Source organism: Amylibacter sp. SFDW26, from assembly GCF_009184395.1.
Lineage (GTDB): Bacteria > Pseudomonadota > Alphaproteobacteria > Rhodobacterales > Rhodobacteraceae > Amylibacter.
In genome coordinates this window covers 1-57671 of record NZ_WEIC01000006.1, presented here as the reverse complement: position 1 = coordinate 57671, position 57671 = coordinate 1, and the positions used below count along the sequence as shown (strand labels likewise).

55 protein-coding genes and 1 tRNA gene (1 of these 56 running past the window's edge) are annotated in these 57671 nt (G+C 42.0%); 20 read left to right on the top strand and 36 right to left on the bottom strand.

The window, feature by feature from the left end; translation table 11 throughout:
* The 7 genes from F9L33_RS14835 to F9L33_RS14805 all read right to left on the bottom strand — a co-directional run.
* Positions 1 to 520, bottom strand: partial view of an L-rhamnonate dehydratase gene (locus F9L33_RS14835; RefSeq protein ID WP_152143593.1) — the 5' end (the start) only. Its footprint begins 656 nt before the window's first position; the window shows 520 of its 1176 coding nt (coding positions 1–520); the start codon lies at positions 518 to 520; its stop codon lies off the left edge, out of view.
* Between the two features lie 14 nt (positions 521 to 534).
* Positions 535 to 1542: a 4-hydroxythreonine-4-phosphate dehydrogenase PdxA gene (locus tag F9L33_RS14830; RefSeq protein ID WP_152143592.1), complete on the bottom strand. Its 1008-nt coding sequence runs from the start codon at positions 1540 to 1542 to the stop codon at positions 535 to 537.
* Positions 1539 to 2501 (bottom strand): YncE family protein, encoded by a 963-nt coding sequence (locus tag F9L33_RS14825; protein WP_152143591.1) that lies wholly within the window; start codon positions 2499 to 2501, stop codon positions 1539 to 1541. Before F9L33_RS14825 ends, F9L33_RS14830 begins: the two co-directional genes overlap by 4 nt.
* A 194-nt stretch (positions 2502 to 2695) precedes the next feature.
* Entirely contained in the window at positions 2696 to 3964 is a 1269-nt protein-coding gene (locus F9L33_RS14820) for a carbohydrate porin (protein ID WP_152143590.1), read from the bottom strand.
* A gap of 188 nt (positions 3965 to 4152) precedes the next feature.
* On the bottom strand, positions 4153 to 5250 hold the full coding sequence (locus F9L33_RS14815) for a substrate-binding domain-containing protein (RefSeq protein ID WP_152143589.1): 1098 nt from the start codon (positions 5248 to 5250) through the stop codon (positions 4153 to 4155).
* Positions 5251 to 5270: 20 nt separating this feature from the next.
* Positions 5271 to 6293, bottom strand: coding sequence for an ABC transporter permease (locus F9L33_RS14810; RefSeq protein ID WP_152143588.1), 1023 nt, complete (start codon positions 6291 to 6293; stop codon positions 5271 to 5273).
* Positions 6280 to 7809 carry a sugar ABC transporter ATP-binding protein gene (locus F9L33_RS14805; RefSeq protein WP_226804160.1) on the bottom strand — a complete coding sequence of 510 codons (1530 nt, stop codon included), beginning with the start codon at positions 7807 to 7809 and terminating at the stop codon, positions 6280 to 6282. Before F9L33_RS14805 ends, F9L33_RS14810 begins: the two co-directional genes overlap by 14 nt.
* Positions 7810 to 7973: 164 nt before the next feature.
* Between F9L33_RS14805 and F9L33_RS14800 the strand changes: the two genes are divergently transcribed.
* A complete protein-coding gene (locus F9L33_RS14800) occupies positions 7974 to 8978 on the top strand; it encodes a LacI family DNA-binding transcriptional regulator (RefSeq protein WP_226804158.1) in 1005 nt (334 codons plus the stop codon).
* 257 nt (positions 8979 to 9235) lie between these two features.
* Here F9L33_RS14800 and F9L33_RS14795 read toward each other — a convergent pair whose 3' ends face one another.
* The 4 genes from F9L33_RS14795 to F9L33_RS14780 form a co-directional block, all read right to left on the bottom strand.
* Positions 9236 to 10576, bottom strand: coding sequence for an HlyD family type I secretion periplasmic adaptor subunit (locus F9L33_RS14795; RefSeq protein ID WP_152143586.1), 1341 nt, complete (start codon positions 10574 to 10576; stop codon positions 9236 to 9238).
* Entirely contained in the window at positions 10569 to 12479 is a 1911-nt protein-coding gene (locus tag F9L33_RS14790; protein WP_226804168.1) for a type I secretion system permease/ATPase, read from the bottom strand. Before F9L33_RS14790 ends, F9L33_RS14795 begins: the two co-directional genes overlap by 8 nt.
* 117 nt (positions 12480 to 12596) lie before the next feature.
* On the bottom strand, positions 12597 to 14606 hold the full coding sequence (locus F9L33_RS14785; protein ID WP_152143584.1) for a type I secretion protein ATPase: 2010 nt from the start codon (positions 14604 to 14606) through the stop codon (positions 12597 to 12599).
* Positions 14607 to 14713: 107 nt separating this feature from the next.
* Complete coding sequence (locus F9L33_RS14780; RefSeq protein WP_152143583.1) at positions 14714 to 16174, bottom strand: hypothetical protein; 1461 nt, start codon at positions 16172 to 16174, stop codon at positions 14714 to 14716.
* Between the two features lie 723 nt (positions 16175 to 16897).
* On the opposite strand from F9L33_RS14780, the gene F9L33_RS15965 reads away from it, so the two are divergent.
* The 3 genes from F9L33_RS15965 to F9L33_RS14765 all read left to right on the top strand — a co-directional run bounded on the left by F9L33_RS15965 (position 16898) and on the right by F9L33_RS14765 (position 19354).
* Positions 16898 to 17653 carry a response regulator transcription factor gene (locus F9L33_RS15965; protein WP_226804156.1) on the top strand — a complete coding sequence of 252 codons (756 nt, stop codon included), beginning with the start codon at positions 16898 to 16900 and terminating at the stop codon, positions 17651 to 17653.
* The gene (locus F9L33_RS14770) at positions 17650 to 18147 is read left to right on the top strand and encodes a hypothetical protein (RefSeq protein WP_152143582.1); all 498 of its coding nucleotides are present in this window, start codon (positions 17650 to 17652) and stop codon (positions 18145 to 18147) included. The genes F9L33_RS15965 and F9L33_RS14770 overlap by 4 nt, the downstream gene beginning before the upstream one ends.
* 592 nt (positions 18148 to 18739) lie before the next feature.
* A complete protein-coding gene (locus F9L33_RS14765; protein ID WP_152143581.1) occupies positions 18740 to 19354 on the top strand; it encodes a response regulator transcription factor in 615 nt (204 codons plus the stop codon).
* 16 nt (positions 19355 to 19370) lie between these two features.
* Here the strand turns inward: F9L33_RS14765 and F9L33_RS14760 are convergent, their stop codons facing one another.
* The 12 genes from F9L33_RS14760 to F9L33_RS14705 form a co-directional block, all read right to left on the bottom strand.
* Complete coding sequence (locus F9L33_RS14760; RefSeq protein WP_152143580.1) at positions 19371 to 21575, bottom strand: choice-of-anchor L domain-containing protein; 2205 nt, start codon at positions 21573 to 21575, stop codon at positions 19371 to 19373.
* A 27-nt stretch (positions 21576 to 21602) separates the two neighbouring features.
* On the bottom strand, positions 21603 to 23003 hold the full coding sequence (locus tag F9L33_RS14755) for a nucleotide sugar dehydrogenase (protein WP_152143579.1): 1401 nt from the start codon (positions 23001 to 23003) through the stop codon (positions 21603 to 21605).
* A gap of 198 nt (positions 23004 to 23201) precedes the next feature.
* The gene (locus tag F9L33_RS14750) at positions 23202 to 24629 is read right to left on the bottom strand and encodes a mannose-1-phosphate guanylyltransferase/mannose-6-phosphate isomerase (protein ID WP_152143578.1); all 1428 of its coding nucleotides are present in this window, start codon (positions 24627 to 24629) and stop codon (positions 23202 to 23204) included.
* A gap of 133 nt (positions 24630 to 24762) precedes the next feature.
* A complete protein-coding gene (locus tag F9L33_RS14745) occupies positions 24763 to 26346 on the bottom strand; it encodes a glycosyltransferase (RefSeq protein WP_152143577.1) in 1584 nt (527 codons plus the stop codon).
* On the bottom strand, positions 26333 to 27760 hold the full coding sequence (locus tag F9L33_RS14740; protein WP_152143576.1) for an HlyD family secretion protein: 1428 nt from the start codon (positions 27758 to 27760) through the stop codon (positions 26333 to 26335). The genes F9L33_RS14745 and F9L33_RS14740 overlap by 14 nt, the downstream gene beginning before the upstream one ends.
* 144 nt (positions 27761 to 27904) lie before the next feature.
* Positions 27905 to 30436 carry an ATP-binding protein gene (locus tag F9L33_RS14735; protein WP_193222068.1) on the bottom strand — a complete coding sequence of 844 codons (2532 nt, stop codon included), beginning with the start codon at positions 30434 to 30436 and terminating at the stop codon, positions 27905 to 27907.
* Between the two features lie 21 nt (positions 30437 to 30457).
* Positions 30458 to 30973, bottom strand: coding sequence for a molybdopterin-dependent oxidoreductase (locus tag F9L33_RS14730; RefSeq protein ID WP_152143574.1), 516 nt, complete (start codon positions 30971 to 30973; stop codon positions 30458 to 30460).
* Positions 30974 to 31098: 125 nt separating this feature from the next.
* Positions 31099 to 32394: a hypothetical protein gene (locus F9L33_RS14725; protein WP_152143573.1), complete on the bottom strand. Its 1296-nt coding sequence runs from the start codon at positions 32392 to 32394 to the stop codon at positions 31099 to 31101.
* A complete protein-coding gene (locus tag F9L33_RS14720; RefSeq protein WP_152143572.1) occupies positions 32391 to 33431 on the bottom strand; it encodes a hypothetical protein in 1041 nt (346 codons plus the stop codon). Before F9L33_RS14720 ends, F9L33_RS14725 begins: the two co-directional genes overlap by 4 nt.
* A gap of 10 nt (positions 33432 to 33441) precedes the next feature.
* Positions 33442 to 34839: an MBOAT family protein gene (locus F9L33_RS14715; protein ID WP_152143571.1), complete on the bottom strand. Its 1398-nt coding sequence runs from the start codon at positions 34837 to 34839 to the stop codon at positions 33442 to 33444.
* Positions 34840 to 34848: 9 nt separating this feature from the next.
* Positions 34849 to 35442 carry an alginate O-acetyltransferase AlgF gene (locus F9L33_RS14710; RefSeq protein ID WP_152143570.1) on the bottom strand — a complete coding sequence of 198 codons (594 nt, stop codon included), beginning with the start codon at positions 35440 to 35442 and terminating at the stop codon, positions 34849 to 34851.
* 10 nt (positions 35443 to 35452) lie between these two features.
* A complete protein-coding gene (locus F9L33_RS14705; RefSeq protein ID WP_152143569.1) occupies positions 35453 to 36694 on the bottom strand; it encodes an alginate export family protein in 1242 nt (413 codons plus the stop codon).
* Between the two features lie 766 nt (positions 36695 to 37460).
* Between F9L33_RS14705 and F9L33_RS14700 the strand changes: the two genes are divergently transcribed.
* The 9 genes from F9L33_RS14700 (at position 37461) to F9L33_RS14655 (ending at position 45206) form a co-directional block, all read left to right on the top strand.
* Complete coding sequence (locus F9L33_RS14700; RefSeq protein ID WP_152143568.1) at positions 37461 to 38690, top strand: integrase family protein; 1230 nt, start codon at positions 37461 to 37463, stop codon at positions 38688 to 38690.
* On the top strand, positions 38677 to 39435 hold the full coding sequence (locus F9L33_RS14695; RefSeq protein WP_152143567.1) for a hypothetical protein: 759 nt from the start codon (positions 38677 to 38679) through the stop codon (positions 39433 to 39435). Before F9L33_RS14700 ends, F9L33_RS14695 begins: the two co-directional genes overlap by 14 nt.
* Positions 39436 to 39472: 37 nt before the next feature.
* Positions 39473 to 39685, top strand: coding sequence for a hypothetical protein (locus tag F9L33_RS14690; protein ID WP_152143566.1), 213 nt, complete (start codon positions 39473 to 39475; stop codon positions 39683 to 39685).
* A 237-nt stretch (positions 39686 to 39922) separates the two neighbouring features.
* The gene (locus tag F9L33_RS14685) at positions 39923 to 40237 is read left to right on the top strand and encodes a hypothetical protein (protein ID WP_226804154.1); all 315 of its coding nucleotides are present in this window, start codon (positions 39923 to 39925) and stop codon (positions 40235 to 40237) included.
* A gap of 297 nt (positions 40238 to 40534) precedes the next feature.
* Positions 40535 to 41389: a hypothetical protein gene (locus F9L33_RS14680; protein WP_152143565.1), complete on the top strand. Its 855-nt coding sequence runs from the start codon at positions 40535 to 40537 to the stop codon at positions 41387 to 41389.
* Positions 41386 to 42054, top strand: a complete 669-nt coding sequence (locus F9L33_RS14675; protein WP_152143564.1) for a hypothetical protein — start codon at positions 41386 to 41388, stop codon at positions 42052 to 42054. Before F9L33_RS14680 ends, F9L33_RS14675 begins: the two co-directional genes overlap by 4 nt.
* A 249-nt stretch (positions 42055 to 42303) precedes the next feature.
* Positions 42304 to 42702, top strand: a complete 399-nt coding sequence (locus F9L33_RS14665) for a hypothetical protein (RefSeq protein ID WP_152143562.1) — start codon at positions 42304 to 42306, stop codon at positions 42700 to 42702.
* A gap of 237 nt (positions 42703 to 42939) precedes the next feature.
* On the top strand, positions 42940 to 44670 hold the full coding sequence (locus F9L33_RS14660; protein ID WP_152143561.1) for a hypothetical protein: 1731 nt from the start codon (positions 42940 to 42942) through the stop codon (positions 44668 to 44670).
* A 188-nt stretch (positions 44671 to 44858) separates the two neighbouring features.
* Positions 44859 to 45206, top strand: coding sequence for a hypothetical protein (locus F9L33_RS14655; RefSeq protein ID WP_152143560.1), 348 nt, complete (start codon positions 44859 to 44861; stop codon positions 45204 to 45206).
* 70 nt (positions 45207 to 45276) lie between these two features.
* Here the strand turns inward: F9L33_RS14655 and F9L33_RS14650 are convergent, their stop codons facing one another.
* Positions 45277 to 45534 carry a helix-turn-helix transcriptional regulator gene (locus tag F9L33_RS14650; protein ID WP_152143559.1) on the bottom strand — a complete coding sequence of 86 codons (258 nt, stop codon included), beginning with the start codon at positions 45532 to 45534 and terminating at the stop codon, positions 45277 to 45279.
* A gap of 122 nt (positions 45535 to 45656) precedes the next feature.
* Between F9L33_RS14650 and F9L33_RS14645 the strand changes: the two genes are divergently transcribed.
* From F9L33_RS14645 to F9L33_RS14630, 4 genes are all read left to right on the top strand, one after another.
* A complete protein-coding gene (locus F9L33_RS14645; RefSeq protein WP_152143558.1) occupies positions 45657 to 46130 on the top strand; it encodes a hypothetical protein in 474 nt (157 codons plus the stop codon).
* Positions 46131 to 46177: 47 nt separating this feature from the next.
* Positions 46178 to 46663, top strand: coding sequence for a hypothetical protein (locus tag F9L33_RS14640; RefSeq protein WP_152143557.1), 486 nt, complete (start codon positions 46178 to 46180; stop codon positions 46661 to 46663).
* A 113-nt stretch (positions 46664 to 46776) separates the two neighbouring features.
* A complete protein-coding gene (locus tag F9L33_RS15850; RefSeq protein ID WP_193222067.1) occupies positions 46777 to 46938 on the top strand; it encodes a hypothetical protein in 162 nt (53 codons plus the stop codon).
* A 740-nt stretch (positions 46939 to 47678) separates the two neighbouring features.
* Entirely contained in the window at positions 47679 to 48233 is a 555-nt protein-coding gene (locus F9L33_RS14630) for a hypothetical protein (protein WP_152143555.1), read from the top strand.
* Positions 48234 to 48279: 46 nt separating this feature from the next.
* Here F9L33_RS14630 and F9L33_RS14625 read toward each other — a convergent pair whose 3' ends face one another.
* The 5 genes from F9L33_RS14625 to F9L33_RS14605 all read right to left on the bottom strand — a co-directional run bounded on the left by F9L33_RS14625 (position 48280) and on the right by F9L33_RS14605 (position 51638).
* On the bottom strand, positions 48280 to 48699 hold the full coding sequence (locus F9L33_RS14625) for a thermonuclease family protein (protein WP_226804152.1): 420 nt from the start codon (positions 48697 to 48699) through the stop codon (positions 48280 to 48282).
* A gap of 26 nt (positions 48700 to 48725) precedes the next feature.
* Positions 48726 to 49163 carry a hypothetical protein gene (locus F9L33_RS14620; RefSeq protein WP_152143554.1) on the bottom strand — a complete coding sequence of 146 codons (438 nt, stop codon included), beginning with the start codon at positions 49161 to 49163 and terminating at the stop codon, positions 48726 to 48728.
* Positions 49164 to 49231: 68 nt separating this feature from the next.
* Positions 49232 to 49864: a hypothetical protein gene (locus F9L33_RS14615; RefSeq protein WP_152143553.1), complete on the bottom strand. Its 633-nt coding sequence runs from the start codon at positions 49862 to 49864 to the stop codon at positions 49232 to 49234.
* A 62-nt stretch (positions 49865 to 49926) separates the two neighbouring features.
* Positions 49927 to 50841: a hypothetical protein gene (locus F9L33_RS14610; protein WP_152143552.1), complete on the bottom strand. Its 915-nt coding sequence runs from the start codon at positions 50839 to 50841 to the stop codon at positions 49927 to 49929.
* Between the two features lie 323 nt (positions 50842 to 51164).
* A complete protein-coding gene (locus tag F9L33_RS14605) occupies positions 51165 to 51638 on the bottom strand; it encodes a hypothetical protein (RefSeq protein ID WP_152143551.1) in 474 nt (157 codons plus the stop codon).
* A gap of 133 nt (positions 51639 to 51771) precedes the next feature.
* Here F9L33_RS14605 and F9L33_RS14600 point away from each other — a divergent pair, with 133 nt between their 5' ends.
* The 3 genes from F9L33_RS14600 to F9L33_RS14595 all read left to right on the top strand — a co-directional run bounded on the left by F9L33_RS14600 (position 51772) and on the right by F9L33_RS14595 (position 54346).
* Positions 51772 to 52503, top strand: a complete 732-nt coding sequence (locus F9L33_RS14600; RefSeq protein ID WP_152143550.1) for a DUF3800 domain-containing protein — start codon at positions 51772 to 51774, stop codon at positions 52501 to 52503.
* Between the two features lie 732 nt (positions 52504 to 53235).
* Positions 53236 to 53370: a hypothetical protein gene (locus F9L33_RS16015; protein WP_255478445.1), complete on the top strand. Its 135-nt coding sequence runs from the start codon at positions 53236 to 53238 to the stop codon at positions 53368 to 53370.
* 13 nt (positions 53371 to 53383) lie between these two features.
* Complete coding sequence (locus F9L33_RS14595; RefSeq protein WP_152143549.1) at positions 53384 to 54346, top strand: hypothetical protein; 963 nt, start codon at positions 53384 to 53386, stop codon at positions 54344 to 54346.
* 20 nt (positions 54347 to 54366) lie between these two features.
* Here F9L33_RS14595 and F9L33_RS14590 read toward each other — a convergent pair whose 3' ends face one another.
* The 7 genes from F9L33_RS14590 to F9L33_RS14560 form a co-directional block, all read right to left on the bottom strand.
* Positions 54367 to 54573 carry a hypothetical protein gene (locus F9L33_RS14590; RefSeq protein ID WP_152143548.1) on the bottom strand — a complete coding sequence of 69 codons (207 nt, stop codon included), beginning with the start codon at positions 54571 to 54573 and terminating at the stop codon, positions 54367 to 54369.
* Positions 54574 to 54582: 9 nt separating this feature from the next.
* Entirely contained in the window at positions 54583 to 55371 is a 789-nt protein-coding gene (locus tag F9L33_RS14585) for a pentapeptide repeat-containing protein (protein WP_226804150.1), read from the bottom strand.
* Between the two features lie 165 nt (positions 55372 to 55536).
* The gene (locus tag F9L33_RS14580; RefSeq protein ID WP_152143547.1) at positions 55537 to 55893 is read right to left on the bottom strand and encodes a nucleotide-binding protein; all 357 of its coding nucleotides are present in this window, start codon (positions 55891 to 55893) and stop codon (positions 55537 to 55539) included.
* A gap of 40 nt (positions 55894 to 55933) precedes the next feature.
* Positions 55934 to 56389 carry a hypothetical protein gene (locus tag F9L33_RS14575; RefSeq protein WP_152143546.1) on the bottom strand — a complete coding sequence of 152 codons (456 nt, stop codon included), beginning with the start codon at positions 56387 to 56389 and terminating at the stop codon, positions 55934 to 55936.
* A gap of 280 nt (positions 56390 to 56669) precedes the next feature.
* On the bottom strand, positions 56670 to 57185 hold the full coding sequence (locus F9L33_RS14570; RefSeq protein ID WP_152143545.1) for a hypothetical protein: 516 nt from the start codon (positions 57183 to 57185) through the stop codon (positions 56670 to 56672).
* Between the two features lie 166 nt (positions 57186 to 57351).
* Positions 57352 to 57427: transfer RNA gene (locus F9L33_RS14565), tRNA-Trp, on the bottom strand.
* A 123-nt stretch (positions 57428 to 57550) separates the two neighbouring features.
* The coding region (locus tag F9L33_RS14560) for a hypothetical protein (protein ID WP_152142957.1) at positions 57551 to 57671 on the bottom strand (121 nt) is incomplete at its 5' end.

The following is a 57671-nucleotide window of genomic DNA, read 5'->3' as shown; positions in this document are numbered from 1 at the left end:
AGCCGCCCTTCATTGCTTCTTCAGCTTCTTTTTGCATGCCTTCAACACTGTCTGCATAAAGCTTAGAATAATAAACAGGGATTTTTTCTTTTGTACGACCACCAAGAAGTTTGAACACAGGCTTGCCTGTTAGCTTGCCCATCAAATCCCAGATCGCGATATCAATTGCTGACATCGCAGTCATACCAATGCCTTTTCTACCCCACGCATGTGTGCGACGGTACATTTTTTCCCAAAGGTAAGCATAATCAAATGGATCTTCACCAATAACCAAAGGTGCATAAAACTCATCGATGGCAACTTTAGTTAACATAGGTGCTAAAGCGGCGTTACCGATGCCAATTGTACCATCGTCAGTCTCAACTTCACAAGTCAACCACTGGTGAAAGCGAAAGCTTTCCATCGCATCACCGCGCATCCAAAGCGCATCAGATGCATTGGTGCAAAAGTTACCCTGAGGCGGAACCGTTGGGCCTTTCCAATTCCATACACGCGTACGTATTGATTTAATTTTAGTCATTAAGTGTCTCCTTATTACGCGTCGCGTTCGGCGCGGTGGTTTTTACTCATGCGAACCAACAGGTCGAATGCCTGTCGTGTTGCACTCACATTTGCTTTGTTTGTTCCTGCGATATCGAAAGCTGTGCCATGTGCAGGGGTTGCAACTGGGATTGGCAATCCTCCTGCAACAGTTACACCCCGCTCAAATCCCAATAGCTTGATCGCAATTTGACCTTGATCGTGGTACATGGTTACTACTGCATCCACTTCGCCACGCTTTGCTTTCAAAAATACTGTGTCAGACGGCCATGGGCCTGTAACGTCCATCTGCTTTGCTTGTGCCTTAGCAATCGCAGGCTCCAAGATATCAATTTCTTCGCGACCAAACTTGCCATTATCACCTGCATGTGGATTCAATGCGGCAACCGCAATAGATGGACGCGTATTGCCTGAACGGCGCAAAGTATCGTTAGCTAAATTTATAGCTTTTAAAATGCCCTCTTCGTTGATGTTTTCAGCCACATCCTTCAGCCCGATATGACTGGTCACGCGTGTAGTCATCAAATCATCAAGAACGTTAATTTCGCTATGGTATCCTTCAAAACCTAAATAACGAGCCATATAACGGTGCTCATCTTCCGCGTTCAATCCCGCGCTGGTCATTGATGCTTTATTGAATGGTCCAAATAAAACACCATCAACTTTACCTGCTTGTGCAAGGTCCATTGCTTTATCCAAACACCGTAATGAGGAGCGCCCACCTGCAACAGTTACTTCTGATATTTCAATTTCAGAAGTCTCAATTGTATCCATCTCGAGGTGGTTCAAACCTTGTTGGGCATCGATTTCATCTTCAGATAATGTCGCAATAGCAACAGGCATATCTGCCTGTTCAGCACCTTGCTGCCAAAGATGGCTATCGCCAACTAAAACAATATTCGCAGCATCTTGGACGCCTTCATCATTAATCAGTTTTGCAATCAGCTCTGGCCCTATACCTGAAGGGTCACCAGGAACAATTGCTATACGTGGCTTACTCATGACAAAGCCTCCCATTTTTTTGAAAACCCGTCTGGCAAAATGACCATTACATCTGGTTCTTTTCCCGTGTCGAATGTCTGAACAATCTCAAATGTATCTAAATTAAACCGCTGCACTTGCTCGCAGTCGATTGCTATGTAGGCATAGTCTTCTTCAGCATCCAAACATAACGCTAAAGGATTGGCCGGTGTCTCTTGGCGGTGCAACTCTTCGCCTGTAACCTCATCAAAAACACTAAATGACCCCCCGAAATGGTTCATAGTGACCAAACGGTTACGTTTTGTATCATGGTAAATACGACAAGGATCATCTGGTGTTGGAAACGATCGAATAACTTCTAATTTTTCCGTATCGATCACCGTCACCGTATTAGAAATACGATTACTCGTGTATAAGATTTTTTCGTCAGCACGCAGGCAACGGCCTTCTGGCTTCTTGCCTGTCTTAATTGAAATTGGCGCAAAAGAGGCGTCATAAGGCTTGAACATCGTCACATCACCAGATGTAAGATTCATCGAATATGCTGTATCTCCATCACCAGTCAAAGCAAACAGATGGGATTTTGTGCCCCCTGTTGGTGTAATGTGATCCCATCCCTGATCAAATGCACGCGGGTTTTCTTTTACCAGCAAATGTGCTGTCCATTCAGACAAGACATACAAGCGACCATTATCATCCAAACTGATCCCATGAGGGCGAGCATGCTCACCTAAATCATAAGTATGCGCAACTTCCTGTTTCTCAATGTCGACGACGATAACAGACTGGCCATCCGTTCCATCAATGCCAGAGTTCTGAACACCGTAATGCCCAACATAAGCATATTTAAACTCCTTATCGACTACAAATTCATGTGGGTAATCAGGTAATGATAAACGACCTTGGCGCTCACCAGTCTCAATATCATACCAGCTTACGCAATGGCTGCATTTCTCTATCAACATCATGGATTGAGCCACAATAATTCCTCCTTAACAATTAAATGTAACTGACTAGATGTTCGCGTCATATTTACGTCCTTCGGCACAAAACTTTTAAGTAAAGCGCTTCCTTATTTGCTTGGCTTTTTTGCCCCTATTGAGGGAGGGCAAATTACGATTGAGGTACGGTATCGCCCAATGTTGGTTGCATTGGGCGATACCTAGATTTCGAATTAGAAATTAAACACTGTTTTCAAACCAAGCACGGCAACGTCTTCATTGCTTGAAATACCACCAGGATTAACAATGTATTGAAGGTTTGGTTGAATCGTAATTCCACGTTTCAGGCGGAATGAATAATAAATCTCCATTGGAAATTCTTTATCGCGTACGGTACCACCAGCAGCGATATCTGCGGCTGTCAGTTTGCTGCTAGTATTAATGAGACCAACTGCAAACCCTAGCTCATCTTGTGGTCTGCTTTTTACAGGACCTTGAAAAAAGATACCGGCTTCAACAACAGATTCCAAAGCAGCAACATCTTCATCAGCTTGAACATAGTTGAAGAACAAGTCAACTTTACGACCTGAGGTCGTGGAATCGCTCCAGATTTCTTGTTGTGCATTTAAGTAATATCCTAACTGATCGCTATGATTAATTGTTGCGTCCGCAACATCTTGAGCGCCAACATCATCCCAAAATACACCAAATTTATAGGATCCAGGTTTCCCAGCTATCTTTGGTGAATAGCCGATTTCTGTATTATAGCGGCTACCTTCGCCTTGACCAATTCCTTCGATCCGACGCGCATTTTGTGGCCTGTCAAAATCAGAGTTAATTTCAGATATACCAGCTTTGAAATAGAAATCCTTTGTTGGTTTCCAAGTGGCAACCGCCCCCCATGTATGACCAGGGAATGGTGTCCAATTCGGCGTTAAGTAGGACGGTATCGCTCCACAAAAAGTTAAATTTTGGAAATTACAACTAAAGTCATGGAAGTCGAAGCTACCAGAAATACGACCATATTTAAGTTCCAGCTTATCATCATAAAGCTTTGTATTCAGGAACAAATGATTTAGGCGCGTAAAATTACCCTGACCAAAAACTTCATTTACAAGAAGATTTGTCCCTAAATTGGCCTCCTCTACAAGATTATCCCCGTTTCGGTTTGTTACTGTTGCATGAAGCGTTGTATTTGGAATGCCAACCAATCTATCCAAATCAGCATCCACCCCGAAAAGAAACATGTCCGAGTATATTAATTCAGTAGATGTTCCACCTTTTAGATTTGTCGCGGCCTGGTTGATATAAAGCCCCGTAAAACTCAAGCCTTTGTCTAACAAGATTTGGCGTGCTCCACCCCAATCACCTGTTAAAAATTTGTCTGGGTCAAACCCATCCGAAGGACGTTTTATATCCTCTGCTAAACCTTGTCCTGCCAAAGATGCCACGGTTATATTGGCAACAGCAAAACATTTAACTGTTTTCTTGATATTAATCATCTTAATAATTTCCCATTTACTTGCTAAGCATTTGTTAACAAGTATGAATTTCTGTTAAACGCAAACTAATGTTCGCAATCTTTCGAAGTTTTATCTTGTTAAAGGTATCGTTTTTTTCACAGTCATTTCTGATTGAAAATATTCCCTTTAACGCCCCCAGTAAAAATATCTACAAGGGGCTTAGAATATTACTTACCCCAGATTTTACGGTACTCATCGCGATATCCATTTCCTGGATCGAAGATATTGCCATCTCCACCATCGAAACTGATATTCTCAGCGGTAACCACATGAAGAGGTGAAGTATAACCAGACCACTCTTGCCCCTGCACAGCACGATTAAGTTCATCAACTAACTGCCAGCCTTGCAAGTTTAGCGGTTCTGCGACTGTCACGGATTGATATTGTGCTGAACGGATACGTTGATATGCGCTTTCAGAACCATCACCTGCGGCAACAGATTTAGGGTTTTCATCGCCTTTGATACCTGCCGTGGCCAATGATGGCCCCATGAAATCAAAGTAAATGTCATTAATCGCTAATGTATGCGTCCATTGGCTACCGTAACGTTGCAAAAGAGCAGTAGTCAGGGTAGGCATACGGTTGGAAGTATCCGCAATCGGAGTATCGACATATTCTAAAACGGTACCGCCAAGTTTTTCGATTTCTTCTTTGATCCGATCAGCTTTGGCAATCGCAATAGCATATGTAGAGTCTGTGAAAATGACTACGCCCGGTTTGCCGCCAGCGTCTGCAAACGCCCATTGTGCGGCAGCTGCGGATACTTCCATCGCATCAGTTGATACGTTGGTGAAAAGTCCCACCTCTGGATCTGGGCCAATGACAGGGCCAGCATGCCAACTTACAATTGGAATTCCAGTTGCTTTAGCTTCTGCCAATGCAGCTTGTTGTTCAACAGCATCAAAACCATTGATTATAATGCCATCTGGCTTCAAAGCTAATGCTTGGCCAAACGCTGCTGTTCGTCCTTGGATAGATCCAGCACCATCAAGAGTTCTGACATCCCATCCAATTGCCTCAACAGCTTCTTCAACACCTTGCGTAACCCCCAAAACGCCGCCATTTTTCATATCACTAGCAAGCACAACAATCGTTTTGTCCTCTGCAGCTTTTGGTCCTGTAATCGGTCCGTCCCATACCGTTTTTTGACCTGCGTGTTTTTGCACTTCCGCCATCGCATCCTTAACGACATCGGCGAAAGTTACGTTCGGTGTAGCCAACGATACAATCGCTGACATTCCAATTAACATTGATCTTCTTAACATAAAAAACCTCCCATTTATGTTTATTTAGGCGCAGCAGCCTTACGTCGCTGCGCATATCCTGCGATGCCAATTGCAATAAGCAATGTTACACCGTTGAACATTGGTTCGACCCAGAATGAGCCACCAAATTGCTGGATGCCTGAAATCCCTACAGCAAGAATTACGACACCAATTATAGTTCCAAAAACATTCACTCTACCTGGCTTAATTGTTGTAGACCCTAAGAAGGCTCCAACAAGTGCTGGCAATAAGAACTCAAGGCCAACACTTGCTTGACCGATACGTAGTTTAGAAGCAAGTAGAACACCCGTTAATGCGGTCAAAGTACCAGAACACATGAAAGCACCGATCACATACTTACGTGTTGGAATCCCATTCAAATCCGCTGCACGTTGATTTGCACCAATTGCATAAAGATAACGCCCAACCGGTGTGTATTCTAAAATTAGCCACATAGTGATCGTGATAGCCAATACATAGTAACCAGTAATTGGCAGACCCAAAATAAAGGTTCCATTAATGGCAAAGAATCCATCAGGCAAAACCCCAACCATTTGACGCCCACCTGTATGCCATAATGCCAATGCATAAAGCACAGTGCCAGTTCCTAATGTCGCAATAAAACTATCAATCTTTGCAACTTCGACTAACAAACCATTTAGAAATCCAGATAACATCCCAAGCATAATCACTATGCTCACAGCCACAGGCCATGGTAGGCCATAGATAGTTTGTAATGAGATTGCCAGAATGTGCCAAAGCACAATACCATATCCAACAGTCAAATCTATTCGCCCCGCCGCCATTGGTATCATCGCCCCAAGCGAAAGTAGTGCAATAATTGCCTTATCTGAAATAATGGCACGCAAGTTTAACATTGTCGGAAATGTATTTGGCAACAATATTGAAAATATGATTATTAAAAGAACCGTTAATATCACTAAGCCATAGACTGGTAGTAAACGTATCAAACGTCCACTTAATGAGAGTTTACTTAATTCGGCACGTGTTGGCTCTAAAGCATTAGACTCAAGCGATTGCATTATTTAGTTCCTTTGTTGATCTATGATTTCCAGCAGATGCTGTTTGGATCAGATTTTCTGAAGTTAGTTTTGTATCTTTAAGTTGATCCACGACTTGCCCTTGACTAAAGACAATGGCCCGATGGCAAATCGCAGCAACCTCCTCGAAGTCAGTTGAAACAACTATAATTGCCACCCCTTCCGACAACGCCTTATTCATCAATGCATAAATCTCAGCTTTAGCGCCAACATCAACACCTGCAGTAGGGTCCTCACAAATCAATAGCTTACGGCCCGTAGACAACCATCGTCCCATAACAACTTTTTGTTGGTTCCCCCCCGACAAAGCTTCAATAGCCAATGTGGGATCATTGGGACTTAAACCAAGTTCGCGCCCTATTGCCACGGCCTCATCGGTTTCTCTCTTCACAGATTTAAAAGAAAACGTACCGCGACCTGCAGCAGCAGGGTTCAAAAATGTATTCTCGCGAATGCTTAAATTCATTGCTATAGATTCTTCTGCACGGTCACGTGCGACAAGACCTATACCTGATTTAAGAGCGGCCAAAGGGCTACTTAAGTCTGGGTGTTCATCCTCCAGAAGTACTTGGCCTGTGAACCCTTCCATGCCATACAAGGCTCGCGATACATCCTCATGCCCGGCCCCACGTAAACCCACTAAACCCAGAATCTCATTCTGATACAAATCAAAATTGATAGGGCCCGCAACTCCAGCATGAAGATTGCTAACGGATAAAACCTTATCGCCCAATTTTACGTTTGGCTTAAGCACTTCACGTGTTTTACGGCCAACGATTAAGTTCACCAATTCCTCAGGAGAGGTGTGATCAATACTACGCACACCGACCATTTGACCATCGCGCAAAACAGCAACCCGATCCGCAATTTGAAATATCTCATCTAATCGATGTGAAACATAGATCATACCTACGCCTTGATCACGCAAAGGACGCAATGCTTCAAATAATCGGCTCACTTCATCTGCAGGTAAAGAAGCTGTCGGCTCATCTAAAACGAGGAAATCGCAATCTACAGCTAATGCTCGCGCAATAGCGACTAGAGATTTTTCCGTTCGCGATAAATCTTGTACTCGTGTCGTTGGGTCAAAATCACATTTAACTTTATCTAATGCTTTCTTAGCAAACTCGTTAACCTTACCCCATTTAATAAAACCCTTGTCACGTGAGTATCCTAAAGCAAGCGCTATATTCTCGGCAACGGTCATCCATTCAATCAAGCCTAAGTCTTGGTGGATAAAAGCAACTTTCTGACGCTCGCCAAACCCACTTGTACGATGTTCATACCGCACACCATCAATCGTAACCTGCCCTTCATCGGGCCTATAAATACCGCCAAGCACTTTTATCAATGTTGACTTACCAGCCCCGTTTTCGCCCAGCAAAGCAACAACTTCACCACGCTCAATAGCTAGCGATACAGACTTTAAGGCATAAGTACCGCCAAAGTGTTTCTCAATCGCATTAAAAAACAGACCATTATTCAATCTTTGTTCCACGTTTCCTCCCAGTGTTACGTTCACTTATGCTTAATTTATCAACATCCCCCTCCAAGAGAATTATTGAGTTACCCGTAACATTAGTCTATCATTGATGTGAAAGTCGCACCTGTCAACACAAAATGTTACGGGTAACAAAAACTTAAAAAGCAGAGATTTTTACCTTGAATAACAACAAGATAAGCCTAGAAGAAGTCGCAAAAGCCGCTGGCGTTTCTAAAATGACTGCCAGTCGAGTTATACGTAACAAAGGTAGCTTTTCAGAAAAGACGCGGACAAAGGTGATGGCAGAAGTCGAACGGCTTGGCTATTTACCGAATCGTTTAGCTTCTGTTTTTGCAGGTGACATAAACTCTACATTTGTTGGTGTTTCCATCCCTGATCTCGGCAACGAAGTTTTTGGCTTAATGTTAGAAGGCATAGACCGAAAGCTAGGAGCCTTTTCTCATCAATCAATTTTAGGCATGACACAGCACGCATTAAATCAAGAAGAAGCATGGATAAAAACCGTATTATCATGGCAACCTGCCGGGCTGATTTTAACAGGACGTTCACATACTCAAAAGTCCCAAGCAATGTTAAAAGCTGCAGGCATACCGATTGTAGAGATATGGGACCTTAACTCTTCGCCAATCGATATGTCCGTCGGCATAAACCATTATGATAGTGGTTATGAGATGGGACGTTACTTGGTTGGCAAGGGATATCGTAAGCTTGGATATGTCGGCACATCACACCTAACGGCTAACGCAGCAACAGCTCGAATGAACGGCTTTACAAAAGCAATCGAAGATGCTGGCAGCAGGTTTACAAAACACTTATGCCTTCACGACAACCCAGGATTTTATCCTGGTTTTTACGGCACAGAACAATTATTAGCATCCAGCCCAGATATTGAAGCTATATTCTATCAAAATGACAATATGGCTGTTGGTGGTTTAAACTATTGTGAAACGAAAGGACAGAAAGTTCCTGATGATATTGCCATTGCCGGCTGGGGCGATTTACCTATTTTATCCATTGTTCCTTATAAGATGACAACCGTACGCGTCCCTCACCTTCGTTTAGGGCGGATGGCAGCAGAAGTTCTTTTAGACGCTTTACATGGAAATGCCACACGCAACAGCTATGATGTTGGATTTATCTTAATACCAGGTTCCACAACTTAATTACCTATGCTTCGGTAATAATTTTGGACTACGCATCTAAATCATTTGTGGACTCTAATGTCATCCATCAACATTCCAATCAGGACTAGAACAACGTTGACCATCAATAAAATGACGATCGGGTTGTCTGGCACCGAATAAACCATATAGAAGATCGTTCTTGTGTCCCTCCACTAAAAGTAGTTTGGAGGCAAATAACTTATCTCTTTACTATCTTTAGTATGAAAAAATAATGGCTGACTTTCCTATATATTTCTTCATTGTTCACGAAATGCACGTGTCATACTATCTGTGATCGGTTTTGTTAGATATTGGATGAAAGTACGTTCTGCTGTTTGGATCATGATTTCCGCTGGCATACCTGGGGTCGGGGAAAACCCTGGAACTCTTAATAATTCTTCAGCGGGAATTGAGACGCGCGCTACATAAACCTCAGTTGTTTCCCCACTGGTTTTTTCTGAAATCGTATCCGCTGAGACATAATAAACCTCACCAAAAAGCACAGGTGTTATGCGTTGGTTTAATGCTGTTAGACGCACTGTCGCTTGATAACCATTTTGAACGCTATCAATTTCCGTACGGGGAATTTGAGTTTCAATGATCAGGGGCTGATCTGATGGCAGAATTTCAGCAATTGCCTTACCGCTTTCTATTACACCACCTGCCGTATGATAATATAGCCGTACAACTGTGCCAGATACAGGTGCTGTGATTTCAACGCGGCTTAGAACGTTTTCTGCAGTTCTAAATTGTTCGCGGATACTTTCTAATTCTGCTTGGATCGCCTGAAGCTCATCCAGCGCCGCATTCCGATGCTTACCCAACGTCTGTTCTATCTGCGTGTGATATCTGCGTGAGACTTCTTCAATTTCAGATATTTCTGCTTCAAGTCGCCCTATCTGACCATCAGCTTCGGCAATTGCACGTTTCACAGCATTCAGTTCAACTTTACGCACCAAGCCGCTTTCGAAAAGTTGCTCTTTGTCTATTAATTCTTCAGTCAGTATTTTCTTTTGCTCATTCGCAGACTTGAGTTGGCTAACATAACCCGTGCTACGAATAGCAAGGGCGTCAATATTTCGGTTCAGAAGCGCAATGTCATTATTCAAACCTTGCATGGCCACGTTAAATGCAACCATCTGACCATCCATCATAGTCGCAATTTCATAATCAGATCGCAATGTCATCATGTGGTCTGGAAACACTAATGTCTCGGCGCGTTGATATTCAGCATGAATGCGGGCTTCTGCGACTTGCAGACGAACCTGCCGCAAGAATAACTCACGCTCAGTTGCTAAGGCCGCTGTTTCATCCAGCTGCATCAATGTTTGGCCTTTTTGCACAAGATCACCTTCACTGACGCTGATGCTTTGGATAATGCCACCTTCAAGGTGTTGAATGATTTTATTACGGCCTGTGGCGATAAAGCTGCCTTGGGCAATGACAGCTGCAGCCAAAGGAGCACTGGTTGCCCAGTATCCAAAACCTCCAAAAGACAAGATCAATAACAGTGTCCCGAATATGACGTGTTTCCGTACAGATCGAGGAACGTCATCATACCAATTTATAGGCACTGTATCTGTTGGAACGTTAGCCATTTTCAATACCGCCTTGCGTATCTGAGCCCAGTTCATCATTTCCAGCTGCGCGTTGTGCAAGTTGCTGCAAAACTTGTTGGCGTTGCCCAAACAGGGCAATATTACCGTCGGCCATTAACATGATCTTATCGACCACACGTAACAGTGATGGTTTCTGCGTTATCACAACAACAGTAATGCCGCTTTCTTTTGCATGTTGAATAGCACGCGCTAATGCTTGATCACCCCCCGCGTCGAGATTGGAATTTGGTTCATCAAGAACCAGCAGACGTGGGTTTCCATAAAATGCGCGTGCCAGTGCAATACGTTGCTTTTGCCCGCCTGATAGAGGGGATCCATCTGCCGCGACCATGGTTTCGTACCCATGAGGTAGGTTTGCAATCATTTCATGCACATCGGCCAATTCGGATGCACGGTGAATATCTGCGTCATTTGCATTGGTCCGCATCCGCGCGATGTTGTTTTTGATAGAGCCTGGGAAAAGTTGCACATCTTGTGGAACGTAGCCAATGCTTTCCCCTAATTGCCGTGTGTCCCAATTCCGTAAATCCATTAAATCCAGACGCACATTGCCAGACGTTGGTAATACGGATCCAACCAACATTTTCCCCAGTGTGGTTTTCCCTGCGCCAGAATTGCCAATAATTGCCAAAGACTCCCCTGGAGTTAGGTTGAAACTTAATCCATTTAAGATGACCTGTTTTGTGCCCGCTGGCACATATAAAAGCCGTTCAACATCTAATCGTCCTTCTGGGCGTGGTAAGCGTAATTTTTCAAATTGAACTTTAGAATTATTCATCAACCCAGTGATCCGCCCATAAGCAGCACGGGATAATAAAAACGCGTTCCAGCCTTCGATAGCACCCTCAATAGGTGCCAATGCTCGCCCTGCAATGATTGATGCAGCGATCACCATACCGCCAGTGATTTCGCCATTGATTGCCAAATATGCACCCCATCCCAACATACCAATTTGGGTTAAAAGTCGTGTGGCACGTGAACATGCTGCTGAAACGATGTTACGGTCTTGGGCGCGGACTTGTGCCTTTAGGGACGCAGCCGTGTCATGCCCCCAAATTGTCACTGCTTCGGGAACCATTGCCAAAGCGTTAATAATTTGGCTGTTCCGTGACATTGAATCCAGATGCATATTGGCTTTGCTCTGAGCTACGTTTGCTTCGGCAAATGGTTTGGCTGTCATTTTTTGGTTAATTATGGCGATCACAAATAAAAATAATGCCGTCACAATTACAATGGTTCCTAAGTGCGGATGGACAAGGAAGATTGCTAGAATGAACAAAGGTGCAAAGGGGACATCAAGGAATGAAATTAATGTGCTTGAAACAAGAAAGCCGCGCACTTGCTGTAAATCGCCTAATGTTTGATATTCTCGTCCTCCGCTGTGCAGAGATGCATGTGCTGCTGCACTTAGAATTGGAGCCCCTAATCGGGCAGCGATCTCTACGGCTGATCGCATGAGGATAAAACGTCGTACCGCATCTAAAACGGCTTGCAGTAAAACCGCACCAGCAATCACAATTGTTAGCATGATCAATGTATCAATTGAGCGACTGGTTAAAACGCGATCTGATATTTGGAATAGGTAAATTGGTATTGCTAAGATCAATAAGTTAGTTGCACAGGTTAATACCATCACGAATGCTAGGTTCTTACGAACCGCGCGCATGCCCATTTTTAAACTATCAGAAAACTGATCTGGCCCCATGCGTTTATGGAAGTTAGGTGTTTGCCCGCCGCCACCCCCCGAACCATTACCACCCGTTGTGGGTGGTTTTGCGTTACCATCCTTTAAAATTGGCCCTTTGGTTTGTTCAATCTGAACGCCACCCAAACCAGCGGCTGGTCTCTCATTCTTATCAATACGTTGTTCTGATTCCAGAATAACCTTCGCTTCTGCTGTTTCAGCTGCGTCATGTTCATCGGAGTTGGAAGCTGTTTCTGCGGAGTCATTTTCGCGAGCGTCTAATCGATCTGTCAATTTATTCTCCAAATAATATAATTAGGCCAATACCGTTTGCATGACATCTGGCGTTGTTGCGCCACCATTCATTGTTGGTGTTAAAACTGTTTCTTCGGAAGTTATCGGAGGGCTTTCGGCCATTTCATCGCTTAAAAATACGACGGCTTCGCTTGTTAAATCCGATGTGGAGACGCCAAGAGGAACTGCATCTGTATCAATCAATTCCGCTTGGTAAATTAATGCGTCACTGTACACTTCACCTTGTACCATCACTGTGGAATCCACTCCTTGGTTAACCACTACCGCGGTATTCAAGGTGGCGTTGGAACCCGTTGTAACGGTCACGTCTGCACCCGTTGTATTTTCGAAATCATCAAGTGCGAGGTGAACCTGATCGCTGTCTCCAAGAATATTTGATTGTTCAACCATAGTCATCACAGTTAGGTCGCCATCTATGTATAGAACGCTTAATACATCTACACCTTCAAACATCATATCTTGTGCAACATCAGCCCCGATCGTTTGTGCACCATCAGCCAATTGCTCGGCTGCATTGGCAAATGGATCAGTCATTTCGATATAATTATCCACCCCAACCGAAGTCAAAGACGCGTAATTTAAAAGCAAGTTATCGTTTGTCGAAATATTATCTGGAGCGATACCAGTGTAAGTTACATTATCGCTGTCTAAAACGATGTTAACTTGGTTGATCATGCTAATGTTGATCATGCTTCCGCCTATAATAATAAGGTCGTAACCATATCCAATTTCAAGCAGTAAAGCGGTGTTTAGAATGTTGTTTTCGCCAAGACCGATATAAGTTTCCCAACCAGAAAACTCTATTTCTGCGCGATCAGTATCTGTGATAAAATTATATTGCTGAACCCAATTAATCGCAACAAGGTCGGCATCCACGGTGGTTACAACCCAATGTGTAGGTAAGCTTTTATCTATGGGCTCTGAAGTGGTTTCATCAACAGTGCCTTCTTCTACAGGAGGCGTGGTAAATTCGTGTTTGATCTCTGCCATATTGAAAGCATGAGATACATTTGTTTCGGCTGAGGTCGCTCCATTGTCATGATTGAATAAAATATTAAGTTGGTTGATGATTTCTATGGAAATAACATCTCCCATCACTGAAATAACGGGGGCGTCTAGCCAGTTGGTTGCGAGCGATGTTTGATTGACGATTTGGTTTGCGCCAGACACAATCGCGTGCCCAGGATCCACATCAAAGAAATCTAGTGAGGTGTCCTCTGAAAAGACGGCCTCTAATGGGTTTTCAGTATCTTCATCGGGTGTTTCTTCCTTTTTAAAGATACCTGGTAAAAGGTCTTTTATAATGGGTAAATTTTCTGCCGTTTCCCCATTTATATGAATTCCGTAAGCGGCATCTCCATGCAGTGTCGTAGACGTCAATCCAGATAAAGCTACAGTTTCGAATTCAGAAGCGCGTTCAAGCAATTGAATGGCTTCATCGTGAACAATGGCATCGCTTGATAACAGGTTGGGGACTTCCAAACCATCAATAACAGATGCTATTAAGACCAATTCATTAAGATAGTTCAAAAAATATGATGGATCGGTGAACTCAACCGCACCATCAAAAGTGAGAATATCGTTATCTTCAAGAAATGTTGTCTGATAGACAATCGATACGACAGAGCTTGCAGGTTCAAGGAAGAACTCAAAAGACGTATTATGACCTGAATGCGGATGGGTTAGGTAAAAATCATCGGCTTCTGGAGTTTGAATGTTATTGGTAAAATCATCTGGTCGCGCATAATTATTGTATAAAGAATATGGTGGGTGAAAGTTGCCATCAGAAACCGACGCAGACGCGTAGGGTGATAGACCCGGTTCATACCCTTTTAATGTATAGGGTGCTTTCAAATTTACTGTTATATTATTTAATTCCTCATACTCAGCCTCTTGGCCTTTCAGAGCTTTAAGTCTGTCATAATTGTCGCGAAGTTTGGCATTTTCGATAGCGATATCAAATACACCGACAAAGTGAGCGACAATCTCAGTTGTTGCATCAAACGCCATAATAACCCTCGTTTTAAATATTGGTTACTCGGCCTCAAAATATTTTTTTATTATATAAATCTGCGCGAGATATCCCGCGCAGATCAGTATCTATTTAAAGCGATTAATTACGCACCATCACTATCGTCGCCGATGAATGTAGAGCTCATTGCGCCACCTACCACTGTCATATCAACAGTGTTACCCAACACATTGGCACCCATTACGATGCTTTGATTAAACGCTGTAGTGTCAATAGCTGCTGCAGCAGATGCAAAAGACTCACCAGTCACGAAACCATCGTCACCGTTGTTAGAGCCCCACATTCCTGCAGAACCACCAGCACCACCGTCACCAGTTGTAGCTGAACCACCAGCACCGCCTGTGCCACCGCCAGCATGACCGCCGCCAGCTTGGACTTGGCCGCCATAGCCGTCACCAGCTATTGCACCAGCATGTCCATGACCACCAGCTGCATTATATGCACCAGATGCGGCACCAGCATTGCCACCGTGACCGGTGTTTGCGTTGCCAGCTGAACCATGCCCGTGACCAGCACCTAATGCTCCAGCGATTGCACCAGCGTCGCCGCCGTCATCACCTTCTGCATTTGCTAGTCCTAGACCAAGTAGACCTAAACCAACACCGATTGCGCCAGCGTCTCCGCCTTCGCCACCGTCTGCATCAGCACCCGCTGCTGCAAGTCCAGCACCAATACCAGCACCTACAGATCCAGCGTTTCCGCTATCGCCGCCTTCGGCATTTGCACCAGAAGCAGCACCGCCGACACCGACACCTACGCCAAGTGATCCAGCGTCTCCGCCATCACCACCGCCAGCATATCCATGCCCGCCAGCTGCAAATCCACCAATAGCACCACCGCCATCAGCATCGGCGTCGCCGCCACCATTGCCGCCTTCAGATTCAGCATCAATGCCTTCTTCAGCGTAAGCATGACCACCATTAGCGTTGTTGTTTTGGCTAATTGATCCACCGATCGTTGGGCTGTTTAATGTGTCATTGTCGACAAGGTTGTTCGACATAGCATTCACGATACCATTGTCGTTTCCTTCGCCATCAAGAGCGCCATCAAGGATATCATTTAAGCTTAGGTCATTGCCTGGATCGTAATTCAGGTCACCTTTTGCCATTACAATATCATCAATAGATGCATTCGAAAGATCGATATCAGCGAAATCATCATCCGTTGGCACATAACCATCCAGCCCAACATTGACAGAAACATCGGTTGTTACTGTTGTTGTAACATCCGTGTCATTAGTGGCATTGTTTGTAGCTGCATTGTTTGCTGCGTTATTTGCTTGGTTATCATTATGGTTATGGTTCCCATTATAATTTCCATTAGCATTGCCATTCGCATTACCATTCAGGTTCAAGCTTCCATTACCATTTAGGTTCAGGTTGCCATTGCCGTTATCATTATCGTTGTCATTTTCACTCGAACTATATTGATATTGTCCTTGACCCTGATGTTGGCCTTGGCCCTGATGTTGTCCTTGACCTTGGTGTTGGTCCTGATCTTGATGATCATTATTCCATGGCCAAATATAGTGTTGACGATTAGACATTATTCATACTCCTTATTGTGGTATTTGCCGGACCGCCACTCATTTCAAAAGCAGTCATCGCCCAAATACGTGTTTCAAATTTTAGTGAAAGTTGACTGAGTTCATGCGCATAGGCTGCGATGATCAATCCATATTGAATGCTAAGTTTTTGTCATAAACCCCCTCTCTAAACTTGGCGATTTATGTGGGGATGAAAAAATGACGAACCACATGTGATTCGCACGATTTTCTTGCAACTACTCCCGCAAAGAGCGCCAATTATGTGCTAAATTGTTACGTATTTTAGTCATGCAGAATGACCGTTCCATCAGCATTCCATCATGGGGATGCAAAAAATAGCTGGCCTAAAGGTGTATAAAAAAGAGGAAACTTTACCTAAGGTTAAACCGAGGTTTTTTATGTATTTTAACGGAGTGATATTAACCGAAAGGTTTATATGAAAAGAAACGACTATAGTCCGAATCGAGATCGTATTTGATCAAAAGATTAGTAGTAATAAAAATTACCGCCAAACGTAAACGTGACATATATCAATGTTTTTGTTGAATAATTCTGTTATAGTTGCTGTCTAATATCAATAAAACAACATTTTAGACTACTGACTTTTGTGTTTGGCCGCGTCTTCTAGTTACATATTTCCTTGGTGGGTATGGGTGTGTTTCAAAAATGAAGAAGCAATCTTAATTAGCCAAAAACCATCAGGAGGGAACAGGTGTCGTTATTATGAACGATTCAATAGATGTTATAAATTTGACCAATTACAATGATACGCAAGCCTGCGTTATCTTTATCGGAGACAAAAGATATTTTTCTGAACTTTTAATTCAAACAGTTCAGTCAGAGTTCTCTGACACCGTAATCTTAAGAGTAAACTCTTTTGATGAAATCATTGCTAATAATGAAATTAATAAAAGAAAAATTTTCAGCATTATCATGGAGGAAACACTCACCTTGATATTTGCCGAGCGTTACGATGAAATATGCGCTATTGCCCCCGAAGCAAACATCGCAATTGCATATAAAGACGATACGCTACCGTATAATGTCTTATTAGATTCAGAATGTTTTATGGCATCTTCTGCAATCAGCTTTTTGCCTATGAATGTGAGTTTAGATATTTGGCTTGGAATTATACGTTTGATCCTTTGTGGCCATAAATACTTACCTTGTGATCTGCTAGATAAAATTGTGAAAGACTTTAAAAAAGGTGATCTAAGCTTCGCAAAGATACAGGAAAGTGGTCAGCCCGAATTAAATCTACTTATTGATGATCTGACTGTTCGTGAACAAGAAGTCTTGCGTTCTGTATCCGAAGGTAAGCCAAATAAAGTAATCGCAAATGAATTTGATATATCCGAACATACAGTAAAGTTGCACATTCATCATATCATCGTGAAATTAAACGTGCACAATCGTACTGAAGCTGCGATTTGGTACCTTTCCCAAAATCGAAACACAACCAAACAAGTCATAAAATGACTGACACACCAGAAATATCATTCGATGACTTTTTGCTATTGGTGGGGAAACTAAATTATTCTTGGACGAACACCGAGAGCTTATTGATTCACTTGATTGCAGGCTTATCTGGTGTCGACAAAGAAACCGCAGTTGTTATTTTTTTAACGCTTAATACATCGCGAGCGCGGATGGATTTGGTGCAAAGGTTAGCGAAATTGGAACGTATCGATGTAGCTGAGCGTTCAAGGATATTAAAAACCACAGAACGGATAATGAAACTTTCAGCTCTTCGAAATCGTTATAATCATTGCATATATACTTTTGATCCTGAAAGCGGTCATCATAAGACGATTTTGATGCGTATCGCTGATCGTAAAAACAACATTAAGATGGGGCAAACTGACGAAATTGATGATAACTCTGTTAAAGGGATTAAGGTTGCTATCACTGAGTTGAAATCAATAAACGAAGCGATATGGAAGATCATTAAGGATTTTAGCTATCCAATATAGAGTTTAAATTAAAAAATGACCTAATAATCATCTTTTGCATCCTGAATCGCGAGGTTGCGTCTACACATGACGTCGTCAGGCACCGTTACCACAACCGCCAGTGCATCAACCCAAAGCACCTGCAGCTAGGGTCGCAGGCGGATAACAAGCAGTATGACTGGGACCGTGCGGCGAACGGGATCGACTGGTCGTTGTTGTAAGGACAGGCCTCGGACGTGTCGGAGCTTCGGTGAAGATACGTTCAGGGCAATGCTCACGGGACAAGCCCGTGGCACAGTCTCACCACGTCAGAGTGATGAAATCACGCCATACCAGCTCGGGGGCGATTCTAGGGGCCATTTGTGCCTTCTACTAGGAGACAGGATCAATGAAAGAACGGAGGTGTTTCTGGAAATATGGATGGCCAAAAGGTTTTGCCTTTTTAGTGTATAATACGTAGGTTCAATCTATAAAATCGATACTTATTGAAGCATCAAGTAAGCTTTCCATACCAATCATTATTTCAATGAAGTCTTTACACACTCAAACAACGTAGACAAACTACCTAGAATAATACGTTTGAAATTATGCGACCAGAATAGGGCTATTTTTAATGAGAATACTATTAGCAGATGATCACGATCTAGTTCGAGAAACCCTTTCTGCTTTTTTGGAAAAAGAAGACGGTTTTACAGTCGCACAAGCAAATGACATCACACAAACCAAGCGTTCTATAGAGACACACGAACCGTTCGATTTAGTTCTCCTTGATTACGAAATGCCTGGAATGAATGGCTTAGATGGCCTGAAAAACATTATGGAACTTGCGGGCCGAAAGCCCGTTGCGATTATTTCAGGAACAGCGAACAAAAATATAGCAGAAAAAGCGTTAGAGTTAGGTGCCGCTGGTTTTTTACCAAAATCCATGGCTGCGTCATCTTTAGTCAATGCTGTAAAGTTTATGGCTATGGGGGAGAAATACGCCCCTCTTGATTTCATGACTAGTGAAGATGAATCGTCAGATCATCCTCTTAAAAAGCAGCTCAGCGATCGTGAGCTACAAGTTTTATCAGGATTGTGCCGTGGTTTAGCAAATAAGGAAATTGCACGTGAAGTCGAATTACAAGAAGTTACAGTCAAACTACACGTTAAAACTTTATGTCGCAAATTAGATGCAAAAAACCGCACACATGCTGCGATGATTGCAAAAGATGCTGGCCTCTTTTGACCAGCATCCCATTCAATTAGAGTTGCAAACCATCAGAAATCTGAAGCATGAAGTCTGCTCCAAGCCCCTGACTATCGATTAAGTCAATTTCACAAGTTCCAATATTGATAGAAATTGTGCCATCTTCACCTTGGGTCGCATTTTCCGAAAGCCAATCTAAAGTGCTTAATCCATCTACATTCAAATCAAGTAAACGTAAGTCCAATCGGTCTTGCTCTAAGCCAGTTCGTGTGAAATCAGTTATCGTATCCGTGTAATAATCATCATCCTCTGATCGAAATACAAACCAATCTGAACCTGCCCCACCAGTAATTTGATCAGCTCCACGACCACTGATTACTTTATCATCACCTTCACCAGCATCGATAACATCATCGCCTTTACCAGCATTAATGTAATCCTTACCAGCATCACCAAAAATAAAGTCATCACCAGATCCACCGTAAAGTTTGTCACTTCCAGCACCACCAAAGAGTTCGTCGGCTCCACTACCACCTTTTAGTGTATCTTTGGCTCCGCCACCTATTAAGATGTCGTCTCCTGATCCGCCATCTAACAAATCTTGGCCCGTGCCACCTTCTAAATTGTCATTTCCAGATCCGCCGTAAAGCGAATTATTACCCTCGCTATCAGTCAGCCTGTCGTTACCAGTGCTTCCTTTAAGTTCGTCATTACCAGAACCACCGATCAAGATATCATCCCCAACACCGCCGAACAACTTATCATCACCAGACCCGCCATCAAGAGTATCGGCACCCGCACCACCACTTAGATTATCTTCGTCAGCACCACCATCTAGTATGTCATCACCAGAGCCTCCGACAAGCTCATCACGACCCAAACCACCATAGATAGCATCATCTTGACCTCCACCGTTCAGGTCATCAAAACCTTCGCCACCATAGAGGACATCATTACCTGACCCTCCCGATAATACGTCACCACCAGTACCGCCATCCAAGATATCATGACCCGCTGACCCGCTAATTGAATCAGCACCTTCGCCACCATAGATAATATCATCATCTTCAGGAAGAATATTACCGTATTGATCATATCTGACGCCATTCACATCGTAATGTGAAACCAAGCCATTATCGATAAAATTCACGCCCGAACCGCCATAAATAACATCATGGCCTTCACCACCAATCAATAGGTCACCATTTTGGCCACCTTCGATTAAGTCATCGCCAGTGCCACCATCAACACTATCTGCACCTTGACCACCTATCAATAAATCGCTCCCCTCGTTCCCTTGGATTGTGTCATCACCTAGACCTCCATTAATAGTGTCATTGCCAGCAAGATGTTCGTCGAATTGCAAAGCTCCTTCTGCGAGGAATAAAGCGCTATCGTAAAGACCATCACCCTCATCAGCGATAACAATTCTAATAATTGTAAGCTCACCTGGCACCAATGGGATCGTTACAGTTAGACCTGTCACAACACCGTCAAATTGAGTATTCAGTACATCGTTGTTATGGTGATTTTCTGTATACCCAGAGTTTGCAGCACCATTATCAACGTCAATAACGCCGTTTGTCGTTCCATCGATAGGGCAGAGAACGCCATTAACAAATACCCCTGCAAGATCACTAAACCCAGCATTCACGTACTCGGGAAACTCTTCGGATGCAAAAGAAAGAACAAGCGTAACTTGTTCTAAACCACTTGGTGCTTCAAATGAAAACTCTAAACCTGCAGCATCGTTGAGGCCTTGCAAAGGCGTATTATATTGATCTAACCCAACGTCTCCAGAGCCACCAAAATCTGTAGTCATATTGCTAGATGTATTTGGGTTATTAGAATCTGATGTTGTCGTACCTGAGGCATTACCTGTAGACAGGATAAGTCCTGTATCGCCTGGCACAACATTTGGCGCTACAGTTGCGCCATCTGAATATGTTTGAACCTGCTGTGATGATCCGATTAAATTGGCACTTACAATTTCAACAGCACCACCCGTCAACATTTCAGCCGCATTTACAGCAGTCACATCAGAATAACTTAAATTGCCACCCGAACCGCTTTGCGTACTATCATATGCCACTGTATCAGGCATAACTTCTGAGGTTTGCTCGGGAACGCCGTCCCCGATAAGAAGATCATTACCACCTCCACCATTTATAATATCGTTTGAGCCAAAGCCGGTCACAATATCCGCCCCTTGAGTGCCTTGTAAGGCATCTCCTGCGGCAGTTCCATTTATCTCTACCATTGTATTTCCTTTATTAATTAAGTGAGTTTACCAACCGATTCCTGAATAAGCTGTTGTTTGAGGTACGTCTGAAAATAGGCGTACAACATCGATGACAGGTGTATTCCCAGCCGTTAGAACAGCATCTTGATAAAGCTCATTGTTATGCGTAATGATCAAAGCATCTGATTGTTCAACAACGTCGGAAACATCGTCTCGCAACATCTTTGGTAAATCTTCTGCAAGAGCCTGCAAGCCAGAGCTGCCATGCCTTACATATGCAAGTTGACCAGCCAAAGGCGTATCAACGGTGATCGCAGCGTCATGAATAGTAACTTTAACGCCATCAGCATTTAAGGCCGCTATAACCTCAAGAATTGGACTTTCACGTAGATCGTCCGTACCAGGTTTGAATGCCAAACCAAGAATACCGACTTTACGCGCACCAGTCTCTTTTGCCATCCTCAAAGCTTCTGCAATTTGAGTATCATTCGATTTTCCCAAACTGTTAATCATTGGCAAATCAACGCCCAAATGTTGCGCAATATGTGCAACTGCACGCACTTCTTTTGGAAGGCATGAACCACCAAACGCAAACCCAGGTTTCAGGTAATACGGTGACAGATTAAGCTTCGTATCTTGCACGAAGACATCCATGACTGCGTGACTGTCAACGCCAAGTGGTTTGCAAAGTCTCCCGACTTCATTTGCAAAACATACCTTGGTCGCGTGCCATACGTTATCTACGTATTTTACCATCTCAGCCGTTTCTACAGAGGTGATGATTGGTTTTTCATCAACGGCTTCATAGATGCGAGATAGGATACGAGCAGATTTAGGATCATCAGCACCAATAACCGTTTTTGGCGGTGCATAAAAATCCTCAACGGCAACGCCTTCGCGCAAGAACTCTGGGTTAAAGCATACGCCAAAATCAACGCCAGCTTTCAACCCTGAAACTTCCTCAATAATCGGGGCCATAAAACCCATAGTGACGCCTGGAGGGATTGAGCATCTCATAACAATTACATGGAAGTCGTTTTTTAATTTAATGCCTTCACCAATAGAGCGAGCGGCCGCATCAATATAAGAATAATCACACCCACCATCCGCCGCAGTTGGCGTGCCAACCGACACGAACGTAACATCAGTATCAATAACGGCTTGCCTAAGATCATTCGTTGCAGAAACCAAACCTTCGGTAAGGCCTTCGTGCAACAGTTTACCTAGGTCTTTTTCATGAATAGGTGAAACACCATTGGCGATGCAATCGACCTTATCCATATCGATATCCACACCGATAACTTGATGTCCTAGACTGGATAGGCATGCGGTAGAAACCGCTCCTACGTATCCTAGTCCAACAACACTAATGGAGGGTTTTTCTTCGACAAGGCGTAGTGGTTGCGCAGTCGCGAACAGTCTTTGGTTGGCAGCATTATCAAGCATTTTATTATCCTTCATTTTCTTAAGATGAAGGTAACTAATTGTTTTAATATATTCTTTGTCTGGCTCGTATAGTTTTTAAATACTTCGCAGTAGATCACTATCCTTTTGGTTAGTAATGGCTACACATATGGAAGGACAAAAAACAACGGCCCCGAAGGGCCGTTAAAGTTGGTGTGAGAGTGTATGTTCTTTTTATAATTATGCTGCTGTATCTCGGGCATAGATATCTTCATATCTCACAATATCATCTTCGCCTAAGTATGCGCCTGTTTGAACTTCGATCAGGTGTAAAGGCACTTTCCCCGGGTTTTCCATCCGGTGAATTGCACCAAGTGGAATATAAATTGATTCATTTTCTGACACTAATTTTATGTCTTCATTCACTGTGACATTTGCTGATCCCTGTACAACGATCCAATGCTCTGATCTATGTACATGGCTTTGTAATGAAAGTGCGGCACCTGGTTGCACAACAATCCGTTTAACTTGAAATCTTTCACCTAGCGAAAGTGTTTCAAAATACCCCCATGGGCGATGATCACGTGGGAATGTCTCTGCTTGTTTTGCTTTCTTAATTTTTAGTTTTTGAACCGCATTTTTTACATTTTCTGATTGGCTAATATCTGCGACCAAAACGGCGTCGCCCATTGCAATCGCCGTAATGTTTTTCAACCCAAGGCCAATCAACTCTACACCGTCAGTTTCAGATCTGAGCAATGTGTTTTCACAATCAATTGCAGTCGTTGAGCCGTTTTCAACGACACCATTTTCATCGGCGTCGCCTTCTTCCCATACAGAACTCCAGCTGCCCATATCGCTCCACCCGCAATCCATTGGCACAACAGATAATGTTTCGCACAACTCCATAATTGCGTAATCTATAGAAATTTCCTCTGCGGATTTATATGCTTCTTGGCCTAGGCGGAAGAAACCTAAATCTTTTACACCGCTTGATACAGCTCGACGACAAGGCATCATCAATTTCGGAGCAAGCACCTCAAAGGCCTCGAGGATATCAGCAACCTTAAACATGAAAATTCCCGCATTCCAAAGGTAGCGACCAGAGTCTACATAAATTTCTGCATTCTCAGTATTTGGCTTTTCAACAAAAGCACTTAAAGGCAATGCAGATGCATGTTCATACCCAATTCTATCGGCAACTTCTAAATAGCCATAACCAATCTCTGCGCGGGTTGGCTTAATTCCAAATGTTACCAATTTACCAGCTTGTGCTGCTGAATAAGCCGTTTCAATTGCCATAGAAAACGCATGTGTGTCTTTAATCAAATGATCAGATGGCATAGCTAGCATGACCGCATCTGGCTGATTTTCAAGTTTAAGGGCCGCCGACAATATAGCAGGTGCTGTATTACGACCTTCTGGCTCAATAATAATAGAAGGGTTCGTTACACCAACGCCTTCTGCTTGTTCTTGTACCGTAAAACGGTAATCAGAATTCGTCATTAGAATTGGTGCTTCAAACCTATCATCTTGAACACGCTTTAACGTTTCTTGGAACAGGCTTGTATCACCAGACAGATTTGCAAATTGCTTTGGATAGCTTTTGCGTGACAAAGGCCACAACCTTGTTCCGCTACCACCACATAGGATTACTGGGTAAATCATTTTATTTTCTCCTTACACTTCTCACTTTGTAAGTTTGTTATAGATGACATCATGAAGAGGTGCGGGCGTGCAAGAGAACAGTAATGGGCTCAACAGATCAGGCCGTATATCCCAAAGTATACATACTGCGTGTTTACAAAATTATAGGCATTGGCAGTAAACCAATATAGATTGCCAAACCTGCAACAAAAGCACAGACCGTTGTTATCAATTGAAACTTCGCAGTCCAGTTTTGAACACTTTCAAGTAAGCCAACACCATCACCTGCAGATTGATTTCCACGGTTTGACCATTTTTGCTTACTCAAATGAAAGATCATAAACACTTTCACACAAGCATTAATGACTTGGTTAAAGTAAAGAATAAAAGGCCAACTTAAATCTGTACTGCGAGCATATCTGAATAAAAACAAACACAGAATTGTGCGCGAGAGCACAATCCAGATGAGGCAATGTAGCAAATACATCGGCTCAATGAACAACGTCAAAATAGCGAGTGTCGGACTGACCAACATTGTCCACATTGCAATACGTTGATCCACAATACACCACCAAATAAACGGTTTAACTTGGCGCGGCCCAAGCGCAATCGCACGAGAACCATTACGCAACATATTACCTGACCAACGACGAAAGTTTTGCACCATTCGTCCAGTACCAGAGCCTTCAATCTGTTCAATAGTATAAACGCATGCGTCAGGCACATACGTCATTTTCGCACTGCGCGTTAGCAAATGATACCACGTACTTTTATCGTCACCGGACAGGAAACGGAAACGCCCCCACAACCAATGATCCAAATGATCTGCCTCGATGGTGCGGATAAATTTTTCGTCAACAATATGTTGCGCCCGAAAAACACTCATGCGCCCAGTTAAAGTCAATACCTTGTCAGACATAGCATGGCTTTGCATTGCCAAGCGTCTTTGGGCAAACCGCATAGACAACCAACTTTGTATCCATTGCGGCCCATAACAAATCACTTCTTCGTTTGTGGTTAAAGCTTGCAACTCGGGATCAGCTCCAAACATGGAACAGGTTTTTTCCAAAACGTCGTTTCCATAAACTGCATCACCATCCATGAAGATTACCAAGTCATCAGGGGCAATGATAGATCGGTTCATAGCACGTAATATCATCCCAATTGCCATACGCTTACCTGGTTGATTTTGACGCAAGAAAACTAGATCTGCGTCTAAATCAGCCGCATGTGTTCGTACAAAATCTGTGATAATTTCTTCATCGTAACTAGATCCAGTCCCAATCCATAAGGTCGTCGCAATACCTTCGCGTCTGATCTGACTGATTATAGAGCCAATCACACGGCGCGTAATGGCTGGCTCTTCATAATAAGTCGTCATTTGAATGTGTAATCGACCAGGGCGCCAGCCTGCCTGCCAAACCAAATTTGCACGATAACGCATTTTTGGCCATTTATAGGCAGAATAGATTTCTGCACGCACAGCGTGTGTGAACCACCAGCCAAACCTCCAAAGCCCCAATGTACCTAATGTAATAGAGACCGATAAAACATCTGGTTCAAAAAAACCATTCGGCAAATATACAAGTGCTGCCGCAAGTGCAGTGAACAATACTAAGAATTGCACCAAAAATTGCGGCGTCCATTTCTGCAATCCTTTTGGCATTGGCCCAGCTAACGTTTCCAACCACTGATCCAAATGTTTTTCGAATGCATAAAGCGTATCAGGTGCTTTCATTATCGCCACTCCCTGTAAAATCAAAAAAGAGCTTACGGTGAAGTCGAATACCAGCGGGCGCATTATGCCGAAACCATTTGCGTGTTTTCTTCAACCCAGAATCATCTGCTTTAATCGTTATAACCATCCCAAATTTATCAGGCTGAACTTCATCACTACCTGCTTGCAAATCTATTATTGTACCTGTGATAGATTTCGATTGCCCACGGAACGAATATGAAACGGTTGCCGGCATTCCGATATACACACTACTCACCATACGGTCGTCCAACCAACCAATGGCAACACGCGGCGTATTTTCTTCTACTTCGACAACAGTTTCTGAACGACTTGCGAAGCTACCTTGAAGAACGGGAACAGAAGACACGATACCATCTGTACGTGCAATGACATGCAGTTCATCAGCAGCAGCTTTCTTATTGCTTAAATCTCGTTTCCAGCGCCGTAAATCCAAATAATATTCATCCACTCGCCGTTGCAAAGCTTGTCGAATATCATGATAACTCCCCGGTTGAAGCATCTGTCCTTCATCAAAACGCTTCACAATATCCCATGCTTTTTGAACGTCTTGTGGATAATCATCATACAGATGCTCCGATTGATCCCAAGGATACCATAGGTAATAAAAAGCATCCCAATAAGGCTGCCTAAACTCATCCAACCTTGCAATATGTTTATCCAATTGCACCTGAGCTTGGTTTAAGCGTCGTTCGGCAATTCGTATCTCTGTGCGCACCTCTTCAACCTGACCTTCACGATCTGGGTCTTCCAAGCGTACCAGGATATCTCCAGCGGAAACATTATCCCCTTCTTTGACTAATATTTTTTGGATATATGCAGATTCAGGAGCTTGATAGGTAATGATAGGCGCAACAAAACGCCCATGATCAAGTTCTAACACTGAAAGGCGTTTCCATATCTGGTTTCCAACAAATCCGAATAAAAACACAGCCAATGAAATGTAAAAAACAACATTCCAAATAATACGTAATATCCGAGGCCTAGTCTTAGCCATACCTGATGCCATTTCTCTTTCGGTTTCTCCCATGGGAACCAAATCAACGGGCGTATCAAGGCTTGTAATCATTTCCGAAGTAGAAACCATACGGCCAGTCAAAATACCTTTATAAAACATCGAAAGTGTTTCACGCTGGCGAACTGTTAGATTGGTGAATGAGAAACCGCCTTCCTCGTCCAGAGGTATGACATCAATAGGGAATTTTATATCAATCCCTTGAAATGGAACAGACAGATATAAACCTTCGGGTAAATCACCTTCAAATCCATCAAGGATAAAACCAGTCAATGACCAACGGTCAATTGTATGTGTTTGCCCATCCGGTGCATGTAAATACAACGGGGCTGTAACCCTAAAAGATAGGTCGGGCATTGGACATTCATGGCGAATGTTCATAGGCCGTCTCCTGCATACATTTTATACTGGTTACCCAGTATCTCTCACTTTTAAAATGTACATGGAATCACAATTGAGAGCTTTAGCCCAAGAGGGCAGGCAGAATCTAATACGTATAGGCCTGTATCCAAAAGGATATATGACTTAGAGCGCCTTTAGTTGTTCGAAGGTAATACGCCAAATATCTGAAAGATTAGAATGTTCCGATATGATTGCATCTTTGGCATTTGTTTTTGCAGCATCTTCAATGACACGTAAACTATCCTGCAGACATTCTGCACCTAAAACCCCAGAAGAACCTACAGATTTATGTGTAGCAGCCGCCAGTTCATTATAATCACTCGCATCAATAAGTTGAGGTATTGACTTGATGAGTCCATCAATTTCAATTTGGAAATCATTTAATATATTCTTAAACTTTTCATCACCAAGTGCATCTTTGACTTCCGATACTATATTAGAATTCAGATAGTATGGCGCATTTTCTTGACCAGCTATAGATCGCCCTCTTGATTTTGCAGTCAGTAAGCCTTCAATATTAAAGGCCAAAATTTCATGCGATATAGGCTTGCAAAGGCACGCATCCATTCCTGCCGTAATAAATTTTTCGTGCTCTCTTGGCAAAGCATGCGCCGTTAAGCCTAAAATTGGAACTTCAGCCGACAAACCACCAGAATTGCGGATTTCTTTTGTCGCATCGATACCATTCATTACAGGCATACTCACATCCATCAAGATGAGATCGTATTTTTGTTCCTCCGCCATTTGAACAGCTTCTAAACCGTTCGTCGCCTCAGTGATTATAACCCCATCTTTTTCCAACATCTCACGAACGATATGCCTGTTGATATCATTATCTTCCACAAGAAGAATCCTACGCGCTTTTAGTATTTTAGGGTCATAACTTGTCGGTATAATCTCAATGATCTCTTTCACTTTATCATCCAAAAGCAATGGAACAACGACAGTGAACTTTGTCCCATTTCCAAGAGAGCTTTCAAGAGATATTTCACCACCCATTAAATCAACAATGCGTTTACAGATAGCAAGCCCAAGGCCCACACCAGATGCCATACGATCATAGGATTTATCTTGCGTATAAAACTCTTCGAAAACATGCTCTATATTATCTTCGGAAATACCTATTCCTGTATCCGATACTGAAAAGACAAGTTCTAATCCAGATGTAACATGAGCTTTCACTTTGACCTGTCCACCAGTTGTAAACTTAAGTGCATTTCCGATCAGGTTATAAGCAATTTGCCGTAAACGATGATCATCCATCCAGACATTTCGATCAGGCATGTTTCCAAGTTCTAAACTTAATTGGTTTTTCTTTGAATATGCCGTCGTTTGGTTTGTCGTAATGATATTTTCAAAAAACTTTTTAAGATCAAATGACTTTGGCGATAAATCCATCTTAGCTGCATCCAATCGGGACACGTCCAAAACATCATTCACATGATGTAAAAGAATATCACTAGAATTTTTAGCTAAGCCTATATATTCAGTCTGCTTTTTCGAAAGCCTCGTCTCCTGCAATAACTCAATTGTTCCAAACAACCCATTCAATGGTGTGCGCATTTCATGACTCATTACAGCGAGAAAGTTTGATTTTGCTTTATCAGCATCCAATGCTTTATCGCGCGCAATGCGTAATTCTTCTTCTGCAGCAAGACGGTCTGTAATGTCGCGAATATAGGCCACGAAAATTGAACCGTTCTCATCCTCTGCGTGCCCGATAGCAATTTCAATTTGAAACTCTTCACCACTTTTACGTAATGCTGTAATTTCGATCCGCCCTTGACCAACCAGCTTAGGAGACTTGGTATCATTAAAGCGCTTCATACCAGCATGGTGGGCTTCATGGTATTGCGGGGGGATAATCAGATCCGCCATTTGAGCACCAACTGCTTCAGTCGCTGAATATCCAAATACAGTTTCTGCTGCTTCATTGAATTCCATGATCTCACCATTTGTATTCGCAACCACAATTGCATCAAGGGATGTGTCAAAACTGGATTTCAAACGTGTACTCGCCCGTTCAATGGCGGCTGAAACTTCTTGTGATTTTTTATGCTGTCGAAAAAGGAAGTACGAAATAATGACCAACAAACCAATCAATGCCGCAGAAACGACAGCAGCAATAACTAGCAAGTCAGTAAAATCTGCTCTTTCTGCATCAGTCTCTTCTGCGTTCAACCGAATACCTGTCAAAGCAATATCGTGTGCTATACCTCGAACTTTTCGAAGTTCTTTCAGAACATCTGGGATTTTTGTGAGAAGCACATCATCACTAGAATCTATCGGTTCTACTAATTTTTTAGTGCAAAACTCTAGCATCTTAAGATATTTTAAAAACTGCTGATCTTCACGCATAGCTTGAAAAACACTGCTTTGGCGCAATTGGGACACACGGCTGTATAAGTTATTGAAACGCCGTCTCACATCTTTTAGCTGCGAAGGATCTTCCCCAACCAAAGATGCTGCATCAGATAATAAGAGAACCTCGACCTCAACCTGAGAAAGCGTCCAAGATAAATTGTCATTGGGCGCTTCACGTAAATCAGCCAAACGTGTCGTAATATTTTGGAACAAAACCAGTAGAACAATCAAACCAATAGCAATTACGCTTAAAGGCAACACACGTCTAAATAGAGAGTGCCTGACATTCATATTTGGATGTTCCATCTGCTGTTATTTAACAGATGTTAAGCGGTCTAATTGCCAAATGGAACGAGAATAAATCACTTCTGTACGATATTTTGAGTTCTGATCATATGGATACACAACCCATAAAGGCCCCTTATCTCGTGCTGACATTGTTTCACCATCCAGATGGTATGCAACTATAGGGGCATCCTCATTCGCAGTATCTGCTGGAATATCTACTTTATAATCGTTTAAAGCAATTGCGTGAATAAGCGAGCCAGATGCACCTGCATAATCTAATACGGCCTTTAAGCTCACACCTGTAAACTCAGCAACTTTATCTAACCAGATGGTATTCGTTTTAAAGCTCGTAACAGGCATAGCCTGAAGCATTGCTAAATCCAATTCTAAACGACCATCATCCGTATTTGTATTCGCAATCTCACCAGAAAGCGTTAAAAGTACTTCCCCAGAAGGGCGCGGCATTTCATCGGCAAATACATTTGATTGGCTAAGAGCCAAAAATGTTACGGTACAAAGAATCTTCTTAAAAACTGTCATAGTAACCATCTCTCACTTGGTTTGGATTTCTTTGTAACTACCATCCAATTGTAAACATTATAATTGCGCAGCAGTATAGGCGACTATACCAAAGTATAGTCGTCCTATCCTTTAGTCTTAAAATTTTAATTTATTAAGTGTGCAGACAGGTTTTGGCTGGATTTAGCGCCCTTCAATCTAAGCTTCATCTTTTTCACTACAGAAACACCTAGCCCTTCTAAAGATGCTGACCAAATATCTGATTGTAGTTCCAAAGGGACACGATTTGACTTTCGTAATTTTATGCGCGTTTTCTCATTCTCTTGGCTATAAAGTTCAACCTCTACTTCTTTCAGATTCGCACTGTCAGTAATGATTTGAAGAATTAAAACTTCTGAAATGTTCACAGACAGCGAAACAGACTGCCAACCTGAATTGGCTGTACCCTTAAATATTTCTACAGGTTTGTCATCGTCAGATAGTCGTAACGCTCCTAAGATTTGTCTTAAGCTATGCGTATCAGATAGGTTCTGTGTATATGGCACTTCCCAGATAACAGTATGATAAGTGCCTTTCTGGAAAGCATCACTTAAGATAAGTGCTTCTATAGCACTGATAATCCCGCCACCAGAAACAGAGTAATTATCAACCTCTGAATTAAGTGCAAATGATAAGGCATCACTAAAGCGGTATACATCGCGTCCATAGCGGTTTGAAAAACTGGTTCCAGCAAGAGCAACTTTTTGTGCATCATCGGATAAATCTGATAACAAATCAGATGCGTTCCCTTTTTGGGTAAAACTCGCCGACATTACGCCCTCAGGCTTGAGCGTAGTTTTGCATGTTTTATCTACAACAGCTGTAAGAGATCCTTTCTCAGAATACAGTTCTAAAAACTTCAAACCAAGGAATTTTTTTTCAAGATCATCAAGCTTTCCAATCTGTTGTATTAAACTGAAAGCAGCAAAAGCAGCACCCTTAGGCGTCCAGTGTGTATCACGCGAAAAATATGCGCCTTGCCCCAATGATGCTTTCATTGGGGATAATAGATCGGCTGCAAAAACGCCTGTTGCAGAAATACTTTTCAAGTATGATTGAAAGCTCGCAGTCGCTTTCTCTCGGTCATAACCATCAATTGATACATCCATGAATAACGGGCGCGGAGGAGGCACAGCTAATACGAGCTTTACGCCACGGTCTTGAAACGCCTCCGCTATTTTAGTCATAAGAGCGCTTGCTTCTGCATTAAACTCAAAATCGTTAACCAGTTGATCATTCGCAATAATCCATCCCTGGTCCATATCCGAATAAAACGGCCCTTTCTTTTGATATTTTTTAGGAAGCGCCTCAATCTTCATTAATGCATCACAATATGGCGCAGCCTGCACAATTGGTGCACATATAGCGGTTGATAGTATCGCAGTTAAAATTAGCTGTCTCATTTTGGTAAATCCTGTGTTGTATATCGTTCTGGAATTTCCCAGATGATCAGTTTTGGAGGGGTGTTTTCGAAAGTGTCTGATTTCAAATAATCACGCATTGGGGCGAAGGGTCCCTTTCCTTCTTGCGACATATTTAAAATATCAACGGATAAAGCTTGCTTAAGAAAACCTTCAAAATGCCAATCAGATTTAGCACTAAAGCTGGTTCCAACAAGTACGACGTCTATTGCAGTATTACCAAAAAGACTGGCATTATTTTGCACGGTGGTTTCAAAGCGCTCGATCGTATTTTGAGCTGGGCCAACATAGGGTCGCAAAAAACCCGTTGGTACATACTTCAATAAGTCGCCGTCAAAAATTTTAGTATCAATCTGCTTCGTTTTCACTTGAACTAGGTCAAACGCCCCTGGCTGAATGTAGTCAGCTATATGTCTCGCCACAGTTTTCGCGCCAAACGGTGACCAATGTGTATCGTCACGCATGAAAACATCCGCAATAGATTTATTGCGCTCCAACGGAGACAATCCAGATATCGTAGCAATCTTATTGTCGTTCAGCTTAGATATTAATGTATAATATCTGTTCGAAACCTCTTCACCACGAACATGCTTTAGCTTTTCTTCGTAAACACGCGCCTTATCTGGAACGATTACAGGTATTAGTTTAATTTCGCGATCTTGCAACTCTGCATATACGTTTATAATTTCTTGAACTGACGCATCCAAATTTGAAACCTGATCAGGTTCATAAGACAATTCTTCTGTTGTAAAGAGCCAATCATCACGACCAACAATTGCACCATTAGAAGCTTGACCTAGAATCGCATATTTAAACGCACCCCAAATATTTACGGATGACTGGCGTAAAGGATTAGAAGCACTAAAACCATCTTCATATAAACCCTGAAGTTTTCCTGTAAGAACCGATGCGCTCCCATGCGGTTTCATATTTTCATGACTAAACAAACCTAACGTTACGACCCCAATTAAAAAGGCACTACAGAAAGCTTGTTGATATTTATTTTTTAAACGATCCATATCATTTCCCCTAAAACTGGAAATACAAAAAAGGTGAATAAGATTGTGCAAACATCGAAGACGTTGCGATTGCAAATAGTGCGGCGGTTGATCCCAGTCGCAAGGATTGCGGTGTATTATGCATAATACTTTTAATTGCAGGACCCCAAACACTTATCATGCCACCAATTAACAACATACAAATCTCTGTTGGTTGAATTTGCCAAACTTGATCAAGAGAAACAGCCCACCCGTTCAACCCAATCATTCCACTGTACATTGTTAAGGCATCCTCGATTGTCGCTGCGCGAAATACGACCCAACCAAGGATCACAATCAAAGCCGTCATTGGCCAAGCTAAAAAACGCGGCCACATAGGCGCGCCTGTTTTCACACCAAGCATACGTTCGATAGCAAGCCATAATCCATGCCATGCACCCCAGACAAGGAATGTCCAATTTGCGCCATGCCAAAACCCACCCAAGACCATCGTCAACATGAGATTGATATACGTACGCACTTTTCCTTTACGGTTTCCACCCAAAGGCACATATAAATAGTCCCGCAACCAATGTGACAGGCTGATGTGCCACCGGCGCCAAAACTCTGTAATAGACAGGCTCACATAAGGGGCATTAAAGTTTTCAATGAATTTGAAACCAATCATCAGTCCCAAACCAATTGCCATTGCAGAATATCCTGCAAAATCGAACAACAGTTGAATAGAGTATGCGACAGCACCCAACCACGCTTCTGCTCCAGTTGGCGCAGATAAATTGAACATGCGATCGGCTAATGGCGCGACATTATCCGCTATCAAACATTTCATTGCCAAGCCTTGGGTAAATCGCACAATACCTTGCGTAAATTTTTCCACTGTGTGGGTGCGGGTTTCAAACTGATCTGCTAGATCTTTATACCGCAAAACTGGACCCGCAATTAGCTGTGGGAACAATGAGCCAAAGGCTAAAAAATCAACTAAGCGGCGTGCGGGTGGTGCATCCTCTCTAGAAACATCAATGATGTAACTAATCGATTGGAATGTATGAAAGCTGATCCCAATTGGTAATATAATTGCGGGAATGCTCATCGAACCGCCACCAAGCGCCAGAGACAAGTCACTAAGTCCAGACATAAAAAACATTGTATATTTGAAATATCCAAGGACGATTAAATCAAAAGTCACACCAATGCGAACAGCCCATTTTTTCTTCACCTCAGTCTTCGCATTATATGCAATTTGGGCAGCAAAATAACTTAGCAATGATATGCCAAAGATTAACACTAAGTAATCAACACGCCACCAGCCATAGAATGCATAACTACCTAACAGAATAGCCCATGATTTCCCTTGTTTCGGAGTGCAATAATAAACAATTAAAAATAGCGGTAGAAACCCAAAGATAAAAATCGAACTGGAAAAAATCATATCGACCTCCTATTCAGCGTTCGCGCCAAAACGATCTTCGATCATACGAACACCGCTGGCATCAGCGAAAAAGGTTACATTTTGCCCACGGCGCAATGCGACATCAAACTTAGCCATGAGACTTTTGTCTTTTGCGTTAAACACACCTAATTCAATTGCAATTGGATTCACCGCACGCTGGCCTGAAGATGATGTAGCTATATTGGAAATCACATTCATAGACCCATCAGCCACCCCAAGAGTTAAAGGTTGGTCAGAACCGTTCAAAAGCGTCAAAGTGACCTTTGCAGGATCACCCGGCGCCTCTTCTTGAATAACAACAACAGAACTATCTGCCTTCTTTAAAAGGCTATAGAATGAACCCATAGGAACGTTATCTAGTCGGCTCGACGATACTGGTACATATGCACCCGCTTCATCTGCCCTCATCCTAAAAGCCTTGCCTGCAAACTGGACAGCTTCATCTGCATCAAACCCAATGAAGCGCACAAAACTTGCATCACTCGGAGGAGCCGCTGCATATAATGCTTCATCATTAGCCAATGCTTTAAACGGTGTTACCAAAGTCAAAACGCAACAAATAGTGATCATAATATTTTTCATACCTAAACTCCTAGAAATAGCGGGTAGCGCGCAAATAAATGCGCTTTGATGACGATTTGTTTTGATATGCTGAACCAGCTTGAAACACGCCAATACCGAACTCAACTTTCGCCTTTTTTGTTGGGCGCCATGCACCAATAAGACTGACTTCTGCGCCTAAGAATGCAGAGCGACCTGTAGTAACTCCCGAAATGCGTGCCGCAGGAGTTGTCGCCTGCTTACTGACTTGCGCATAAGCATAAGTATTCAAATCAATTGAAAAGGTTTTACTAGGCCGCACAGCAAATCCAACCGAAGCCACAGCCATGTTCGTCAAATCAGGTTGATACACAAAACCGTAACGGTGGCATAAAGTTTGCCCACCATCTTTTGTTTTATTGCTTTCTAAACCCGTTTGACGAAATCCTTTAGAACCAACCGCTAACCCATATGTGATTTGTGGGTTTAACTTATGTTGGCCAATCCTTTGTGTCGCACGGAAATCAAATCCAAAACCGTTTCGCGCAGCTGATTGTGCATTGCTAAAGGTACCCGCAATATTTGCAGTATACTTAAAACGTTTATTTCTCTGATTATTAACATAGCCAATAATGTGCCCATTGGTTTCTAACTCTACACGTTGTGCAATCGCATATATTCCTGCTGCTTGCTTATTTTGAAACCTCGTATAATGAGCCAACACATATGAACTATTGTTTCCATCATCATCTTTGAAAATTGCAAACTCAAACCCAGAGTTTTGTAAGCGTCGCCCGTAATGAATACCATCAACAGCTTTATCCGCGACCCATTTATTCTTATCCGAAAGCCTTATGCGCCCAAAAGACAATGTAGTATTTCTTGCAAACTGATAGGCTAAGAAGGCTTCCTTGGCACGGATATCTGACTTCACACCATATGACTTTATATGCGTGTCTTTACCTTTCAAACCAAACTCTAAATGCGTAAATGCGATGAGCTTTTCAGATAATTCAGCACGGCCGACTATCTCCATAACAGCCTTATATTGGCTCACTTCATCATTCACCAAATCATCTAGTTTCAGATTACGTTCGCGTAAATATGAAACCCCAACGCTTCCTGAGAATGACAGGTAATCATTTACTACGATCCTTGTTTTTTTACGCGTTATAAGGTCAAAAACCAAAGGTGATTTGATTGGTTTACGTGATCCAGCATATGCAAAGTCACCAGTCAAAATACCAAATAGAATAGCTCCAGATACTACCTTAATACTTATATTACACATCATTAAACCAATCCTCTCACCGATATGGGTTAAAGGATAAGTACCGTTTGTAAGATTTAAGCTCGATGTAGCATTAGATGATACGCAGTTGCATTCGTCTATCGTCTATATTCAAAAGTATATCAGATATGAAAACCGCCTAAAGAGGTTTTATGTAAAGCAACTTAGACGTGAAACATCTACGAGCACATAACCAGTTATTATGTAAAGAAGCTTATTCGCAGTAAGTATTATGTCTGACATAGTTGTAGTTCGACCAAAGTAATTTGCGAAACTTTAACAATGTCCGCTTTGGAGAAACTTTAAGGTTTGAAATCATAAATATCGAAAAGCGGTTAAGGGCTGAATGCAGACACATATCCAATAAACCAGAATGCCATATAAGGTTTTTTTACTGACATCTGAAATTTTGTTCAAATGACCAATTTGGGACGATTTTGAGAGCCAAAGGCAAACCTATGTGTCTATAAAGGCAAAGGTCTGCATCAAAAAGGCAAAATCTTGTGGCATTTTACAGAAACCACTTTGGCAGGGGCTGAGGGACTCGAACCCACGACCCTCGGTTTTGGAGACAGAAAGCCTGTACATTTTAGGGTTTGTACATGGTTGTCCATATACGTCCATAGCTAGCTAAGAAACCATGCAACATATAATAAAATAAAGATAATATAGAGTTGTACCCCAAGCACAAAGTGTGCATAGTTGTCCATAAGCATCCACCACAAGCCAGAATATTTTGTCCCCCAAATGTCCCCCAGAGGCTTACGACATGAAAATCGAGATAACAGAACTATTCATAAAATCGCTCAAGGCACCTGAAAGCGGTCGTACTGAATATTCGGACACCAGACGCTTAGGTCTTAGATTGCGCCATTACTCTCCATCGACAACACACCCAAAAGGCAAAGCCGTATGGATGTATGAAAAGCGTGTGAAGGGCGGCAAGAAACGAAAGCACACATTTGGCAGCTGGCCTATGGTTTCATTGTCAGAAGCCCGCGCCACAGCTTTAGATATAGAGGCCGAGGCAGCAAAAGGTATTGACCGCGTTGAAATTGCTGAGAGGGAGCGATTAGAGTTGGAAGCCGCCCGTGCTGGCTTAACTACAGTACAAGAAGTAATTGATTTATACTATGAGCTACACCTATCGACCTTACGTACTGGTAAAGATGTAAAGCGGGCGATTGAGAAGGCATTATTCAAAAGGCTCAGTATATCAATAAAGGAATTAGAGAGCGCCCACTTACAAGAGGCCATAGATGCAAAGGTTAAAGAGGGTTACAGGGTTTATGCAAATCGTGTCCGCTCAATGCTCTTGGCTTTCACGCATTGGGCTTGGCGTCGAAAGTACCTAAAGGAACGTGTGGGGGTTGAGATACCGAAGGCCGTTAAAGAGGTGCCAAGGGATCGTGTGATTACAATTTCTGAAATTCGACACATATGGGAAACCACTTATCAGATGGGTAAGCTTTGGGGGCCACTCTTGCGCCTAATAATTCTTACAGGCCAAAGACGCGGTGAGATTGCAAAGCTTCAAGGTTCCGAAATTGATGTGTCAAAAACACAGATTATGAAACGGGGTTCAGATACGAAAAACGCCATGCCACACGTTACCCACCTTTCCCCCGCTGCTATGGCTGAGATAGGCACGTTTGACCCACTTCCAGAGGGTTACTTGTTCACAACCACAGGGACTACTCCCGTATCAGGCTTTTCGAAAATGAAGGTACGCCTTGATAATCTTCTAGGCGATGATTTTGAACCCTGGACGCTTCACGATGTAAGGACAGCAATGTCCACAGCGTTAAACGAAAGCGGAGTGCCTGAAAACATTGTCGACCGTATCCAGAACCACCAAGCAACAGGATCAGCCCCCAGTGCAGTGTCACGAGTTTACAACCAAGCCCAACAGCTACCAGAGAGAGCACGGGCTTTAGATAAGTGGGCTGAAATCGTGACTGGGGAAGTTGCTAAGGTGGTACAAATTGGAAATTTTTGATGACACTGCTAACGACACATATTTATCAAATGAAGCATTTGAACATTTTTATGAAATTTGGCTTGGGTTTATATCTATCAAAAAAGATAAGAGTCTAAAATTATCTAAAGAAGAAGCTCGAGAGTTAATCGAAGCATATCCTCCAATAAAAGCTATGGCTTATAGAAATTCAAGTATCGATCCCGAGCAACTCTACATCAAATTTCTACTATTTAGCGAATATGAAAAGTGGAGTGTATGGGATGATACTGAAAACGATACAGTCTTTAACGCGGAAGCATTTAGTACTTTTATGTGGAAGGCAAAGCAAAACTATTATTTCCATCAAGCATTTAAAGCTTGGGCTGCAATGCTCATAAAAAATAATGCTATGTTTTTACACAAAGACGTTGTTGAATGGACTAAGCCTAGCACTATGAAATTTGCCTCTGAGGTATTGGAAGGCAAAAATTATAGCCCATCAAAAAATAAAAAAAAGCCATTTTCAAAAGTAGCTTTGAGGAACACACAAATATACTCAGCTCTTAAAATTCTAGTAGATTTGGAATGTCAGCCTACCTCAAATCGCTTAAGGAGCTCCAGCAATTTTAGCGCATCTGAAGTTATCGCTGGCTTTCTTGCCGATCATGGGGTGTTTTTGACTTTAGAAGTAATCGAAGGAATTTGGGAAAAATACAAGGATGGCGATATGTCCGAAAAAGACCTTCTATTCTTTTCGGACGAATTAACTGAATTTGGAATTTAAATCTACCTGTATCCACCAGCATACAGGAGTCAAAACAATGAAACCAACACTAGATTTTATACCCCGACTTTTTACTATAGAGGGCGCGGTTAAATACACTGGTGATAGCCGAGCTAAGCTTTATCAAGAGGCTAAATCAGGCAATATACAACTAATCAAAATGGATGGTTCAACACGTATCGAGCGTCAAGAGCTTGACCGTTACATCGATGCTAAAGCCAAGCCGCTCGAAAACACAATAGCTGCATAAAGAACCACCCACAAACCAAATGGATTGCGGGCGGGGAAATTCTTTAATCGTTTAGCGGCGATAACAGAACTATAACGTTTCGCATCCTGAAAAACAACAGGATTAAGAACACATGAGGAATATTAAGCAGAGAAGAACCACCATAAAAGATGATTACATTAAGCGTCGTCACTTCTATTGGTCACGTAAAACACATTCGATACAGCCTTTTCACGCACTTCAAAATGAGGTGACGGCATGAGTAGAGTAGTAGTAAAAAAATCGCCAAAAAAGCAGGTTCGTAAGGGTAAATTTCTCATTCAGAATGAACGCCAAGACCCTTTCGAAATAAATGTCACTGGTCGTGTCATGTGGGCTCTTGAAAACCTAATGGATGGGCCTTGCACACCAATAAATAGACCCGCCCCACGTTGGTCGGATTATATCTTTCGCCTACGTGGTGAAGGCGTCCAGATACATACGGAACATGAAGAGCATCGTGGTGAGTTCCCTGGCACACATGGCAAGTACCACCTGCTAAGCAAGGTCACTCCAATTAAGGAGGCCGCATAATGCTAGATGCATCAACTAACCAGTTAGGGGGTGTAATACCCCCCTCTCACCGTGAGTGTGACGATAACTATCAAAGCGTCATTTATCATAAGGGTAATCTTAGGGTTATTGCTTGCAAGGATAGCCTTCAATGGATCATTCAAAGAGCCGAAAAAAGGCACGGCCAATGCGAATGGGCCGCCGTTAGTTACCATACCACTAAAAAGAGCTTAATCCGTGTCTGGCATACTAAATCTGGAGACTATCACGGTGCTGTGGAACTAGGAAAACTTCCTAAGATAATTGGGAGTATCTCACATGGCGCGTAAAGACTTTGCAATGATAAGCACCTCTCTACCCTATTCGCGTAAGTATCGCGCTGGGTCCGTGTTAGCTAAACTTGTCTATAACCATCTGCATATTTCAAACTCAATGAACTATCTGGGTATATTTCAATACCAAGACATTGTTTTAGCGCATGAGATTGATATTAATCCCGACGAACTGGACGCGGCCTTAAATGAGCTTGCCGAAAACGGTTTAATTGAAATGCACAAAGACCAAGAAATTATTAGAATTATTGGGTGGTTTCACAAAGCCAACGGTGCAACGAACGCCAGCCATGCCAACAAACTCATTACAGACTTCTGCGAATTAGATATTCCTGGCTGTGAAGCTTACTTCAAAGCACTGGCAGAATTTGCTGTAGCCACTTTAAAGCGCAGTCTGAAATGGAAGAAAGACGCAGAAAACCTACGCCAAGAGTTAAAACCCCTCTTGCTTACGTTAATCAGGGATCATGGCGAAGCTTTTGCAATTCCAATGCTGGATGAAATCAAACAGGTTGGCGAAACACTTCAATATGAAATCCACTCACTAATTCCAAACTTACTTAAGTTTGAAAAGGACACCCTGTCGACACCCTGTACCACAGGTGGGGGGGACACAAGACGTAGACGAGACGAGACGAGACTAAGACAAAACTTAAACGAAAAAGATACTAAAACTAAAACATCGTCTGTTTTGGAAAATGATGGTTTTAAACCACTAACCGAGCACCAAGTTCCAAACGTAGAAGAGTTTAGAATAAGTGAGAGTAAATCCAAACGTCCTTCTCAACTTGCAAGCGAAGCAGCCAAGAAATCACTCTTAGCAATGGGAGCAAGTAGATGAACGCATTAACTACCAAAGAAACAGCATTAGGCACCAAAAAAGAAACCATAACGACTGATGTCACAGGTTATGAAATGGCTGAAGGTGAAGATGGTATAGTAACAATTCAAGCAACATGTGAAAATCCAGAGGCTGGAGAAAAAGCGAGAAAATCTGCGATTGATATAAAAATTGTAAAAATGCTTAATCGCCAATTATCTCCCGATGCAATGGTCAGACTTGATCCAAAAACATCAGTTGCAGAAGTCGCCTTGGCTTTTGGCGAGGATTTATCTGTTGGTAATTTTGATTTTCGCACCACCATTCCTGGAATGGTTATCAATGCTGACAAAGACAGTGCTAATGGAAATCTGGCAACCATTCTAGCGATGGAGCCAACAGACGCTTTTGAAACAATGCTGTGTTCGCAAATGACGGTTACTCATTCATCAGCCATGCAGATGTTGGGAAAGATGGGACGTGCCAAGACAATCGAAACAATGAAACTATATGAGGTCGCAGCCAATAAATTGATGCGCACTTTTGCGGCTCAAATGGAGGCCCTTCGAAAGCGCCGTTCCAAAGGAACCCAGACGGTTCGTCACGTCCACGTAAATGACGGCGGACAAGCGATTGTCGCAGATACAGTTAATCACGGGATGGGGGGAAAACATGACGAAAGATAACGTATACCCCATGCACAACTCACCGAGATGTACCGCTCATTCAAAACGAACTGGGAAACCTTGTAAATCTCCTGCCGTAAGGGGTTGGTCAGTATGCCGAATGCATGGAGCTCGTGGTGGGTCAAAGTCAGGTATTAATGCCAACGCCTATAAGCACGGTGGACGCACTCAAGAGGCGGAACAATTGCGTAAACTAGCTAATGAAATGGGCCGCTCACTATCAGCCTTAATAAATGATGGGAGCATCTGATGATACAATCAAGTGAAAGACAATTGGCAGAAGCTCAATTACTGTGGGGTTCATCTACTCCTATTTCAGGGACGAAAGCAGAAACCTATATTAGGAATTTATATGTAAAGGTTCCAATACCAGCCACACTTAGGTTTGTGAGTAATATTTACCATTCACCTTCTGACACATGGTCTGACGCAATGGTTGGAAGTATTCATAATTCTAAAGCGGTTCACTGTACTTATTTCACGGAGCAAGGTGAAATTGCGGATGATAAACCAAAGGCAATTATTGGTGAATGCCTAGGCGGATACGTAAAGCTTACAAACGGCACAGGCGCACTCGTTATATCCGTAAGCATAGATGCAGGTTTAGTCGCATTTGAATGGCTCTCAGAGCATGATCCCGAAGTATAGGCATGTTTAACAAATGAAAGCCTAGCAGAACTAGAGCTACCGCCCGAACCAAGGCGATTAATCATAATCAGCGATGGTGGACATATCAACGACCAAGCCGCTCTTGAGAAAGCACGAGTGGCGAATTCTCTAGGTTGGGAAGTCTTAACTTTACCTGCCGTCGATTTATCAGAAGTCCAATAATGAGGAAGGCAATGAAACACATCACAAAAGCAAGCAACATATATGGAGAAAACCATGGCGATACCTGAAATTAAAGTTAAAGCTACGGCTAATACTGCATCAGCAACAGCTAATATAAAAACATTAGGCCGTGCTGTTGATGGGGTTGCCTCAAAAACCACAAATGCAGCCGCAAAATCAAATGTTCTTAAGGGTAATTTTGCGCAATTATCTAATGTGTCAGGGCAAACAAAAGCCAGAATACAACAAGTATCATTTCAATTGCAGGATATTGCTGTTCAGCTCCAAGGCGGAACAAGAGCAAGTGTAGCGCTTGCACAACAATTACCGCAATTGGCTGGCGCGTTTGGTGCGGTAGGTGCTGCTGTTGGTGTGTTGGCTGCAGTAGGCATCCCCGCAATAGCTTTTGCTATGTCTTCGCTTAAAGAAAACGTATCAAATGTCGAGGATGCTATAAAGCAACTTGACCAAGTTATGATGGATTTGAAATCTACCAATGACATTCTTGATATTAGCCTTACAGATTTAACAGCAAAGTATGGTGAAAACTCACTTGCTGTTGTTACTTTAGCGCAAAATATGGCGGAGCTTAGGCTGGCTAAAACATCAGAGGCGCTGCAAGGCTTAACTGCAGTTCTAGGTGATACATTCTCTGGGTTTACTGCAGTTACAACAGGCGCACAGCATATGTTATCAGGCGGTGCGGAACTTCGAGATAGCTTAGCAAAAATTAGCAGAGAATTTGGAGTAACAAATCAAGAAGCTGCTAGATTAAATGAGGCTTTCCTAAAATTTGAAGCTGCCCAGACGTTTGAAAGCCAACAGGAAGCACTTAGTAATATAAAATCTTTGTTTTCAGAGATGAATGTTGAAGCCTCTGATTTGCCCCCACAGTTGCGTGAAGCATTAATTGAAATGGGCAACATGGAGCAAGCAACTTACGACGCCGAAGCAGCAGCTAATGCTGTTAAAAGGGCAATGGAGAAAGTCACACAGGAAACTGGCAACGCAGCTACGAACGCAGAGCTTCTTATGAAGTCACTAAATGCATCAAAGAGCGAAATACAACCCTTTGAAGCACCAGACCCTCAAAGATACAGTACTATCCCAACTAAAACTAAAGCAGGCGGCAGGTCAGGTCGATCAACAACAAACAGAAACACTGAGCTGGATAGTTTAGTGGAGAGTTTAAAGACGCAACGTGAAGTCCTAGAGGAATGGCGCATAGAAGGGCTTGAATTGTTAGAAGCAGCTAATGAAGCTGAGCTTGCAGTATTGGGCGGACATAATGAGGCTAAGTTACGCCTAGAGGAAGAGTATCAAGAACGTCTTGGTCAGATTAGGGACGCAACAAACCGTTTTGGTGTTCAAAGTGTATTAAAGGGCGGATCGGATATCTTAAATGCACTTGGGTCAACTAATAAAAAAGCAGTTAAGTTGGCACAAGCCGCCGCAGCAGCCCACGCACTCATAAGCACATATAGAGGTGCGGCTAGGGAGCTGGAGAAAGGGACGCTTGGATTTGCTAAAGCAGCAGCAGTTGTTGCAAAGGGTGCTGGTTTTGTTGCTGCCATTCGTTCCATAAATAGTTCATCTTCTAGTTCTGTATCGGGAGGTACGGTTGCTGGTTCAGTTGCATCAACTACCTCACAGCAAAGTCAATCGCGTACAGTTTTCTTGGATGTTGGTGATAGCGTGCTTGCAAACAGCCTATTGGGTCAGCTTATCCCTGTAATCAATGAAGAGATTGAAAACGGTGGTCAGATTAATTTGGTGCAAGCTTAGAGCATATTCCACTATAAGGGCGGTTGTTTCTCTCGATAAATAATCAAAGTTATTCAATAGGTGGAGCACTCGCTTTTATTACTGAACATAGCCAAGCCTTCCCTTTAGGGCATGACAAAAATCGTTCTTCGGGTTGTTTTGTCTCAAAAGAGGGTTAGTTTATCAGCATATTATTTAAAAGCATTCTTATGAAATACTTAATCTTAGTTATCACTCTAATCCTCGCACCCGACGAAGCTTTTTCTCAATCAAAAACTAAAACTAACTTAGAGCAATGCAAAGATAACACAGACAATGTTCTCTACATGGCTAAGTTGAGGGATCGTGGATATGACACTGATGGCGCTGTTACACAGCTTAAACTAAAGTTAAGCAGTGAGGCTAAAACAGAATTTGGTAAAATCTTGATACTTAAGGGTAGTGATAAATTATACGTAAATTACGTGGCTATGGTATTCGATATCGGCAAAAACTTATCACCCGAAGAACTTGAGCAAATTATGCTTGATACTTGTAAGGAAAATCATAGCGACTAAGCGTATAGCCTTGATAATAAAACGCTAACCCCATCTACAGTGCCGTAGTGTGGGGTTGTTTATTTAAGGCTTATTCGCTTTCAATAACGCTTTCATCTTTCGTTTTCATCGACACACCTGCACCAACAGACACGGCACCGTCATTTAAAAAAATGACGCCCCGTCCTTCAAGAACGCTTTGAATCCTATCGCTCGTTGCGGATTGTAGGCCACCCTTGCCCTTTTCAAAGCGGGATATTGTGGCAGGTGACACCTCTGCCAATGATGCAAGCTCTCTCGTGCCCATTTCAATAGCGGCCCTAGCCATTCGCAATTGCATTGATTTCACTATAATTATTCCCTTGTTACAATTATTTGTGCAAATGTTACAACTATACATTGACAATAAGCACACCGTTATATATTCTTATAACAACGTTACAAAAAAAGCAATAAGAGAAAGTGGAAGTGATGCATATCGAACTAGTAAATATTCAAGACGCTACCCCAATTTATAACCGTAAAGCGATTATGATCCGCGCCTGGGAAATCATGCAAAACCGCCCATACAACAAAACAAACATGCGATACGCAATGTATCAAGCATGGGATGAGGCAAAGAAGCAGGCTAAAACTGCCTTAGACGCATTTAAAGCTATGTCAGAGCGTCGTAGCGACGCAATCCGAACTCAGATAGCCCTTTTGCAAAACAAGCCATTTTCCATGGACATTTCTAAACGCGAAGCTGAGCTAAAGGCAGAACTAGCAAAAATTGAAGCACCAACAGGCCCGAACCCAACTACACCCGCTCCAGCAGCCGCACTAGCGGTGCCAAAGACAAAGCGTGACCTTATCAACGCTACGGGTGGTGAACTTGTTGTCGTGGACTTTACCAAAAAGGATGAGCGTCCGCGCACAACTCACGTTTTCAAGCTGGCGGCCTAAAAACAGCCCGCCTTAATCACATATCCAATCACAAATCGGAGAACAAAATGTCTATTAATCAAATTTGTACAAACAATACGGATTCACCCTTTGAAAAGCCTAGACCTGTAGCTGACTGGGAAAACGAAGAAGTAAATGGTTGCGCGAAAGTGTACCAAGCAGGCTGGGAAGATTATAAGAGCAAAGTTGAGAAGTTAAGAGCCAAGCAGAAATTATATAAAGAATCCCTGCCAACCAATTACGAAGACGCTGCTAATCAAATTAAAAAAATGCTCGATGATGACTACAGTTCCACAGCAACAGCAGTTTATGGTCTTGGTACAAATGTAGACCTTCTTTTTGCTTATTCCGTTGCAATCAGTGAAATGGCTCAACATTCACATTCAATTGATGATTATTATGAGCGCAAAGCAATTAAAATTTTAAGTTATGAATCTATAAATATTCTCGGAAATCTATCTGACAGGGTTAGTGACATTAGCAGTATTTTACATAACCCCGCAGAGCATAAACATAAAAAGTCAGAGGCCTAATTATGGAGCGTAGAACCTTTATAACCGCCGCCGCCGTTACTCCGCTAGCAGGGGTAGCAAATGCAGATACCCAAACCGTTCACGAAAAACTAATCTACCATAAGCAGGAGTTTATGAAACTATTAAAGGAAACGGCACCTGATGGCATGTATGTATTAGACAGTGTACATTTCGTTGGTGATGAGGTTATCGCAAACGCCTTCACTCCAAACTGGGTTACGGGGCAACCACATGCAAAATATGACATGAGTAAACAATGTTGGGAATTGGAGTGATTTGAGGCCACAACGTTTTGAAAGAAACACATCAACAGCCTAAATAAACAACAAGATATTTTAACGGGGGCATTTCAAAGGGAGTAATTCCAATGAACTGCTATATTCGAAATAGGAATTGGTCAGATAAGTTTTTACCAGAGGTTCAACACATCGTAGGGCGTCATTTGCTAGACACAGCTCCCGACTTAAATGATATGCGTGAAGCCACTGACTTGATGATGTTGAATGCCAGAGACAAGCGTATAGCCGTCAGGATACGTAGACACGGCGTCGCCCACATGTTTCCGTATCAGTTCACCATTCGAGCTAAGGTGGCGTCAGGAGCTAAGACAGAGCTTGCCAAGATAGTCGAAGGGCATGGCGACTGGATGTTCTATGGGCATTCTAACGAGACTGGAGACGGCTTAACACTTTGGTGGCTGTTGGACTTAAATGTGTTTCGATCCGCGCTCATACGGCGTCATAATCACCCTATAGTATGTGGAGACAAGACCACTGGTGATGGTACTTGTTTTAAGTGGTTCGATATACGGTCGTTTCCACATGATTTAGTTGTGGCAAACAGTAAGCAGCGCAGTAGTGAAAATTTCTCGCAACTCAGCCTCAGAGAAGCAAGCTTCGCGTTTAGTTCGAGAATATTGTAGTTTCGGTGGGAAGTGATAGCTTACTCGATCAGTATAATGCCTATTCTTCGAATATGGTAAATCTTAACGAGACTGGATAAAGGGGAAATGTAAATGAACAATGAAGAAAAACTAGAAGCTTACAAACAGCAGCTTATGCATACAGATCCTATTTTTTATGCTTACTATACCCATAAAGAAAATGTGATTTATGCAGTGGTTAGTTTTATTGCAGCATTTTCTGTGTTTATTTTCTCTAAAGCTCCAGAACTTACTGTATTCTCAAAGCCAATAGATATTCTATTTCTGTGCATTGTGGCGGCAATTTATATTGTATCTCTGCGCTTCCTTTACCTTCAAATAAGAATCAGAGACGGTATTTCTGTACAATGTATGGCAATCAACCACGATTTATGGTTACTTTCTTGTGGTGAATTGAGGCATCAAGATATTGGCTTGGATGAAAAGACTCTCGCCATGCTGAATGCTCAATATGGAATGACGCAAAGCAATCCTAGGTTACGGTTTTTTACAAAAACATATGCTGAAACAATTATGAAGTCTCATAGTAAATTTGTGTTTAAGGGAATGACAGACGCAATCATGGCTATGTCAATTTTGATTTCGATATTAACCCTCGCTTTCTTTGCCAGTAAATTTTTACTGTAATTGACCCTAGATAAATCGCTTCAACAAAGAAGTGTTTTATTAGTTGTCATCTACAGTACTTTTTCATAGGGACAGAACGAGACCGTGCGGTCTCGTATTTACGATACTTTCCACCAGAATATCTAGGGCAATCCCTAGCCCATCCTGCACCTATCACTCTTACGCTAATATTTTCACCTTTAGCACCATAGCAAGTACCAACCCAGCGGTCATAGGTTTTTGCACCTGTTAAGATACATTTAACTTTTCTGCCGAGATAATTGTTTTGCACCCACTCTTTGCCAGCATAATAATTTACTTGGCCTTTATCTGGTGCATCAACGCCATTAAAGCGAATTGGAATGCCGTTCACTTCGATAGTATCCGCATCTCTTACGTGTGTAACTTTTCCTGTGATTTCGTTAGCCTCAGCAATTGTTACTATACCTACGAATATTATTGCGGCGATAATCAAAGTCAGATGCATGATTTATTCATCCAATCCAGCGTTAACTAAGTTTCATCCTCTACTTGATATAAGACAACATAACTATCATCGCGTACGGTAGCTTTCTTTAATAAAACGATACTAGCTTTACCTCGTGGTGTTTCAAAACTACCAGATTGAACAAAATCAATTGGAAACTGGGTGTTATTACTAGCAGAGACATACCTGACATCAAGGGAAGCCCCTTGTGGTCTATTCTCTCTTGGTGATTGCTCAATATCAACTGAAAGAAACCCTCCTGCCTTCAGGCGATATTTCTCACTTGAAAAAACTCTATATGGGATGTCTGGCTCCAACTGCGCACCAGTAGTTACCTTATTTGCTACCCCAAATTTATCATATGCTGCTCTACCAAATAAAGGGTCAAGCATTGTAAGTATTATACCACCAACAACAGTCGCTATAACTCCGCCAATGATACCTGACATAAAACTTCTATTCAAAATACACTCCCGATTTCTTTATCAATTTCCAACTCAACACCATACATACGACCTAGAATAAGACATTATCATTTAACCGCATTTGGGAAGGCGGGAGATAAAACGTTTGCCAACTTTTTAGTTTTATTCCCGTGAGGGTCTGTCAAGCGAAGCAATAGGTAATCTTCAACCATTTCGGCCTGTTGTTCAAATCGATATTCTCCATATTTTTGACCAGGTATAATATCGTAATAATATGGATCTTTGTATTTGATGTGCTCACTCACAACTTTGAATAAGTTATAGCCCGTTTCCTGTCTATTCTGCCATTGCCAAACATGTGTAACCTCATGACCAACAAGCGCACGATCCGTTTCAAAAGGACTATCGCCAAAATCATCTAAATATATATCTGATCGGAAATATACTTTGTTGCCCACCACAACGGCAGCAGTTGTTAATAATGAGCTTTTTACATCCTTGAGGTCTATATTATTCTCTTGAATTGATTTCAACATTTCGGGGTTGCTACGTATATCTTTTAATACATTTCGAACCCCCCACCGCAATCCACGTGCAAAAATTATGCTTTCTGTATCAACAGTTTCACCATGAAACGCATCAATATAAGCAACTTCTTTTTTTGTCATAGAGCGCTCAGTACAACCAACAAGACAAAAGACAACTAATAGGCTTGTAAAAAAGTGTTTAGATGTAGTCATGACAGTAATTCTCCCCATAAATATAAATAATAATTTTAATAGTTCCTATCTTGGATAGATGTTTAACTTCCCCCAAACCGTAAAGGCCACCACCACGGTTTTGAAATTGTTCGATTAGGCGTTTCATCTAGTAAAAGGAAACCCCCACCTCGCCCCTTCACAAACCAAGCTCCCCCAAATGAAGCCAACGCGAGCCATTCAAAGTAAAATGTAAGATTGAAATGGTCCCAGCTGCGGGATGAGAATAGTTTATCATTATCTTCACAAATGAGGTGACTTTTTCCAATACCTATATTTGGGTCGAAAATATCACAATCAGGAAAACCGAAGAATTTGTTCGTAGCAAGCAGTATTAGCGTGGCAAGCATTATGCTGCCTGTGATCCTGTATATGATATTTCGAATGTCTTTATTTCGGTTAGCACTTTTAATCTGATACTTGTTGGACTTATCAATTGCGGTAAAGACAAAAACACTAAAAATAGTAAGCATTAGAAACAGAACTCCAGCGGCAACACCATGAATTGTCGAATAATACTCTCCAGGAACAAAGGCATCCTTAAGTGCATTATCCGTATCGCTAAAAAGGAACACTCGTGAAGCTGCATAGGTAGTTTCACAACCCGTACCTGTGGTTGGTACAATTGCGACAATAATAGCGCTGATGCCCGCGATTAATGCGAGTAGCCGTTCGGCTTTGCTTTGACCCTTGTAGAACAATAATGAAACACCAACAAATGCGGTTAAGGCAACAAAAATGTCACCCCAGAATGGAGTGTAATAAGTGTGGCTGATTGTATCTCTAAAGCATTCGGAAGTTCGGTTGGAATAATAAAGAAGAGCAGGCATAGTAAATGCAATGATGCCTATCCAGAGTGCATGAAATTCTCTCTGGCGCTTAAATTGAAGTGGTGTTTCAAGTGCCCAACCCTCTTGGGGTTCAAAATATTTCTGTATTTTTTTAAATGCATTTCCCATTTACTATACCACCTAAAACATTACTTTTCGAGGTCTTCGCTTCTTAATAAATTTCACTACAATAATATAAAATTCATGTGCTCAGGTTACATTATATACCGATTCCATCTAAGCAGTATATTTCACATAATATTAACCGCTTAGGTTGATACGTGTAAATCAAACCCCCGACCAATCCCATATCATACGACCCACACGTTGAAGCTCTTGCTGGCGTAACCCAAGGTCAGATTGCCAAACTCTGCTGTAAACTTGGTCATTGGTGTTTCTCAAACGCGGGCGCATAGCTCTTCTCGAGTTAAGTATTGTGCGGGCATAGGTAATTAAGGCGTGCATAGTTGAACTAAAATTGGCCACGCCACTCCAAGCAAAGCACAAACAAAAGATATTCTGAATAAATCATTATTGTGTTTCATCTTCCTATAATTTTCCACAATATGCTTATCGTTAAAGCCGCTGAGTTGCTTTATTTCTTCAAGAAAGTCGCTCTGAGAAGCATCAATATATACATCGCCTGCTTTAGCTCCTGCCATATAAAAATCGATGGGTCTTGCTGCTAAACCGGAAAATATTGCAGCTATTATCAATATGGCAGCGCCCCACAACATACCGTCAGTATTTGGGGAACTTGTTGAAAGACCTGCGAGAATAGCAGATGCAGCAACTAATAATCCAGCAAAAGCCATAGCTCTAGAATCTGCAGCCAAAGCAGAACTTGTTTGAGCCTTTAAGCGTTCTTCGCTAAGTCTATATGCTTCAAGTAAAATTCTTGTATTATCATCAATAGAATCATTCATATAATCACTTTAAGGTAAAATTTATGGCACGCGAACCCGATCCAACACCAAAAGATATAAGAGATGCACCTAGCCCATGGCCGTCACCCCCGCCACCACCAAAGCCAAAGTGATACAATATTGATGATTTATTGTGACTGATTTTTCAGACTATGTTGTTTATGTTGATGAGAGTGGGGACCACTCTCTAAAAACTATCGATATGGACTTTCCAGTTTTTTCGTTGTCGTTTTGTATCGTAGCAAAAAACGAATACACAACTGAAGTAGTGCCTGCTGTACAAAACCTAAAGTTTAAATATTGGGGTCACGATTCCGTAATCTTGCACGAACATGAAATTCGTAAAACAAAGGGAGATTTTGCTTTTTTAAGAGGAGATAAGACCTTACGAGAAAGTTTTTACGAAGACCTACATACTGTAATGAAGGACGCGCCTTTTACGGTAATTGCTTCAACTGTCGATAAGATAAAACACAAAGAGAAATATCCAGACCCATGGAATCCTTATGAAATCGCACTACACTTCTGCCTCGAAAGGCTTCTGCTTTTCCTATGTGAAAATGGTCAAAAGAATAAACTCATTCATGTAATTTTTGAATGTAGAGGTAAAGCCGAAGATGCTGAATTAGAACTTAAATTTAGACAAATTGTCAGTGGAAAAAATAGCTGGGGCTGGATTAAAAGAGACTTTTCAGCAGTACAGATGGAACCAGTGTTTGCTAAGAAGGCAATTAACTCAACAGGGCTTCAATTCGCAGACTTAACTGCTCGCCCTATTGCCTTAAATACTCTTCGTCCAAAACAACCTAACAGAGCGTTTGATACTATTCTCACAAAGATGGGTGTAATAAAGCAATTTCCATAACCTTAAAAAACAAAGGGGTCCCAGAAATCCAGAACCCAAATGCCGACCGAGATAAGCCCAATCCATAACCAATATATAATGTATTAGTTTACAGAATGCAAATTTCTGTTTTAGCTGAAATCTATACCTACTATCTCGACAAGCTTAAATTCACCATCACGTGGTAACCAACCTTTCTCGTTACGTTTTGGTATATGTAACCCATTGGCCTTTAAGTGCGCTTCAATCTTCTCTGCGTCAACTTTCGTAAACCCATCCCAATTGCTACGATAACAAAGCATACAAATACTTATTTCATACGCAGGTATTCTCCTACCATCGTATATGTTTGGACCTACTCGGTATCGCTTCTTGCAAAGAAAGCATTCGCTATAACAAAAGTGATTATCCATTTATTTTCTCCTCAATATGTATGAAGAAAGATTAAGAGAATAACATTATCTGTCCAATGCACCAAAGGTTCCACTAGGATAAGTACCTTAAGGTCAACTAAATTCACATTTGAAATCACCAGTAATAATAAAATGAAATCAATATGTTAAGTGAATATAATGGATTCGGACAAACTAATTTTATGTCAACAAAGAAGATTCATTGAAAAGTATGGTTCTGAGCTTTTACAAATAAGAAGATTATAACAACCGAGATATAAGTAACGCGAAGCGGGTTTCAAAATTTGAAGCCTTGTAGCCCGCCTCGCCTAATCCAAGACTCAAGGAAATGGAGTATCCAATGACTACACAGAATAATATAAACCATCAAATGAAAAATTCTAAAAAACGGGGTTGGCTTGCCACACTGGGCGGCTTTGCTAAGTGGGGTAAATGGAAGATTGGATTGTTGCTCTCAATCGAAAATTATAAGTGAGAGAAATATTCAGATGGATTATCATGATCCCAAGGTAGACCAGAAGATTGACCATTTGGTTATGTCTGAAGAACGTGTTGCATCTCTTCGCAAACTGGTAATAGGATTGATACCAAGCAAGCCTGGTGATGACCAAGTCCGCAAAGAGCTTCTCGACATGTCTATTAACTCTCTCGTGACTATATACATGAATTGGGTGGATCGTTTCATCCCACCGAGAAAGCGGCGAGTTATGGGCTGGGATGGCTTTGAGAAAAGAAATAATCCTAAACAATTTTCTTCTGAGTTAAACGAGTTAATAAAAATTATAAACGAGGGAGGTAACCTCAAACCGTACCTTTCAGAGAAAATACTCAAGGAGTGCTATTCGCCATTAGATACTAAGAAAAAGGGTATCAACTGGATGGGCAAAGACATGGCGCTTAACGCTTATGATGTTCATCATCTACACTTAGTGCCCATTAATAAAAACGGTAACCGAAAAGGCCAAAGTAAAGAACTTCTATTTGTTGGCGTAAGCCGTGATGAGGTTCTATTTATTATGTTAGGTGATCATAAAAGTTTCGATGACGGATCATTACGTGAAGCTGTTTCCGAATATCACGCTCAAAGCGGGAACGAACTGATAGGCGTCGCAGGCCTGGCTTCAAATCCAATTAATGAAGATAAGTCAAAACTGACACGACGCGGTATAAATACAATTGACGAAATAGATGGAAAATTTCTTATACCTGCAATGCTTTCAACAACAGGAACCGCAGTAGCCCATACTCGTCATGCGGATTTTTGTTGTAAGATAATTGAAGAATTTGAACCTCTACTTCATGAACGACCAAAAATTATAAAAAGACTCGGGATACAAGCAAACGAGTTGCCTAATGAACCTATTTGGGAATGGTCGTTTTGGTATGCCGACTTAATATTATCTGAAACTATAAGTGGAAAACGGTTCCTAATGGCCTCATGGAGACGATAAGCATTCCCACCCATTTTGCTCTAATCACCTTCAAGTTTTGCCATAATAGAAGCCAATGCCAGGAAGATGATACAAATCGCAATCATCAAAATAGCTGCGTCTAGGTTCCTGCTAGCTCCTGCATATTCACGTACAGCCTGTTCGCTACCAAACAGCTTGATACTAATGTTGAATGCGCCCGACAACAAACCCAGCCATCCCAGCGTTCTTAGGATTAAAACGAACATAAAATTTCCCTATTTGCTCTCTACAGTTTTCAACTCCAACACCCTACATATATTAGAACTTTGCAAACGATTATCTCCACTACTATCAAAAACACATGAGGTGATTTTTACATCAAGCCCAACAGGCGGCATGTCATGCCAAGCCCATGCGCCAGTAAAATCTGCATATTCTGTATTTCGAGCCCCTGTAAAATTTGCACCACTCAAATCTGCTCCGCGTAAATCAGCATTACGCAGATCCGCACCAGTAAATTGGGCCCCACTTAACTTAGCCCCACTCAACCTCACACCGCTCAAATTAGCACGCCTAAAGTCTACGTCGATTAACTTAGCAACGCCTAGGTTGGCCTGAATCCCATGAGTTGTTTCTGAAAAATCAATCCCTATAAGATTAGGTCTACCAACACATTCTGTAATTCCAAGTTCATTTTCCTCCATTACCCCAATTTTTGAACAAGATAGATCAATGCCAAATAGGGTTTCACCAGCAGAAACTAGAAATTGTAATGTTTTTATGCGAGCAGCAGGAGCCGTGCGAGGGTCAACAGCTGTATTGTACATAATAACCGCACGTTCCGAGCGGGCCTCACGTATTTCCCTAAGTGTAGCTAGATTGATTGCTTTGGATTCATACGCTTGCATAGCTGTGAAAAACAACCCTGCAATAGCAGAGAATATTACTAACATCTCGACAATAAAAAATAGAAAGCTATTTTTTATTTTCTCAAGCTTTGTTTGCTTTGGCGGCAAGTTTCGCCCCCTAACAATATGCTGACTACGGCGACGTTTAGCTCTCATCATATACCCCTAAGACAGATGTCCTGCCTCCCGTTGTTACAATACTTCCACTTTCAACCAGACGCGCAAGAAACATATATACCGCCGTTATGCTTACATCTGATGCGTAACAAACCCGCCAGCGCGAGGACACGCACACTACGGCCACCACATCGCCTGCCAGCTCTAACGCAGCTTAATCTGATTTGGTGACGTAAGGACAATCTGCGGCTTGCCTTTGTAGAATTCAATTGTCCCACTGATTGAAATTGTTTTACCTTCTAAGGAGTGGACTTTAGAGAACCGATCCTGATTGCTTCTAAAAATAACGCCATAAAAGACGTGGTTGGGATAACGCCCACCAAAGTTGATAAATGTTGTGCCACCGCCTGTTGTTTTAACCTGACTAACGACACCTTCGACAGTGATTGCACTTCCCGCATAATGAGACGCTTCTTGTGGGGTTATAGTTTCTGCTTGGACAGAAGTAGCGAGAAACAGGGCAATTCCTACGGCTGAAATTAACTTCATTATGTAATGCATGAATTTATCTTTCTATTAATTCGTTGTTTAAAAATCGTCATTAATTACGTTGTTTCTCGCCCATCGCATCAGTTAACTTTTTGATATAATCAAGAACCATTAGGTTTGCGTTTTTATGGCCAGTAAAAATTCCACCTTCAATAGCATGAACAAATAAGCCAGCTAAATCTTCATGTAATGTATATGAGGCTAATTCAATATCAACCTTGCCATAACAACCACCGTTATTAACCCTAGTCGAATGGACAACGATTGTGAAGAAATTGAGGGCCTCATCATCAATACTATAACCTAATTCTGTTAACTTATCCGCTGCGTAATTTTTTGCTTCGCCCAGGTTAGTCCAACATCCATTATCTGCGCCATCCCAAATCACAACTTTAAGGTTTGGGATTATCTCGGGGGATAAATCATCGTCATAAATTTGAGCGGATAGGGCACTCTTCGATATAGCCGTCAGCATAATCGTCACTAATAGTGTTTTCAGAATACGCATTTATGTCTCAATATGAATTTATAGTTAATGATATATTCACACATATTAGATGTTGTCCAGAAACGGCTTAATAACAAACAGTGTATTTTCATCATTATGGAAACGTTAGAAACTCACTCAAATAACCGCAGAGTAAGGTTCGCGCCTGTTATCAAATGTTATGGTTGCGGAAGCCAAAAGCCTGAAAAAAACGGAAATAGCTTAGAACTTAACATTGCGAATGGGTTTTCGGAGGCGGTCTATCGGGAAATAAAAAGACGCCATTCTAACTTCGTTCCACTTAATCCTTTGTCTCAAAACAATTGTCCAACCTTACTTTTAAGGCTTCTAAGCGGTCAATCAGCCGCCTTTCTTCATTAAGTACTCTATAATATTCAGGACTTTCTTTCCTTTCAATAACCTGCCCTTCATTGTCAAACGCTATAACACTTGATTTATGCGCGGCGAGCCTATCCCTTATGCCTTCACGTTCATTTTGTGTTTGTATTATACGCTTTTCAATTGTTGCGCATTTTGCGGCAAGTATCTTAGGATGATTATATGCCTCCACCAAATCATTATTTTCAACCTGTAGAGAGACGAGTGCGGCTTCAAGCTGTGAAACTTTTTCTCTATTTTTCTTAATTTCATCCTTTGATATTTCTAGCGATGTTCTTAACGCTCCATTTATGTACTCATCTGAAGCATAAATACCTACCCCTAGACCGATGGAAAAAACAATTAATCGTATAAAGTTTTCTTTTAGACTCCCGCTGCTTTTACTTGGAACAATGAGTTCCCATAATTTATCAAACATATAATTCCTCTTAAATATAATTATGAAACGTAAGTGCTCGCCTCAAGTGTATTGGTAAATTTAGAGGTTTTTATACAAAATGTCCCCTATATGTCCCCCAGATACAAACAGAGCCATCCATACAGGAGGGTAATTTTTCTAAATAACTGTTATATATGGATAACTTTGGCAGGGGCTGAGGGACTCGAACCCACGACCCTCGGTTTTGGAGACCGATGCTCTACCAACTGAGCTAAACCCCTATAACCAAAGTAAAGCTCAGATACGCAAGGATTCTTACTTTTGCAAGGGGCAACTGCATATGGCAAAGGAAAAAGGGCAGCCAAGATGGCTACCCTTAAAAATTCAGGCCTTTAAATCTAATATTAAAGGATTTTAGAAACGACGCCTGAGCCTACAGTGCGGCCACCTTCACGGATAGCGAAGCGCAAGCCTTCTTCCATCGCGATTGGGTAGATCAATTCTACTGCAAACTTCAAGTTGTCG

What these genes read in the sequence shown, in the direction of transcription:
- F9L33_RS14580 (WP_152143547.1), bottom strand. Translation starts at nt 55,893, where the DNA reads ATGCATTACATAATGAAGTTAATTTCAGCCGTAGGAATTGCCCTGTTT.
- F9L33_RS14615 (WP_152143553.1), bottom strand. Translation starts at nt 49,864, where the DNA reads ATGACTACATCTAAACACTTTTTTACAAGCCTATTAGTTGTCTTTTGT.
- F9L33_RS14720 (WP_152143572.1), bottom strand. Translation starts at nt 33,431, where the DNA reads ATGGATCGTTTAAAAAATAAATATCAACAAGCTTTCTGTAGTGCCTTT.
- F9L33_RS14735 (WP_193222068.1), bottom strand. Translation starts at nt 30,436, where the DNA reads ATGAATGTCAGGCACTCTCTATTTAGACGTGTGTTGCCTTTAAGCGTA.
- F9L33_RS14685 (WP_226804154.1), top strand. Translation starts at nt 39,923, where the DNA reads ATGAGTAGAGTAGTAGTAAAAAAATCGCCAAAAAAGCAGGTTCGTAAG.
- F9L33_RS14610 (WP_152143552.1), bottom strand. Translation starts at nt 50,841, where the DNA reads ATGGGAAATGCATTTAAAAAAATACAGAAATATTTTGAACCCCAAGAG.
- F9L33_RS14760 (WP_152143580.1), bottom strand. Translation starts at nt 21,575, where the DNA reads ATGGTAGAGATAAATGGAACTGCCGCAGGAGATGCCTTACAAGGCACT.
- F9L33_RS14645 (WP_152143558.1), top strand. Translation starts at nt 45,657, where the DNA reads ATGCATATCGAACTAGTAAATATTCAAGACGCTACCCCAATTTATAAC.
- F9L33_RS14655 (WP_152143560.1), top strand. Translation starts at nt 44,859, where the DNA reads ATGAAATACTTAATCTTAGTTATCACTCTAATCCTCGCACCCGACGAA.
- F9L33_RS14590 (WP_152143548.1), bottom strand. Translation starts at nt 54,573, where the DNA reads ATGTTCGTTTTAATCCTAAGAACGCTGGGATGGCTGGGTTTGTTGTCG.
- F9L33_RS14630 (WP_152143555.1), top strand. Translation starts at nt 47,679, where the DNA reads ATGAACAATGAAGAAAAACTAGAAGCTTACAAACAGCAGCTTATGCAT.
- F9L33_RS14690 (WP_152143566.1), top strand. Translation starts at nt 39,473, where the DNA reads ATGAAACCAACACTAGATTTTATACCCCGACTTTTTACTATAGAGGGC.
- F9L33_RS14700 (WP_152143568.1), top strand. Translation starts at nt 37,461, where the DNA reads ATGAAAATCGAGATAACAGAACTATTCATAAAATCGCTCAAGGCACCT.
- F9L33_RS14710 (WP_152143570.1), bottom strand. Translation starts at nt 35,442, where the DNA reads ATGAAAAATATTATGATCACTATTTGTTGCGTTTTGACTTTGGTAACA.
- F9L33_RS14730 (WP_152143574.1), bottom strand. Translation starts at nt 30,973, where the DNA reads ATGACAGTTTTTAAGAAGATTCTTTGTACCGTAACATTTTTGGCTCTT.
- F9L33_RS14785 (WP_152143584.1), bottom strand. Translation starts at nt 14,606, where the DNA reads ATGGCGTTTGATGCAACAACTGAGATTGTCGCTCACTTTGTCGGTGTA.
- F9L33_RS14660 (WP_152143561.1), top strand. Translation starts at nt 42,940, where the DNA reads ATGGCGATACCTGAAATTAAAGTTAAAGCTACGGCTAATACTGCATCA.
- F9L33_RS14820 (WP_152143590.1), bottom strand. Translation starts at nt 3,964, where the DNA reads ATGATTAATATCAAGAAAACAGTTAAATGTTTTGCTGTTGCCAATATA.
- F9L33_RS14570 (WP_152143545.1), bottom strand. Translation starts at nt 57,185, where the DNA reads ATGTTTGATAAATTATGGGAACTCATTGTTCCAAGTAAAAGCAGCGGG.
- F9L33_RS14725 (WP_152143573.1), bottom strand. Translation starts at nt 32,394, where the DNA reads ATGAGACAGCTAATTTTAACTGCGATACTATCAACCGCTATATGTGCA.
- F9L33_RS14595 (WP_152143549.1), top strand. Translation starts at nt 53,384, where the DNA reads ATGGATTATCATGATCCCAAGGTAGACCAGAAGATTGACCATTTGGTT.
- F9L33_RS15965 (WP_226804156.1), top strand. Translation starts at nt 16,898, where the DNA reads ATGAACGATTCAATAGATGTTATAAATTTGACCAATTACAATGATACG.
- F9L33_RS14810 (WP_152143588.1), bottom strand. Translation starts at nt 6,293, where the DNA reads ATGCAATCGCTTGAGTCTAATGCTTTAGAGCCAACACGTGCCGAATTA.
- F9L33_RS14765 (WP_152143581.1), top strand. Translation starts at nt 18,740, where the DNA reads ATGAGAATACTATTAGCAGATGATCACGATCTAGTTCGAGAAACCCTT.
- F9L33_RS14830 (WP_152143592.1), bottom strand. Translation starts at nt 1,542, where the DNA reads ATGAGTAAGCCACGTATAGCAATTGTTCCTGGTGACCCTTCAGGTATA.
- F9L33_RS15850 (WP_193222067.1), top strand. Translation starts at nt 46,777, where the DNA reads ATGAAACTATTAAAGGAAACGGCACCTGATGGCATGTATGTATTAGAC.
- F9L33_RS14815 (WP_152143589.1), bottom strand. Translation starts at nt 5,250, where the DNA reads ATGTTAAGAAGATCAATGTTAATTGGAATGTCAGCGATTGTATCGTTG.
- F9L33_RS14740 (WP_152143576.1), bottom strand. Translation starts at nt 27,760, where the DNA reads ATGAACATTCGCCATGAATGTCCAATGCCCGACCTATCTTTTAGGGTT.
- F9L33_RS14665 (WP_152143562.1), top strand. Translation starts at nt 42,304, where the DNA reads ATGATACAATCAAGTGAAAGACAATTGGCAGAAGCTCAATTACTGTGG.
- F9L33_RS14750 (WP_152143578.1), bottom strand. Translation starts at nt 24,629, where the DNA reads ATGATTTACCCAGTAATCCTATGTGGTGGTAGCGGAACAAGGTTGTGG.
- F9L33_RS14795 (WP_152143586.1), bottom strand. Translation starts at nt 10,576, where the DNA reads ATGGCTAACGTTCCAACAGATACAGTGCCTATAAATTGGTATGATGAC.
- F9L33_RS14745 (WP_152143577.1), bottom strand. Translation starts at nt 26,346, where the DNA reads ATGAAAGCACCTGATACGCTTTATGCATTCGAAAAACATTTGGATCAG.
- F9L33_RS14625 (WP_226804152.1), bottom strand. Translation starts at nt 48,699, where the DNA reads ATGCATCTGACTTTGATTATCGCCGCAATAATATTCGTAGGTATAGTA.
- F9L33_RS14755 (WP_152143579.1), bottom strand. Translation starts at nt 23,003, where the DNA reads ATGCTTGATAATGCTGCCAACCAAAGACTGTTCGCGACTGCGCAACCA.
- F9L33_RS14640 (WP_152143557.1), top strand. Translation starts at nt 46,178, where the DNA reads ATGTCTATTAATCAAATTTGTACAAACAATACGGATTCACCCTTTGAA.
- F9L33_RS14575 (WP_152143546.1), bottom strand. Translation starts at nt 56,389, where the DNA reads ATGCGTATTCTGAAAACACTATTAGTGACGATTATGCTGACGGCTATA.
- F9L33_RS14675 (WP_152143564.1), top strand. Translation starts at nt 41,386, where the DNA reads ATGAACGCATTAACTACCAAAGAAACAGCATTAGGCACCAAAAAAGAA.
- F9L33_RS14585 (WP_226804150.1), bottom strand. Translation starts at nt 55,371, where the DNA reads ATGAGAGCTAAACGTCGCCGTAGTCAGCATATTGTTAGGGGGCGAAAC.
- F9L33_RS14605 (WP_152143551.1), bottom strand. Translation starts at nt 51,638, where the DNA reads ATGAATGATTCTATTGATGATAATACAAGAATTTTACTTGAAGCATAT.
- F9L33_RS14780 (WP_152143583.1), bottom strand. Translation starts at nt 16,174, where the DNA reads ATGTCTAATCGTCAACACTATATTTGGCCATGGAATAATGATCATCAA.
- F9L33_RS14770 (WP_152143582.1), top strand. Translation starts at nt 17,650, where the DNA reads ATGACTGACACACCAGAAATATCATTCGATGACTTTTTGCTATTGGTG.
- F9L33_RS14705 (WP_152143569.1), bottom strand. Translation starts at nt 36,694, where the DNA reads ATGATGTGTAATATAAGTATTAAGGTAGTATCTGGAGCTATTCTATTT.
- F9L33_RS16015 (WP_255478445.1), top strand. Translation starts at nt 53,236, where the DNA reads ATGACTACACAGAATAATATAAACCATCAAATGAAAAATTCTAAAAAA.
- F9L33_RS14680 (WP_152143565.1), top strand. Translation starts at nt 40,535, where the DNA reads ATGGCGCGTAAAGACTTTGCAATGATAAGCACCTCTCTACCCTATTCG.
- F9L33_RS14715 (WP_152143571.1), bottom strand. Translation starts at nt 34,839, where the DNA reads ATGATTTTTTCCAGTTCGATTTTTATCTTTGGGTTTCTACCGCTATTT.